The sequence below is a fragment of the Mesorhizobium sp. SEMIA396 genome (assembly GCF_024518615.1).
Taxonomy (GTDB): domain Bacteria; phylum Pseudomonadota; class Alphaproteobacteria; order Rhizobiales; family Rhizobiaceae; genus Mesorhizobium.
Window position 1 is genome coordinate 226,346 of record NZ_JANIFC010000007.1, and the last position, 55,522, is coordinate 281,867.

The 55,522-nt window shown below is 61.5% G+C and carries 57 protein-coding genes and 2 tRNA genes (1 of these 59 only partly in view); 31 read left to right on the forward strand and 28 right to left on the reverse strand.

The genetic code is table 11. The features are described 5' to 3' along the window. Positions 1-136 precede the first annotated feature (136 nt). On the forward strand, positions 137-1,387 hold the full coding sequence (locus tag NP503_RS18540) for a YcbK family protein (protein ID WP_127272637.1): 1,251 nt from the start codon (positions 137-139) through the stop codon (positions 1,385-1,387). Between the two features lie 292 nt (positions 1,388-1,679). Continuing rightward, a tRNA-Glu gene (locus tag NP503_RS18545) sits at positions 1,680-1,754 on the forward strand. Positions 1,755-2,132: 378 nt separating this feature from the next. Here NP503_RS18545 and NP503_RS18550 read toward each other — a convergent pair. The 9 genes from NP503_RS18550 to NP503_RS18590 all read right to left on the reverse strand — a co-directional run bounded on the left by NP503_RS18550 (position 2,133) and on the right by NP503_RS18590 (position 7,242). Beyond that, positions 2,133-2,435, reverse strand: a complete 303-nt coding sequence (locus NP503_RS18550) for a DUF1330 domain-containing protein (RefSeq protein WP_127270084.1) — start codon at positions 2,433-2,435, stop codon at positions 2,133-2,135. 113 nt (positions 2,436-2,548) lie between these two features. Beyond that, positions 2,549-2,791 (reverse strand): hypothetical protein, encoded by a 243-nt coding sequence (locus NP503_RS18555; protein WP_127270086.1) that lies wholly within the window; start codon positions 2,789-2,791, stop codon positions 2,549-2,551. Positions 2,792-3,185: 394 nt separating this feature from the next. Then, entirely contained in the window at positions 3,186-3,593 is a 408-nt protein-coding gene (locus tag NP503_RS18560) for a TadE/TadG family type IV pilus assembly protein (RefSeq protein ID WP_127270088.1), read from the reverse strand. Beyond that, positions 3,583-4,008, reverse strand: a complete 426-nt coding sequence (locus NP503_RS18565; protein ID WP_127270090.1) for a TadE/TadG family type IV pilus assembly protein — start codon at positions 4,006-4,008, stop codon at positions 3,583-3,585. Before NP503_RS18565 ends, NP503_RS18560 begins: the two co-directional genes overlap by 11 nt. A 19-nt stretch (positions 4,009-4,027) precedes the next feature. Then, complete coding sequence (locus tag NP503_RS18570) at positions 4,028-5,209, reverse strand: pilus assembly protein TadG-related protein (RefSeq protein ID WP_127272231.1); 1,182 nt, start codon at positions 5,207-5,209, stop codon at positions 4,028-4,030. 327 nt (positions 5,210-5,536) lie between these two features. Then, complete coding sequence (locus NP503_RS18575; RefSeq protein ID WP_236382794.1) at positions 5,537-5,965, reverse strand: DUF6074 family protein; 429 nt, start codon at positions 5,963-5,965, stop codon at positions 5,537-5,539. A 46-nt stretch (positions 5,966-6,011) separates the two neighbouring features. After that, the gene (locus tag NP503_RS18580) at positions 6,012-6,308 is read right to left on the reverse strand and encodes a DUF982 domain-containing protein (protein ID WP_127271426.1); all 297 of its coding nucleotides are present in this window, start codon (positions 6,306-6,308) and stop codon (positions 6,012-6,014) included. Between the two features lie 160 nt (positions 6,309-6,468). Beyond that, positions 6,469-6,708: a hypothetical protein gene (locus tag NP503_RS18585; RefSeq protein WP_127271424.1), complete on the reverse strand. Its 240-nt coding sequence runs from the start codon at positions 6,706-6,708 to the stop codon at positions 6,469-6,471. A gap of 111 nt (positions 6,709-6,819) precedes the next feature. Continuing rightward, positions 6,820-7,242: a hypothetical protein gene (locus tag NP503_RS18590; RefSeq protein WP_127272230.1), complete on the reverse strand. Its 423-nt coding sequence runs from the start codon at positions 7,240-7,242 to the stop codon at positions 6,820-6,822. Positions 7,243-7,442: 200 nt separating this feature from the next. On the opposite strand from NP503_RS18590, the gene map reads away from it, so the two are divergent. Next, positions 7,443-8,270, forward strand: a complete 828-nt coding sequence (gene map, locus NP503_RS18595; RefSeq protein WP_127271537.1) for a type I methionyl aminopeptidase — start codon at positions 7,443-7,445, stop codon at positions 8,268-8,270. A 26-nt stretch (positions 8,271-8,296) separates the two neighbouring features. On the opposite strand, the gene NP503_RS18600 is transcribed toward map, so the two are convergent. The 3 genes from NP503_RS18600 to NP503_RS18610 are packed head-to-tail and all read right to left on the reverse strand — an operon-like array spanning position 8,297 to position 11,279. Then, the gene (locus NP503_RS18600; RefSeq protein WP_127272229.1) at positions 8,297-9,622 is read right to left on the reverse strand and encodes a sensor histidine kinase KdpD; all 1,326 of its coding nucleotides are present in this window, start codon (positions 9,620-9,622) and stop codon (positions 8,297-8,299) included. Continuing rightward, positions 9,619-10,380 carry a response regulator gene (locus NP503_RS18605; protein WP_032900681.1) on the reverse strand — a complete coding sequence of 254 codons (762 nt, stop codon included), beginning with the start codon at positions 10,378-10,380 and terminating at the stop codon, positions 9,619-9,621. The genes NP503_RS18600 and NP503_RS18605 overlap by 4 nt, the downstream gene beginning before the upstream one ends. A gap of 41 nt (positions 10,381-10,421) precedes the next feature. Next, entirely contained in the window at positions 10,422-11,279 is an 858-nt protein-coding gene (locus tag NP503_RS18610; protein ID WP_127270995.1) for a MipA/OmpV family protein, read from the reverse strand. A gap of 234 nt (positions 11,280-11,513) precedes the next feature. Here NP503_RS18610 and radC point away from each other — a divergent pair, with 234 nt between their 5' ends. The 8 genes from radC (at position 11,514) to NP503_RS18650 (ending at position 19,645) form a co-directional block, all read left to right on the forward strand. After that, entirely contained in the window at positions 11,514-12,275 is a 762-nt protein-coding gene (gene radC, locus NP503_RS18615; RefSeq protein WP_127272228.1) for a DNA repair protein RadC, read from the forward strand. 254 nt (positions 12,276-12,529) lie between these two features. Then, positions 12,530-13,711, forward strand: a complete 1,182-nt coding sequence (locus NP503_RS18620; protein WP_127272227.1) for a carbohydrate kinase family protein — start codon at positions 12,530-12,532, stop codon at positions 13,709-13,711. Positions 13,712-13,783: 72 nt separating this feature from the next. Further along, positions 13,784-14,560, forward strand: a complete 777-nt coding sequence (locus tag NP503_RS18625) for a glutamine amidotransferase (protein WP_127271194.1) — start codon at positions 13,784-13,786, stop codon at positions 14,558-14,560. Positions 14,561-14,588: 28 nt separating this feature from the next. Continuing rightward, entirely contained in the window at positions 14,589-15,359 is a 771-nt protein-coding gene (locus NP503_RS18630) for an ATP-binding cassette domain-containing protein (protein WP_127271196.1), read from the forward strand. A 32-nt stretch (positions 15,360-15,391) separates the two neighbouring features. Further along, positions 15,392-16,378, forward strand: coding sequence for an autoinducer 2 ABC transporter substrate-binding protein (locus NP503_RS18635; RefSeq protein ID WP_127272226.1), 987 nt, complete (start codon positions 15,392-15,394; stop codon positions 16,376-16,378). Positions 16,379-16,425: 47 nt separating this feature from the next. Next, positions 16,426-17,373, forward strand: coding sequence for an ABC transporter permease (locus tag NP503_RS18640; protein WP_127270157.1), 948 nt, complete (start codon positions 16,426-16,428; stop codon positions 17,371-17,373). Then, positions 17,370-18,329, forward strand: coding sequence for an ABC transporter permease (locus NP503_RS18645; protein WP_127270155.1), 960 nt, complete (start codon positions 17,370-17,372; stop codon positions 18,327-18,329). Before NP503_RS18640 ends, NP503_RS18645 begins: the two co-directional genes overlap by 4 nt. Further along, a complete protein-coding gene (locus tag NP503_RS18650; protein WP_127270153.1) occupies positions 18,329-19,645 on the forward strand; it encodes a M20 family metallopeptidase in 1,317 nt (438 codons plus the stop codon). The genes NP503_RS18645 and NP503_RS18650 overlap by 1 nt, the downstream gene beginning before the upstream one ends. 177 nt (positions 19,646-19,822) lie before the next feature. Here NP503_RS18650 and NP503_RS18655 read toward each other — a convergent pair whose 3' ends face one another. Together NP503_RS18655 and tig are read right to left on the reverse strand one after the other, a co-directional pair. Further along, positions 19,823-20,347 (reverse strand): hypothetical protein, encoded by a 525-nt coding sequence (locus NP503_RS18655; protein WP_127270944.1) that lies wholly within the window; start codon positions 20,345-20,347, stop codon positions 19,823-19,825. A 160-nt stretch (positions 20,348-20,507) separates the two neighbouring features. Next, entirely contained in the window at positions 20,508-21,974 is a 1,467-nt protein-coding gene (tig, locus tag NP503_RS18660; protein WP_127270945.1) for a trigger factor, read from the reverse strand. A gap of 375 nt (positions 21,975-22,349) precedes the next feature. Here tig and NP503_RS18665 point away from each other — a divergent pair. Beyond that, positions 22,350-22,434, forward strand: a tRNA-Leu gene (locus NP503_RS18665). Between the two features lie 89 nt (positions 22,435-22,523). On the opposite strand, the gene NP503_RS18670 is transcribed toward NP503_RS18665, so the two are convergent. After that, positions 22,524-23,102 carry an NUDIX domain-containing protein gene (locus tag NP503_RS18670; protein ID WP_127272271.1) on the reverse strand — a complete coding sequence of 193 codons (579 nt, stop codon included), beginning with the start codon at positions 23,100-23,102 and terminating at the stop codon, positions 22,524-22,526. A 224-nt stretch (positions 23,103-23,326) separates the two neighbouring features. On the opposite strand from NP503_RS18670, the gene NP503_RS18675 reads away from it, so the two are divergent. The 3 genes from NP503_RS18675 (at position 23,327) to NP503_RS18685 (ending at position 25,227) form a co-directional block, all read left to right on the forward strand. Beyond that, positions 23,327-24,430 (forward strand): NADH:flavin oxidoreductase/NADH oxidase, encoded by a 1,104-nt coding sequence (locus NP503_RS18675; RefSeq protein WP_127271606.1) that lies wholly within the window; start codon positions 23,327-23,329, stop codon positions 24,428-24,430. A 248-nt stretch (positions 24,431-24,678) separates the two neighbouring features. After that, positions 24,679-24,957, forward strand: a complete 279-nt coding sequence (locus tag NP503_RS18680) for a DUF982 domain-containing protein (protein WP_013532012.1) — start codon at positions 24,679-24,681, stop codon at positions 24,955-24,957. A gap of 30 nt (positions 24,958-24,987) precedes the next feature. Then, positions 24,988-25,227 (forward strand): DUF2188 domain-containing protein, encoded by a 240-nt coding sequence (locus tag NP503_RS18685; protein WP_013532013.1) that lies wholly within the window; start codon positions 24,988-24,990, stop codon positions 25,225-25,227. A gap of 157 nt (positions 25,228-25,384) precedes the next feature. On the opposite strand, the gene NP503_RS18690 is transcribed toward NP503_RS18685, so the two are convergent. Continuing rightward, on the reverse strand, positions 25,385-25,666 hold the full coding sequence (locus NP503_RS18690; RefSeq protein ID WP_084016230.1) for a hypothetical protein: 282 nt from the start codon (positions 25,664-25,666) through the stop codon (positions 25,385-25,387). Positions 25,667-25,988: 322 nt separating this feature from the next. On the opposite strand from NP503_RS18690, the gene NP503_RS18695 reads away from it, so the two are divergent. The 8 genes from NP503_RS18695 (at position 25,989) to NP503_RS18730 (ending at position 36,162) form a co-directional block, all read left to right on the forward strand. Next, the gene (locus NP503_RS18695) at positions 25,989-26,732 is read left to right on the forward strand and encodes a competence/damage-inducible protein A (protein ID WP_127271427.1); all 744 of its coding nucleotides are present in this window, start codon (positions 25,989-25,991) and stop codon (positions 26,730-26,732) included. An 81-nt stretch (positions 26,733-26,813) separates the two neighbouring features. Beyond that, the gene (locus NP503_RS18700; RefSeq protein WP_127272270.1) at positions 26,814-27,647 is read left to right on the forward strand and encodes a universal stress protein; all 834 of its coding nucleotides are present in this window, start codon (positions 26,814-26,816) and stop codon (positions 27,645-27,647) included. Between the two features lie 132 nt (positions 27,648-27,779). Next, positions 27,780-28,280 carry a xanthine phosphoribosyltransferase gene (gene gpt, locus NP503_RS18705; RefSeq protein WP_006200882.1) on the forward strand — a complete coding sequence of 167 codons (501 nt, stop codon included), beginning with the start codon at positions 27,780-27,782 and terminating at the stop codon, positions 28,278-28,280. Positions 28,281-28,492: 212 nt separating this feature from the next. After that, entirely contained in the window at positions 28,493-28,981 is a 489-nt protein-coding gene (locus NP503_RS18710; RefSeq protein WP_127268765.1) for an NUDIX hydrolase, read from the forward strand. 235 nt (positions 28,982-29,216) lie between these two features. Beyond that, the gene (locus NP503_RS18715; protein WP_127268764.1) at positions 29,217-29,528 is read left to right on the forward strand and encodes a PilZ domain-containing protein; all 312 of its coding nucleotides are present in this window, start codon (positions 29,217-29,219) and stop codon (positions 29,526-29,528) included. Positions 29,529-30,128: 600 nt separating this feature from the next. Then, a complete protein-coding gene (locus NP503_RS18720; RefSeq protein ID WP_127272269.1) occupies positions 30,129-33,911 on the forward strand; it encodes a vitamin B12-dependent ribonucleotide reductase in 3,783 nt (1,260 codons plus the stop codon). 669 nt (positions 33,912-34,580) lie between these two features. Next, positions 34,581-35,345, forward strand: coding sequence for a HipA family kinase (locus tag NP503_RS18725; RefSeq protein WP_348629139.1), 765 nt, complete (start codon positions 34,581-34,583; stop codon positions 35,343-35,345). Beyond that, entirely contained in the window at positions 35,329-36,162 is an 834-nt protein-coding gene (locus NP503_RS18730) for a DUF3037 domain-containing protein (protein ID WP_164748676.1), read from the forward strand. Before NP503_RS18725 ends, NP503_RS18730 begins: the two co-directional genes overlap by 17 nt. A 330-nt stretch (positions 36,163-36,492) precedes the next feature. Here the strand turns inward: NP503_RS18730 and fghA are convergent, their stop codons facing one another. The 6 genes from fghA to NP503_RS18760 all read right to left on the reverse strand — a co-directional run bounded on the left by fghA (position 36,493) and on the right by NP503_RS18760 (position 42,340). Next, complete coding sequence (gene fghA, locus NP503_RS18735) at positions 36,493-37,323, reverse strand: S-formylglutathione hydrolase (RefSeq protein WP_127269460.1); 831 nt, start codon at positions 37,321-37,323, stop codon at positions 36,493-36,495. Positions 37,324-37,425: 102 nt separating this feature from the next. Then, positions 37,426-38,235 carry a formylmethanofuran dehydrogenase subunit C gene (locus NP503_RS18740; RefSeq protein ID WP_127269459.1) on the reverse strand — a complete coding sequence of 270 codons (810 nt, stop codon included), beginning with the start codon at positions 38,233-38,235 and terminating at the stop codon, positions 37,426-37,428. Beyond that, positions 38,232-39,140: a formylmethanofuran--tetrahydromethanopterin N-formyltransferase gene (gene fhcD / locus NP503_RS18745; protein WP_127327940.1), complete on the reverse strand. Its 909-nt coding sequence runs from the start codon at positions 39,138-39,140 to the stop codon at positions 38,232-38,234. The genes NP503_RS18740 and fhcD overlap by 4 nt, the downstream gene beginning before the upstream one ends. Next, positions 39,128-40,759 (reverse strand): formylmethanofuran dehydrogenase subunit A, encoded by a 1,632-nt coding sequence (locus NP503_RS18750; RefSeq protein WP_127277262.1) that lies wholly within the window; start codon positions 40,757-40,759, stop codon positions 39,128-39,130. The genes fhcD and NP503_RS18750 overlap by 13 nt, the downstream gene beginning before the upstream one ends. Further along, complete coding sequence (locus NP503_RS18755; RefSeq protein ID WP_236382793.1) at positions 40,753-41,616, reverse strand: tungsten formylmethanofuran dehydrogenase; 864 nt, start codon at positions 41,614-41,616, stop codon at positions 40,753-40,755. The genes NP503_RS18750 and NP503_RS18755 overlap by 7 nt, the downstream gene beginning before the upstream one ends. Before the next feature lie 343 nt (positions 41,617-41,959). After that, positions 41,960-42,340 carry a 4a-hydroxytetrahydrobiopterin dehydratase gene (locus NP503_RS18760; protein ID WP_027036898.1) on the reverse strand — a complete coding sequence of 127 codons (381 nt, stop codon included), beginning with the start codon at positions 42,338-42,340 and terminating at the stop codon, positions 41,960-41,962. 156 nt (positions 42,341-42,496) lie between these two features. Between NP503_RS18760 and NP503_RS18765 the strand changes: the two genes are divergently transcribed. From NP503_RS18765 to fae, 7 genes are all read left to right on the forward strand, one after another. Further along, the gene (locus tag NP503_RS18765) at positions 42,497-43,468 is read left to right on the forward strand and encodes a beta-ribofuranosylaminobenzene 5'-phosphate synthase family protein (protein ID WP_127269826.1); all 972 of its coding nucleotides are present in this window, start codon (positions 42,497-42,499) and stop codon (positions 43,466-43,468) included. Between the two features lie 29 nt (positions 43,469-43,497). Next, positions 43,498-44,391: an NAD(P)-dependent methylenetetrahydromethanopterin dehydrogenase gene (locus tag NP503_RS18770; protein WP_127269828.1), complete on the forward strand. Its 894-nt coding sequence runs from the start codon at positions 43,498-43,500 to the stop codon at positions 44,389-44,391. Between the two features lie 13 nt (positions 44,392-44,404). Next, positions 44,405-45,499: an ATP-grasp domain-containing protein gene (locus tag NP503_RS18775; RefSeq protein ID WP_127269830.1), complete on the forward strand. Its 1,095-nt coding sequence runs from the start codon at positions 44,405-44,407 to the stop codon at positions 45,497-45,499. Further along, positions 45,496-46,452, forward strand: a complete 957-nt coding sequence (gene mch / locus NP503_RS18780) for a methenyltetrahydromethanopterin cyclohydrolase (RefSeq protein WP_127269832.1) — start codon at positions 45,496-45,498, stop codon at positions 46,450-46,452. Before NP503_RS18775 ends, mch begins: the two co-directional genes overlap by 4 nt. A 134-nt stretch (positions 46,453-46,586) precedes the next feature. After that, entirely contained in the window at positions 46,587-47,534 is a 948-nt protein-coding gene (locus tag NP503_RS18785) for a RimK family alpha-L-glutamate ligase (protein ID WP_127269834.1), read from the forward strand. An 11-nt stretch (positions 47,535-47,545) separates the two neighbouring features. Then, positions 47,546-48,406 (forward strand): triphosphoribosyl-dephospho-CoA synthase, encoded by an 861-nt coding sequence (locus NP503_RS18790; protein ID WP_127269836.1) that lies wholly within the window; start codon positions 47,546-47,548, stop codon positions 48,404-48,406. 149 nt (positions 48,407-48,555) lie between these two features. After that, a complete protein-coding gene (gene fae, locus NP503_RS18795) occupies positions 48,556-49,062 on the forward strand; it encodes a formaldehyde-activating enzyme (RefSeq protein WP_013532036.1) in 507 nt (168 codons plus the stop codon). A 137-nt stretch (positions 49,063-49,199) separates the two neighbouring features. Here fae and NP503_RS18800 read toward each other — a convergent pair whose 3' ends face one another. Then, positions 49,200-49,994 (reverse strand): HisA/HisF-related TIM barrel protein, encoded by a 795-nt coding sequence (locus NP503_RS18800; RefSeq protein ID WP_236382789.1) that lies wholly within the window; start codon positions 49,992-49,994, stop codon positions 49,200-49,202. On the opposite strand from NP503_RS18800, the gene NP503_RS18805 reads away from it, so the two are divergent. Next, the gene (locus tag NP503_RS18805; RefSeq protein WP_127268114.1) at positions 49,944-50,981 is read left to right on the forward strand and encodes a hydantoinase/oxoprolinase family protein; all 1,038 of its coding nucleotides are present in this window, start codon (positions 49,944-49,946) and stop codon (positions 50,979-50,981) included. The two genes, NP503_RS18800 and NP503_RS18805, sit on opposite strands and share 51 nt — an antisense overlap. A 19-nt stretch (positions 50,982-51,000) precedes the next feature. Here NP503_RS18805 and NP503_RS18810 read toward each other — a convergent pair whose 3' ends face one another. The 5 genes in view from NP503_RS18810 to NP503_RS18830 are tightly spaced (at most 5 nt apart) and all read right to left on the reverse strand, a layout consistent with a single transcriptional unit that may run on beyond the window. Next, positions 51,001-51,591 carry a DUF447 domain-containing protein gene (locus NP503_RS18810; protein WP_127268113.1) on the reverse strand — a complete coding sequence of 197 codons (591 nt, stop codon included), beginning with the start codon at positions 51,589-51,591 and terminating at the stop codon, positions 51,001-51,003. Between the two features lie 3 nt (positions 51,592-51,594). Beyond that, positions 51,595-52,989 (reverse strand): DUF6513 domain-containing protein, encoded by a 1,395-nt coding sequence (locus NP503_RS18815; RefSeq protein WP_127268112.1) that lies wholly within the window; start codon positions 52,987-52,989, stop codon positions 51,595-51,597. Next, positions 52,982-53,533, reverse strand: a complete 552-nt coding sequence (locus NP503_RS18820; protein ID WP_127268111.1) for a flavoprotein — start codon at positions 53,531-53,533, stop codon at positions 52,982-52,984. Before NP503_RS18820 ends, NP503_RS18815 begins: the two co-directional genes overlap by 8 nt. A 3-nt stretch (positions 53,534-53,536) precedes the next feature. Then, positions 53,537-55,357, reverse strand: coding sequence for a (5-formylfuran-3-yl)methyl phosphate synthase (locus NP503_RS18825; RefSeq protein WP_236382820.1), 1,821 nt, complete (start codon positions 55,355-55,357; stop codon positions 53,537-53,539). A 5-nt stretch (positions 55,358-55,362) separates the two neighbouring features. Next, a protein-coding gene (locus NP503_RS18830; protein ID WP_127268109.1) for a hypothetical protein crosses the window boundary here: on the reverse strand, positions 55,363-55,522 show its 3' portion. The gene runs 56 nt beyond the window's last position; 160 of the gene's 216 nt are visible here — the last part of the coding sequence; its start codon lies off the right edge, out of view — the gene reads right to left on this strand; its stop codon occupies positions 55,363-55,365.

Below are 55,522 nucleotides of genomic sequence, written 5' to 3' on the forward strand. Positions count from 1 at the left end.
GACAATCACCGCAAAAATACTTCCAGGCTTGCGGATTTGACACAGGTCTCGTTTCCGGATCGGAGACAAAGGTCACCTTGGCATCGACGCATGCGTGTGGCGCCAAGGATATACCGACCGGACATCGAGGGGGAATTTGACTTTGAAATCAGCAGGATGGAGCCTCGCAAAGGGAGAACGCCGCGCCATTGTGGCAGCGCTCTGCTCCTTGCTTCTGGCCTCCTGCACTTCGGCTGGCGACCCGACAATGTCGGTCGGAATGCCCGGTTACAATGCCACCGCATCGGATATGAATGCTGCCTCAAGTGGCAAGTCGGCCGCTGTCGCCGATTCGTCCGAGGTCACGACCGAGCAGACGACCGTGATGACGGCGAGCGATACGGCGCTGCCTGAAAAAGTCGCCTACGTGCCTATGTCCAAACCGGGAGCTGCCTTTCCGCTGACCACGCCGGCGGGCGCCGAAACCATCGTTGGAAACACGCCGCAATCGCTGACGCAGCAGGCACAGACCGCGCCGCAAACCGACGCGGTCGCCCAGCAGATTGCCGCGGTCGACGGCGACGTGGCGGCGCCGAAGCCCGCTGCCGCTCCGGCCATGAACAACCCGGTCTATGTGACGGCTGGCGAGATGCCGCAGGCCGAAGCACCAAAGAAGAAAGGCTTCCTCGCCTCGATGTTTGGCGCAACGCCAGCCTCGGCGACACCAGCCCCCATCATCAGCAACGCCCGGACGGGCGAGCAGCCCCCGGCGCAGGCAAAAGCGACGCCAGCAGCGGCAAAGCCGATCATCACGCTGGCCTCGGCCAATTCCACGGCCAAGCCGGTGCAACTGGCTTCGCTCGGCGACGATAGCAATCACATCACGGGTAGCGACGCCCTGCCCGGCGTGCGCCAGACGGCCCTGTTCGAGATCAAGCGCAAGTCCGGCCTCGACGACGAAAGCGACGTCGACCTCAACGAGGATGAGGGGCCAATCGGCGGCTCCTATCAGGTTGCGTCAGCCGCCGGCATGGCCCGGTTGGCGCCCAACGGGCTGCTCAAGCAGAACGAGAGCGTCGATGTGGCCTGCCTGAAGCCGTCGCTGGTGCGCGTGCTGAAGACGATCGAAGGCCACTACGGCCGCAAGATGACGGTGACGTCGGGCTATCGCGACCCGGCCCGCAACCGGCGCGCCAACGGGGCCAAGAATTCGCTGCACATGTATTGCGCCGCCGCCGATATCCAGGTTCCCGGCGTTTCGAAATGGGAACTGGCGAGCTACATCAGAAGCATGCCCGGCCGCGGCGGCGTCGGCACGTACTGCCACACAGAATCGGTTCACGTCGACGTCGGCCCCGAGCGCGACTGGAACTGGCGCTGCCGCCGGCGCAGCGGCGGTGACGGCTAGTCTAGCAGACGGTCTTAGGCCTATTAGCAGCCAAGATCGTACCGGTGACCATTCTGAGCATTCGGGATTAGCCGAAGCCTCCCACAAACTTCGTCATCCTAGGGCGAAGTAGGGCGAGGCTCCGTCGCGGAGACCCTGGGATGACGAAACGATGGGTGTCGCCGCTAATTATCAAAGCCTGCCAACCCTCGGGAAATCGTTGATTTGGCTGGCCCGGAAAAAAGTTGTCCAAGGTGGCACCTGACGGGTTGCCGGTTGCGCACAACACCAGTATAAGCCGCTTCGTCTGAGCGCGCCCATCGTCTAGCGGTTAGGACACCGCCCTTTCACGGCGGTAACAGGGGTTCGATTCCCCTTGGGCGTACCAGAAAAATAATGCGTTTAGCGCAAACCTCCCTCCCAATGTGGCCAATTTCGCCTGGCTCTCTGCCGCGGTCTTCAACTGACGCGCAGTCTTCCGCGATCACACCATAGGCTAACGCGGCCACACAGGTCATAATCCTGCTACAAAGTGGTCGATTCCTCAGGGATGTAGCCGCTCCAAGAGCCCGCCGCAGGTCGCCCCCGTGGCGGGCTTTTCATTACACGGTCGAGTTGGGTTCTCGGGCACCGCGACAATGAGAAAGCCCCGCAGTGGTAAGCCCGCATTTATTGCCTGGTTTCCCGGCTTTAAACAGCTGACTGCGAGGTGTACGGATTCGGGCAAAAAAGCCGGATACTACCTGATTAAGGCGAGCCACCACGGTCAAAGAGTGGGTGTTGCAACCCCCTCGAGCGCAATGATCCTGGTGTTGGCGCAACGCTTCCGGATTTCAATAAGGCGGGCGTATTCCGCCGAATTGTACCAGCCCATCAACGACGTCATGTCGGGGAATTCGATAATAACCAAACGGTGTGGCTCCCAATCGCCCTCCAAGACTTTGGTCGCACCGCCACGACCTAGATATCTCCCACCATAACGCTCCTCGGTGGCTGGCACATCCCGCCGGTATTCCTCGAACGCGGCAGCGTTCTTTACGTCTACATCCGCTATCAGATAAGCGGCCATTTGCGCTTCCTCCTTCTCGACGGCGCCCGACCGTTACGCTCCGGTCGCGGGGGCGACGCCCGCCGGTCAAGACGCCCCTCTTCAGCGCTTCACCGGCAACCGCCGATGCGAAGTCAAAAGCCTGTTATAATCCACGGATTGGCGTCGTATCCGAGGCGCGGCTCTGCTTTTGCGCCGCTATCTCCCGATTTGGCGGTTCCGGTGAAACCACAGTCCAGATTTGGTGCGGACTTCTTGGCTGACGGGTTGGTGGAACATAAAGCGGCGGCGTCACTGACCGCCGCCTTCTTTTCCTTGGCAACAGCGACACCAGCCGCAGCGAAAACGACAGCCGCGCAAAATACAGCCACTCTCATTGGAACCCCCACATTGCACCCGACGGATGGTCGGACATGACCTAGCGTCACCTTAATATTAGCACTACGAAATATATTATCTAGCCCCGTGCCATCAAAAGCAGGCTGAGTGCCAAGCTTGCATCGTGACCGCCAAAACCGGTGCCGATCTGGACACCAGCCGGCATGAGTCGCATTCTGCTCGTGGAGAAAGACGTGGATCGACAAAACACAGGGGCTGATCAGGCCAAACGCTGGCGGGACCGGGCCCTGCGCAGTCGCCGGAGGCGTCTGTCACACAACATTGTGTCGTGGGCGCTGATCCTCAATGGCGATAACCATTCTCGGTGGTCTGATCGCGCTCAAGGCGTACAAGTAAGCAGAGCCCCAGCGCGCGAGGCTATCAGGCCGCAGCCTAGCCGCTGCCAAGCAGCGGCACGGTAACGGTTGTCGCGTAGTTGATCGGGAAGGAACTGAAGTAGGGGAAGTCGATGACGAAGGCATAGGCCGCGGTCAGATGCGCCATGCGGAAGCCGCCGCTCACGGGGTCGATGGCGATGGTGACGTTCACGTCCTTGAACCCCAAGGCCTGCAATTTCTGCGTGGCGATCGATTGAATATCGGCCTGGGTCAGCGTGTTCTTAAGCTGCAGCGAGCGCGCAGACGTCTCCAGCGTATAGCGAACACTGGAGACCGAGTGCATCGACCAGCCAAAGGCGAATATTCCGAACAGCAGCATGACAAGGAAGGGCGCGATCAGCGCGAACTCCAGCCCGGCCCCGCCCGATCGATCCCGCCGGAACGCGCTTACCCTAGCGGACACGGATCGTCTCCTGGTGACCGATTACAGTGGAAGTGGCAAATGGGCCGAAGGCAATTGGCGGCACCCAGGTGCCCGATGCCTGTATCTGGACATAGACCGCCGGCACCTTCGGCCCACTGCACATGGTGGACGCGTCGACCACCGTCGCCCCGCACATACGGATGCGGCTTAGCGTGACCTGGCCGTCTTCCGGCCGATTTTCCCAACTCGCAATGGCAAGGGCCTGGGTCGCCGCATCATCGGTCGATCCGCTCATGACCAGGTTCGCGGCGGTCTTCACACCGGCGCGCATCGACAGTGAACTCGTTACGTAGGACCAGCCGTCCAGAATACCAAGCAGCACCAGGCACAGAATGGGCAGCACCATCGCGAACTCGACCGCCGCAACGCCCGAATCATCACCAAGGATCGGCATCGATGGGCGCCCCACGGAGCTACTCGGACAGTGCCACGGACCGCGCGGCTGGAATGTTGGGCACTCCGAGGCTCGAGCAATCCTGATTGATGGTTGAGTTACCGGACCATTGGATCGTATTGGCGACGACCCTGGTGCAGCCGCCATTGCCCGAGAAGTTGCCAAGATAGTTCACTTGCTGCTTGGGGAAGTAGATGGCCCCGGTCAAAAGCGAGTCCGCTGTGCCGTTGAATGTGCTGGATGCGATCATGCCGGTCCTGTCGCCGTAGAACAGAACGCCTGAGTAGGTGCCCGAAGTCGACGCGCTGAGCTTCACGGACGCATTGCCATTCATGCTGACGGTCGAACTGCCCGACATGAAGATGGTCACCCCGCTGCCGGTGATGGCTGCGTTGGCGTTTATCTTGAAACTGCCCTGGACGACATAGACGCCGGGCGAAAGCGTGACATTGCCCTTCAGGTTCATGCCGCTGCAATAGGTGCCTGGACCGAGCGTCGCCTTGTTGTCGTTCTGGCAGGGGGTCGCGGCCACCGGGGCCGGCAGGTCGACAAAGGGATCGCCGGCAGGCAGTGCCTGGGTGATCGGGACCGCGCAGACGGTGGTGACGGGGTTGCTGAGAGAGACACCGCCTGCCGATATCAGGCAATCGGCCTGCAGGCCGGCCGAGCCCTGAACCTTGATGGCGTCCGAGGCGATCGAATTGGACATGACCGAGCAGCCGTTGAGCTTGACGCTGGTGCTGCCGGAAAACAGCGCCGCCTGCGAAGCGGACGGATCGAGCGCGAGCATGCAAGCACTCGAAGCATCGGTAATGACGGCCACCGCCCTTGCCTGTTCGGGGACCTTGTCTTGCGTGAAGATCAGGGTGAACATCCGGTCGAGCTGCTGGCCGACGATCACCTCGACCGCTTTTTTCGCCGTATTCGGGCCGGAGGCCGGCGGCGTGTTGACGACGATCGTGCCCGAGCCCAGTCCGTTCGACGCCGCGGACTGGGTCGCGGCCGCGACGATCGTCGGCTTGTCGGAACCCGAGATCTGTTCGAGCGCACCGGCATAGGCGGCTGCATCGGCCGTCGCCTGTAACCTCAGGCTGTTGTAGTACCAATAGGAGGTCTCGACGCCGAAGCCCGCAGCGCCGACAACGACCGGCAAGGTCAGAGCAAAAATGGTAGCGACGTTTGCGCCCGTGCTCCGGCGCATGGCGTCCATTACAAGCCGAACACGGGTGAAGCTACTCAAGGCCATGGTTTAAATTAGAAAGCACGCATAAATGAACGAATGGCTAAAAAGTTCGTTGCATTTTTGAGCAGTGGTCCATTGGCTTCAAAAAAGAAGTGTTTCGCTGGCTGACCAACGCGCAAGCGCGTCGATGTCTCAGAGTGGGCCGCCCCTCAAGGCCGGCGGGAAATTGCCGGATTCGCAGCCGAGACCGCGCGAACAACGACCGGGTCTCCGAAAAACACACCGGAGTAAACGTATTTACAAATTACTGTTCCATGTGTGGAGGATGGAGGTTCAGGATTTGCTTCAAGCGGAAAGAATTGGCATCGACTCCGCGACCGTATCAGCCAACATCTCTCGCTGCACGGCCAGGAAAAACCTGCGCACTTCATCGCTGGCTGCTGTTCTGTCCCTGCCGGAGCCGACCACAAGATCGAGCAACTCCGACGCCTTGGCTCTCCAGAACGAGGTGGCGGTCTCGCCATGCAGATTGCCGAGCTTGGCGGCAACCTCCCTGACCAAGAATACCTGACGGTCGATCGGGAATGCACGGACTTTTTCTGGGGACATCTTCCAAACCATGAGACTGACGCAACGAATCAACCATTGCCAACAAGCAAAGGCGTAGCCGGGAAGATGGAAACGGAAGCTTAACAGGGCGGACCTTGGTGCGGTGCTGTCGTCGGGACGAAACGCGCGCAACGGCGCGCTCACGACATTGCCGCGTGCGTTCAAATACGATCGCCGGTGTTTTAATCGGGCAACGAACAGGGCACAGCCCTCAGGCCTGGAGCGCCCTCGCCTCACCGCCGCGCTTGCGCGGCGTCATCATGTCCCTGGCCATCAGTCCACTGGCGCGGCAAAACGCCATGAACGCCCGGCAGGCATCCTCGGTCTTGACCACGTCCACCGTGGCGCCGAAGCAGGCGTTGAACGCTTTCTGATAGATCGGGCCCTGACGGCGCGCAGGCCAGTCCTGGAGAAAATCGAGCGCCTGTTCGACGCCATAGATTTCCTCGACTGGCAGACCGGGTCCAGGCGCTATGCGCACAGGCACCTCGAATTGCAGTCTATCCATTTCCTGTCTCCCGAACGGCATCGCCGAGGCAACGCCGTTCGTCGTCAAAAGTTGCTTTGACCGGCTTCTGGCCCAGAAATGTGTCGTCACTTGGGTCGCGGGCCGCCATGTCGCGCCAAACAAATCGCGCACCCGAGATCTGTCCTGGGGTGACATATGCTCACTGGTTCGCCGGATCCGTCTCCGCGTCGAAGGCCATGCGACTGGCGGTGATCAGTACAAATACCGTCGGCACGGCGAAGATGCCGCCGAGAACAAGGGCCGCCATCGCCGACAGGCCGAGCGTCTCGGCAACCGCCCAATAGACGGTTCCGATGCAGATGAGCGCCTGGACGCAGAGGAACGCGGCAGCCGAGGCCGCGCGCGACAGGGTTTTGAAGGTCTTGATGCGTTGTTGCATTGAAAAAATCCGGAAATGACGCGCCGCGCGACCGCTGCGCGGCCGACAGCCGCCGCACGATCACGACGCGAACAGGAATAGCGATGAGGTGGGGGTACGGCCCTGGGCCGCTCAGGCCGTGATGGTCGGGGGTGCGCGCGGCTGGTTGGTGCTCGCCCCGGGAACCGAGGCGGCCCCATATCCCGAAACCATCGCTCTTTGCGATGGCCGTTCGGCCCAAAGAAAAACAGCGTCGGGGACCGGAAGCGCGGGGTGGCCGCCGGCGAACTTGACCAGGACCGGACGGCCGGCACGAACCTCCAGCGCTTGCGCCTTGCCGGTGACACGCAGCAGCGCCGCCACTTCGCCCGACCGCTCGACACCGACGCTGACACCGCTTGGCGCAGACCCCGCAAAGCCTGACGCCACCGGCAGGCCGAAGCACAGCATCGCGAGCAGCACCATGCCCATCAGGCATGAGCACGCTGCCGTCAGCGGCGCTTCAGGCCATCCGGTTTGCCTGGCCGCCGCGAAGGGACGCGATCTCGAAAACATCACCCGCCCTAACGCACCATGGCCAGAAAGGGAAGCAAACCGGGCAAAAACCGGCAAGACATCGCCCTTGCGAGGCAAATATCGGGAAGCGCGCGGCCGCATCAGACAGTTCTTCCTTGAACCTTTTGCCCTCAAGTGCCAAATCTGGGGAAATTTTCACGCTGGCTCTCCTGCAGAGCCCTACCCGCTACACGGACAAAATGGTCACCTATCTCGACGCTGCCACGGCCCCGCTCAGAAATACCGGCCAGATCCGCCTCTATGGCGAGGACGGCTTTGCCGGCATGCGCAAGGCATGCGATCTCACCGCACGCTGCCTCGACGAGCTGGTGCCGATGGTCCAGCCCGGCGTCACCACCGAAGCAATAGACCGCTTCGTCTTCGAATTCGGCATGGACCACGGCGCGCTGCCGGCGACGCTCAACTATCGCGGCTACACGAAATCGTCCTGCACCTCGATCAACCATGTCGTCTGCCATGGCATTCCCGACAACAAGCCGCTCAAGGATGGCGACATCGTCAACATCGACGTCACCTACATCCTCGACGGCTGTCACGGCGATTCTTCGCGCATGTATCCGGTCGGCACGATCAAGCGCGCCGCCGAGCGCCTGCTCGAAGTCACGCATGAATGCCTGATGCGCGGCATTGCAGCGGTCAGGCCGGGCGCCCGCACCGGCGCCATCGGCGCCGCCATCCAGACCTTTGCCGAAGGCGAGCGCTGCTCGGTGGTGCGCGACTTCTGCGGCCACGGCGTCGGCCAGTTGTTCCATGACGCGCCGAACATCCTGCATTACGGCAGCGCCAATGAAGGCGTCGAGATGCGGCCAGGCATGATCTTCACCATCGAGCCGATGATCAATCTGGGCAGGCCGCATGTGAAGGTTCTGTCGGACGGCTGGACTGCGGTGACGCGCGACCGCTCGCTGTCGGCGCAGTACGAGCACACGATCGGCGTGACCGACACAGGGTGCGAGATTTTCACGCTGTCGCCCAAAAAGCTCGATCGCCCCGGCCTGCCGGCTTAGAGCGCGTCTGCCCGGCAGGAGGCCGTCTATGCCGACTGCACGCCAGCGGCATTCGGCAGGTCGATGGTGACGACCAGTCCGCTGGGCTGGTTGTCCTCCAATTCGATCCTGCCGCCGTGACCCTGGACGATGTCGGCAACGATCGACAGGCCCAGACCGAAGCCATGCTTCGATGCAATGCCACGCGACGCGTCTTCCTTGAAGAATGGTTCGAAAACACGGGCGCGTGCCGTCATCGGAATACCCGGCCCGTCGTCCCCTACCGTGATGCGCGCCGCCGTGCCGGTCGCTGTCAAGGCGACCGTGACATTGCCAGCGAATTTGACCCCGTTGTCGCAGAGATTGGCGATCGCACGCGCCAATGCATTGGGCTTGCACCAGCCCAGGAGCCGGTCCGGCCCGGAATATGAGACAGGAAATCCGACATCGGAGAACTCGGCGCAGACGGTTTGCAGAACGCTGGCAATGTCGGCGAGCTGCAGCTTCTCCGTCGAAACATCGTTGCGCAGATAGGTCAGGGTCTCGTCGATCAAGATTTCGATGTGCTGGACATCGGACAGGATTGCGGTTCGGATGGGTCCATCATCCATACGCTCGGCGCGAAGCCGCAGCCGCGTCAACGGCGTGCGCAGATCATGACTGACGCTGCGCAACATGCGCGTGCGATTTTCGATCATCGTGCGGATGCGCGTCCTCATCCTGTTCAGGGCGCGCGCCAATCCCACCATTTCAATGGAGCCGTGTTCGACGAAGAGCTGTTCGCCATTCTCAATCTCGGCCGAACCGACTGCTGCCGAGATGCGCTTCAATGGATCCGTCACGGCCCAAACCGCAAACAGCCAGATCAGCACGGGCAAGGCGACGAAAGCCATGAACCTGTAGAACGAGGCACGGACGAGGCCCGATGTCAGCCAGGAATCGGGCATGCCGAAATGGGCCAGGACGTCCTGCTGGTCCAAGTCGATGACAAACGCGTATCGGCCGCCGATCCTTAGCCAGCGTCCATCAACCGTCCCCCTGTCGATACGCAAAAGCCATTCGACACTTCGCCATTGCAGATAGGACTGGGGAATGCCGGCTATCTGGTCCCTGGGCAATATCTCGAAATCAAAGCCGGCCCGCTTTGCTGTCGCCAGAATTGCGCTACGCGCCTCCGCCGGCGTTTCTTGCAACAAGGCAGCAACAACGCCTGCACGCCTTGCGTTATCTTCCGCGGCGGGAAGGTCGACGTTCTCTATGAAACTCTCAACGACCGAACCGACGAACATGATCACGATCACCGCGATGAAAATGATCGCCACAAACTGCCCACGCACAGACTGCGGCAGGAAACGGCGGAGGATATCACTCATGCTTCCTCCACCGTCGCGGTGAAGATATAGCCACCCAACCGAACGGTCCTCAAAAGCACCGGATCGCGCGCATCCTTTTCGATCTTCCTGCGGATTCGACTGATATGGACATCGACGCTACGCTCGATCGGCCCCGCGAGCCCGGCATGGGTTACGCCCAGAAGTTCCTCGCGAGAGAGAACCCGGCCCGCATTGCGACAAAAGGCAAGCAACAGGTCGAATTCATGCGTCGTGGTCGTAACCCGCGCATTGTTGGGGTCATGCAATTGCCGGCGTATTGGATCGAGGCGCCAGCCGTTGAAACGAAGCACCTTCGACCAGTCCCGCTCGTCTGGAGCATAGGCTGTGCGGCGCAGCAGCGCCCGTATCCTGGCCGTCAATTCGCGCGCGCTGAACGGTTTCGTCACATAGTCGTCGGCGCCGATTTCCAGCCCGAAGATGCGGTCGATTTCCTCACCGAGCGCGGTCAGCATCAGGATCGGAATGTTGGTTCCGGCACGAAGACGGCGGCAGATGTTGAGACCGTTTTCGCCCGGCAGCATGACATCGAGCACGATGAGATCGAATTTCTGGTTGCGAAGCGCGGCGTTCATCTGGACGCCGCTCTCGGCAATTTCCACGATCATGCCGTTGTCGGTGAGCGTCTCGCCCAGCATGCGCGCGATCTCAAGATCGTCTTCGACAATGAGGATGCGCGAACCTTGCCTTGCCGACCTGGATTCGGCGCTCAAATCGCTTTGGTGCCGTTGCTGTGCCATTCCGGAGTTTGTCTAGCCTGCATTTGGTGCCTGGGTAGGCGTCAGAACCGATATCCGACGAGAAGCATCCCTGAAGGCTGGATCTTTTCGACGACAACAGGGCTGTCGGCAGCGTCACCCAAGAGAACACCGACCCCCGCTTCGCCGCGCACCATCCAGCTCTCGTCGAGCATATATGTGGCGGAAATCGAAAAATCGGCGCGCTTCAAACCGGCACCGGCATCATAGCGCGCCAGCCCCGAGCGAGCCGATTGTTCGGGCGTGACACCAAAATAGGCCTGCATGTAATTTTCGTCGGCGAAGACGGCGGACGCGCTGGCGCCGATCATCAACGATTGAGACAGAGGCCGGGTCACCTCGATCCCCACCCTGCCCTCAAGGCCATCGCTGCCGCCGATGGTCTTGTCGAGTTGCGCGAATATTTCGGCCGGACCGAACTTCGCCGCTGCCTTCACGCCGACCGTCGCGCCCATGTCGACGTCCCCCAAGCCGCGCAGATGGTCGGAGTCGTCTTCCTTGCGGCCCATCTCGTAGCCAAGCCGAGCGCTGAACGCGAACGGTCCTTGTTCATAGACGGCGATGTTGGCACCTGTCGGGTCGATCGTCACCGTGTCGAGGAATGTCGCCGTGACGAAAGGCACCGGCATGATCTTGAACTCATTGCTGCCTTCGTATTTGGGGACGATGATGGCGCCGCCGCCGACCACGACATGCCAGTCGGACAGCTTCTGTTCGAAACGCCCGAAACGGGAAGGCTCGGGCGGCAGGGTAAAATCATCGGAATTCACCGCAATGGCGTCTGCCGCCAGCGCGCCCTCCGAATGCGTCGAAAGCAGGATTGCCATGGCCGCGAGAGATGCCCGGCCGGCCAACAGTCCAGAGTCAATTTTGGCGAACATGCGCGCTCCAGTATAGCGAGGCAACGAGCCTCCGATGGCGCCAACATGTCAGGTGAAAGTGGCCGCATGCGTTAAGTGATGTTAAGTTTTGTTGCGCAATCGTGGTTTCATCTTGCCGTATGAGAAAGCCGTAGCGACGATCTGCCGTGGGACGTCTCGCGATCGGGGAACAGAACTGTTTCAATCCCGGCCAGAACAGTTCTAATGTCTGCGCTGGAGCAATGTGGGCGGTGTATGGGGAACACAAACGACGACGACGAGCGGAGTTTCTTCTCCGAAGCGCCGATGCGGCCTGCGGCGAAAGCCAAGGCGACGCTCGACGAAAAGCCGCATTACCTCGGTCACCGCGACCGACTGCGCGAGCGTTTTGCCCTGGCGGGTCCGGACGCCCTGCCCGATTACGAACTTCTGGAACTTCTGCTTTTTCGCCTGATCCCTCGTGCCGACACCAAACCGGCGGCCAAGGCGCTGCTGGCGCGCTTCGGCACGCTGGCCGAAGTGCTCGGGGCGCCGGTTGGCCTCTTGCAGGAAGTCAAGGGCATTGGCCCTGCGGTGGCGCTCGATCTCAAGATCGTCGCGGCAACCGCGCAGCGCATGGCGCGCGGAGAGGTGCAGGGTCGCGAAGTCCTCTCGTCCTGGACACAGCTTCTTGCCTATTGCCGGTCGGTCATGGCCTTCGAGGCGCGCGAGCAGTTCCGCATCCTGTTCCTCGACAAGAAGAACGCGCTGATCGCCGACGAGGTTCAGCAGACAGGCACCGTCGACCATACGCCCGTCTACCCGCGCGAGGTGGTCAGGCGCGCCCTCGAACTCTCGGCCACCGCCATCATCCTAGTCCACAATCACCCGTCGGGCGACCCCACACCCTCACGAGCCGATATCGAAATGACGAAGGAGATCATCGAGGCGGGCAAGCGGCTGGGCATCGCGGTGCACGACCACATCATCGTCGGGCGGAAGGGATATGCCAGCATGAAGGGCCTGTTGCTGATCTGACGGGCCGGGGGCATGCCAAGACCGTCCGATCAGGCCCGGGCGATCGAATGAAGTGCAGGAAATTCGCCTGCACAATCTTTTACCAAAAAATTTGAAAATTGTTCAATCTTGGAAAGAGGGCCCAAGGTCCGCTCTATCTCTGGATTAAACTTCCAATCGAGAGGAATTCTCTCTTGATTTTTAGAAGACAATTCCGTTGAGGCATCGCATTTTCGCTGCTACCGTTTTGAAACGCTTCAATTGGAACTCCGCCATTGCAACGCAAGCGCCCGACCATAGCGGATGTCGCACGAACCGCCGGTGTCTCCATCGGCACGGTTTCGAATTTCATCAATGGAACGGCAAGCCTGAAGGAAGGCACGCGCGACCGCATCGAGAAGGCGGTTGCCGCGCTGATGTATCGGCCGAGCTCCTTTGCGCGCTCACTGCCGGGCCGCGCGCCACACAGGCCAAAGAACCTCGATCACCTGCCAAGACTTCTGGTCGCCGGTAGGGTGAGTGTCGACTTCCTGTGCCGCGTCGACGTGCTGCCGCATCGCGACGACCGGATCACCGCCAGCCACATCGACAAGGCGCTGGGTGGCCCCGCAGCCAATCTCGCGGTTGCCGCCGCCGGCATCGGAGCACCCTACGCGCTGGACGTTGAGCTGGCGACAGCGGTCGGCCAGGATCCAGAGAGCGATTGGGCGCTCGGCGCGCTTTCGAAACTGAGTGTCCACGCCTTGCCGATCCGCAACACGCCCAACAACCGCCTCTCCCAGGCGATCGTGATCATCGAGCGCAATGGCAGCCGGACGATCATCAGCGAACCGTTCGAGCTTGGCGAGGTCGACCTGACAGCCAATCTGGATATCCAGCCCGAGCAACGTCCGGCCTGCCTTCATATCGAAGGCTTCCACTACGAGACGATGACCGCGTCCATCGCTCGCTTTCATCAGGCGGGCTGGAAGGTGAGCCTGCATTCGGCCGGTCTTCCCAAAAGCGCACGCACGCCGGAAACCTTCTCGCAGATGGTCAAACAGATCGATCTGACCTTCATCAACGATGTGATGATACGGGAAATCTTCGACTTTCGCAGCCGTATGGCGACGACGATCGAAGAGGTGCGAGTGATGTTATCACGCATCAAACAACGGGGAACGGTCGTGCTCACCCTCGGCGAGTTCGGCGCCGTCGTTTTTCCGGCGAATGGCGGTCCGCAGATCGAGGTGCCGGCGCTGCCGGTCAATCGCGTCGACGCGACAGGCGCCGGCGACAGCTTTGCCGGCATCTTCCTTGCCCTTTGGCTGCATGGCGCGTCGCTCGACGACGCCGCGCGCTATGCGGCAATCGGGGCGAGCCTGACGACAACGGTTGAAGGCGCGCAGGGTTACATCGCAGACTTTGCCACGCTGAAGGCTGCGGCCCTGGCGAACAATGCCGTGATGGCCAGTTGAAACAATGGCTTATCGACGTTTCGACCTGGCGCGGAACACCGCATCAACCGACGAAATCAGGAGAGTATGATCATGGCGAAAACAAAAGTCCTTCTTGTCGGCGAAAGCTGGGTGAGTTCGGCGACCCACTACAAGGGGTTCGACCAGTTCGGCAGCGTCACCTTTCACCTGGGCGCAACACCCCTGGTGGACGCTTTGAAGGGCAGCGAATTCGATCTCGACTACATGCCCGCTCACGAGGCCGTCGAGAAGCTGCCTTTCACCATGGAAGGGCTGTCGCAATACAGGGCGATCATCCTGTCCGACATTGGCGCGAATTCACTCCTGCTCCACCCCGATGTCTGGCTGCACGGCAAAACGGTTCCCAACCGGCTCAAGCTCCTGCGCGACTGGACGCTGGCCGGCGGCGGCCTGATCATGATCGGCGGCTATTTCAGCTTCCAGGGCATTGACGGCAAGGCCCGCTGGCATCGCACGGCGGTCGAGGAGGCGCTGCCGGTGACCTGCCTTCCCAATGATGACCGGCTCGAAATACCGGAAGGCTTTCGTCCTGAGATCACTGGTTCCAGGGATCATCCGATTTTTGCCGGCATCGAGGGCGAATGGCCGCTGCTGCTCGGTGCCAACGAGGTCATCGCCCGTGATCGCGACGATGTCGAGGTCCTGGCGCGGCTGCCGCAGGACCAGGGCGGCCATCCCCTGCTGGTTACCGGGCGCCATGGCGAAGGGCGTACGCTGGTCTGGACGTCGGACATCGGTCCTCACTGGCTGCCGAACAGTTTTGTCGAATGGCCTGGCTACGCGCGGCTTTGGACCAACGTGCTGCGCTGGGTCAGCAACGCCGCCTAGCCGATCCGCAATCGTCGGGGAACCCGTCATGACAGAGCCCTTTCTTGTCGCCAGAAACATCGCCAAGCGCTTCGGCGCTCTGACCGCGCTGGCAAATGTCGATCTGGAGATCCGCTCCGGCGAGGTGCTGGCGCTTCTCGGCGACAATGGCGCCGGCAAATCGACCTTCATCAAGATCCTGGCAGGCGCTCATCCGCCCAGTGGTGGGGAGCTTGTGATCGAGGGCAATCCGGTCGCCTTTCACTCGCCCAAGGATGCCGCGGCATCGGGGATCGCGACGATCTTTCAGGAACTGGCGCTTTCGGAGAACCTGTCGATCGCAGAAAACGTCTTTCTCGGCCGTGAATTGAAACGCTCCATTTTTGGCATTCCGTTCCTGAAGCGCAAAGAAATGCGCCAGCGCGTCGACGGCCTGCTGAAGGAGCTCGACGCCCATATTTCCGATCCAGAAGCGCCTGTTGGCAGTCTGTCGGGCGGCCAACGCCAGGCCGTCGCAATCTGCCGGGCGCTCAATCTGAATGCCAGGCTGGTCATCATGGATGAGCCGACCGCGGCCCTTGCCGTTGCCGAAACGCGCAAGGTCCTGGCGCTGACACGGCGGCTTGCCGCGCGCGGCTGTGCCGTTGTGCTCATCAGCCACAACATTTCCGAAGTCTTCGAGGTTGCCGACCGCATCGTGGTGTTCCGGCGCGGCCGCAAGGTGGCCGAACGGCTGGCGGCCGATACCGATCACGAGGAAGTCGTTTCGCTCATAACAGGCGCTCATCCCGACGTGCGGGCGCTTGAAAAAACAAACTGAAACGCACGTCATTTCCAGAGAGGTTCAAACACATGCTTTCACAGTTCAAGAAAGTGCTCGCCGCTTCCGCACTGTCACTCGCCATTGCAACCGCGGCGCATGCCGCGGACAAACACAAGGTCGCCTTCGTTCCGCAATTGATCGGCATCCCTTACTTCAACGCCATGGAAGCCGGCGGCAATCGCGCCGCCAAGGACCTGGGCCTCGATTTCATCTATTCCGGTCCCGTCGACACCAATCCGGTCGACCAGTTGCAGATCGTCCAGAACCTGATCGATCAGGGCGTCGAGGCGATCTCGGTCAGCGTCCTCGATGCCTCCAGCATCGCACCCGTGGTCGAGAGCGCCAAGGCGAAAGGCATCAAGCTGTTCACCAGCGACAGCGACGCGCCCGACAGCGGCCGCGCCGTCTATGTGGCGCAGGCGACCGACGAAGGCCTCGGCACAACCATTGTCGACGAACTCGTCAAGCGCGTCGGCGAGGACGCAACCATCGGCATCGTCTCCGGCGAGGCAACGGCGTCCAATCTCAACGCCTGGATCGGCTTCATGCAGAAGCAAGCCACCGCCAAATATCCGAAGCTGAAGCTGCTCGCGCCGCAATTCGCCGGCGGCACCGCCGAACGCGCCGCGCAAATATCAGGCGATCTGATGGCGGCCAACCCGGACATCAAGGCGATCATCGCCGTCGCCTCCTCGACATGCCCGGGCGTAGCCCAGGCCATCGAAACCGCAGGCAAGATCGGCTCGGTCATCGGTGCCGGCTACTGCAGCCCGAACACGGCACGGTCTTACCTGAAGAGCGGAGCCTTCGGCTTCACCGTTCTCTGGGATCCCGAGCAACTCGGCTATCTCACGGTCTGGGCCGGCAAACAGCTGATCGACGGTAAGAGCTTCGAAGCGGAAAACAAGGTCGTCGGCCTGGAAAAGCCCGTCACCTATGATGCCGCCAAGGGCATTTTGCTTCTCGGGCCGCCGGCCGTCTTCACCAAGGACAATGTCGACAAGTTCAACTTCTGAGCTCTGAGATGAACGTGGTGCGGCAGTTTGGAAACGGTGTCTTCTCCATGAACGGGCGGGAGTGGTCTCTGTTTGTCGCCTGTTTGCTGGCGATCGTCATCTTTTCTGTCGCATCGCCGCACTACGCGACATCAGGCAATGCAGCCACGGTCTTGCGCAACAGTGTCGAACTGCTGCTGATCGGCCTTGGCATGACCCTGCTGCTCGCCATGGGCGGCATCGATGTCTCGATCGGCATCGTCATGGGTCTGGCGGCCATCGCCATCGGGCGTGTGCTCGGCGCCGGCGGCAATCCGCTGCTGGCGCTCATTGCAGGCCCTTTGGTCGGTGCGCTGCTGGGATGCGTGACCGCCGCCGTCGTTGTCCTCGGCCGCGTTCCGGCAATTGTCGGTACACTCGGCCTGCTTGGTGTCTACCGCACCGCCGTCTTCGTACTTCTCGGAGGGCAATGGCTTTCGGGCCTGCCCTCGAGCCTTACAGATCTTCTTGCAACCAGCGTGCTCGGCGTCCCCGTCCCTGCCCTGGTGATTGCCGTTGCCTATCTGGCCGTCTGGCTGGCGCTGCGGCGAACCCCTTATGGGCTGCATCTGCTGGCGATCGGCAATTCGGAGGAAAAAGCGCGGCTTTCTGGCATCCCGGTGATCAAGATCCGCTTCATGACCTTCGTCATCAGCGGTGTGCTGACTGGCATTGCCGCCACGTTCTATGTCGCCACCTATCGCAATGTGGAGATGACGATCGGCAGCACGCTGGCGCTCGACGCCATTGCCGCGGTCATTCTTGGCGGGACCAGCATATTGGGCGGCAGATGCAGCCTGATCGGCACCGTGCTCGGCGTGCTGCTTCTGAGAATCCTGCAGAACGGCCTGCTGCTGATCGGTGTCCCTTCCCTTTGGCAGCCTGTCGTCACCGGCGTTCTCATCATCGGCGTGCTTGGCTTCGAAGCTGTTTGCAACCGATTGCCGCTCGGCAGATTTCAACGAGCCCGCGCATGAAAACGCTCCGCAACCTGCAAGGCCCGGCCCTTACCCTGGCTTTGCTCTGTATGCTTTGGCTGATCGTGATTGTCGGCCTGCTGGCGCTCAGGCCTTCTGTTTTCAATCTCGGCACCGTCACCACCATTCTTCAGTTCTCGACGATCCTTGCCCTGGTCGGCCTTGGACAAGGGCTGGTCATCATGGCCGGTGGCGCCGGCATCGACCTCTCGGTCGGCGGTGCGGTCTCGCTGTCCGCCATCGTCGCGATGCTTTGCCTCAAGCTGGGATTGCCGCCGGTCCTGCTGCCCGCCGTCTGCATCCTGGCCGGCGCGATGCTCGGTGCCTTGAACGGATGGCTGGTGAACGGGCTCGCGCTTCTCCCCTTCATCGCGACGCTCGGCACCTTCTTCGTCTATTCCGGCGCTGCACTTGCCATTACCGGCGGCGCGGCCCAAGCAGGCGTGCCCTCCTGGCTGCTTGTGTGGGGGCGCGGCGTCGTCATGGGCATTCCCCTGCCCTTTCTCACCCTTGCCATCCCCTGCTTTGCGCTAGCCGGTTTGGTGCTGCTCTCGACAGCGTGGGGGCGCTGGATCTACGCCATGGGTTTCAACGAACGCTCGGCCAGGCTGGTCGGTATTCCGGTCGATCGCGTTCGCTTGATCCTCTACGCCTTGAGTGGCGCGCTCGCCGGCGCCGCTGGGCTCGTCTCGATCTCCTGGCTCGGCAGCGGCAGGCCCAATATCGGCCAGAACCTCGAACTCGAATCGCTGACTGCCGCCATGCTTGGAGGCATCGCCATCACCGGAGGGCGCGGTGGCGTTGGCGGCGTGTTCGCGGCCGTCCTGCTGCTGGTCACGCTGAAGACCGGCCTTCTGCAATTGAACATCAACACGGTTTGGCAGGTGGGGATTGTCGGCGCCCTTCTGGTTTTCGTCCTTCTCGCCGACCGACTTTCCCAACGTTGGAGATCATGATGCCGTCCATGGAAGAGATCATTGCCGCGCGCGTCGAGGCAAGCGCTGACCGTATCGTCCAAACGCTGAGCGATCTCGTCGCCTTCCCCTCGATCGTGAAATCCGATCCAAAGGAGGCCGGCCCCGGCGAGCGTGATTGCCAGCTCTATCTGCAAAAGCGGATCGAGGCGCTCGGCTTCTCGACCGATCTATGGGACCCGGATGGCCCTGCACTCTACGAAAAATACAAGGGGCGCGCCGGCGCCAACAAAGGCAGGACGTTCGAAGGCCGGCCCAATCTCGGCGGCGTCTTGAAGGGCACGGGCGGCGGTCGCTCCATCATGCTGACCGGCCATATCGATGTCGTCCCGCCCGGCGCCGCAGGGCACTGGACGACCGACCCGTTCCAGCCCGTCCTCAAGGACGGATTTCTACACGGCCGCGGTACGGTCGACATGAAAGGCGGCGTCGCCTGCATGCTGATGGCCGTCGAGATCCTGAAGGGACTCGACATTCCCCTGTCCGGAGACGTCGTCTTCACCACCGTCGTCGACGAGGAAATCGGCGGCATGGGGTCGCTGGCCATGGTCGATCGCGGCTTTCACGCCGACGCCGGCATCATGACCGAACCGACGGCGAACAAGATCGCACCGCTCTGTCACGGCATTCTGTGGGGGAAGATCATCATTGACGGCATAGGCGGGCATGCGGAGCTGACGCCCAATGCCTGGTATTCGAGCGGCCCGGTCGATGCCGTCCAGCTTTGCCGGCAAATCCTCGACGGCATCGACATCCTCAACCGGCGCTGGATGTTCGATCCCAGAAAGAACCATCCGTTGATGGACCTGCCCAACCAGATCATCGTCACCCAGATGAGCGCCGGCGAACATCCGTCCTCCATGGCAGGGCGCGGCGAGATCATCATCGACGCTCAATATCTGCCGAGCGAGCACGACGAGTTCAAACTGGGTGGCAACGTCAAACGCGAAATCGAAGAGCACATAGCCAATGTCTGCCAGGCAGACCCCTACCTGCGAAAGCACCCCGCCCGCGTCGAGTGGATCCTCGACGCCGATTGCGCCGAAATCCCCTCGGACAATCCCTTTGTCGGCGTCTTCCAGGAGGCCGTCAAAGAAGCCAATCTCTCGCCGGTCCTGAGTGGTTTTGGCGCGCACAGCGACATCGGCCTGCCGACCGGCCTCGGCAACACGCCGACCGTCAATTTCGGTCCCGGCGACCCCGCGCAGGCGCATCAGCCGAACGAACGCGTTTCGGTGCGCGATCTCGTCGATTGCACCAAGGCAATTGCAATTGCCGTCGAAAAATGGTGCCGCTAGCGGGCACCGCCAACATGAATGGATCGGTTAGCAATGCCACGACAGGCGGCGGCATCGTGGCCGAACTTGCGCTACTGCCTGGTGATGTCGTCGCGTTCTGACAGCCGGAGGTCCTGAGCAAGAGATTTTGAGGTCCTGAGCAAGCCATTCCTGTCGCCGCCCTGGCTCACGATCCGTTCACGGCGGATCGGTGTTGCAGCTGCCGGCTACCTGATTGACCGCTTCGCCGAACCCGGCGAGGTCGAAATCGGCCTCGCCGCGCCCCGCCAGCAGCCCGAACCGCCACGAAAGCTGGAGCCGGTTCGCGGCGACAAGGCGCCTGATGCCATCGGCGCCATCGCGCACCAGCATCCGGCCGCGCGGCCCGACCGCCCAGCTTTCATCGAACTTGCTCTCCTGATCGACCGTGATCGACATGGTGATCTTGCGGCTGGCCGAAACAGCGTCGTTCAATTGCAGCCATTCAGTCCAATGCGGCTCGCCGTTTGCCCGGCAGGCAATCGTCAGGATCGGGCTGTAGCTCAAGGCACCGCCGCCGGTGATCAGCTTGTTGGTTGCGTAGAGCGAGGCCGTGACAAGGCCGTCTTCACTCGTGCCGAAGCGCCAGTTGTCAGACACCGCGCCGGCCTGGGCGATGCCGCAGACCGAGACAAGGACCAGCGCGATTGCCGAAGCGTGTCCCAATTCGACGAACAGTCTCAACACGCCCTCCAACAACCAAGCGGCTTGCAATAGAAGCGCAGATAATGATCAAAGCTTGGTCGCCACAGGCCGTCGCTCGCGAAGCATGGCGGCTGTTGCAGTTTGGCAACGAAAAAGGCCGCCTGGAGGGCGGCCTTCCTGTTTCAGCGGAGCGCTGGTGTTATTCGGCGGCCTTCTTCTTCGGCGCGGCCTTCTTCTTGGGCTCTTCCGCGTCGTCGGCCTTCTTGGCGTCGGCCTTCTTGGCGGCGGCTTTCTTCGCCGGCTTCGCCTTGACGGAGGTCTCGTCCTCTTCGTCGTCGGCCATCAGCTCTTCCTTGCTGACCTTGACGTCGGTGACCGAAATCTGACCGAGCAGATGGTCGACCACTTTTTCCTCGAACATCGGCGCCCGCAGCGTGTTCAACGCTTCCGGGTTGTTGCGGTAGAACTCGAAGACTTCCTGCTGCTGGTTGCCCGGATAGCGGCGCACCTGCTCGAACAGGCCGCGCTGCAGCTCTTCGTCCGATACGGTCACGCCGGCCTTCTCGCCGATTTCAGCCAGCACCAGGCCGAGACGCACGCGGCGCTCGGCAAGCCGCAGATACTCGGCACGCGCCTCTTCTTCCGTCGTCTCTTCGTCGGCGAAGGTGCGTCCGGCTGCTTCCAGGTCACGATTGACCTGCGCCCAGATGTTGTTGAACTCGGCGTCGACGAGCTTCGACGGCGCCTCGAACGAATAAGCCGCATCGAGCTGGTCGAGCAGCTGGCGCTTCACCTTCTGGCGTGTCATGGCGCCGAACTGGTTCTCGATCTGGCCGCGTACGACGTCGCGCAGGCGCTCCAGCGACTCCAGGCCGAGGTTCTTGGCGGTCTCGTCGTTGATTTCCAGCGCGCCGGGCTGGGACACTTCCTTGACGGTGACGTCGAAGGTCGCTTCCTTGCCGGCAAGATGCGCGGCCTGGTAGTTCTCCGGGAAAGTCACGGTGACCTGCTTTTCGTCACCGGCCTTGGCGCCGACCAGCTGATCCTCGAAGCCGGGGATGAACTCTTTTGAGCCCAGCACCAGCGGCTGATCGGTGCCCGCGCCGCCATTGAAGGCTTCGCCGTCGATCTTGCCGACATAGTCGATGGTGACGCGGTCGCCATTGGCGGCCTTGCCGGTCTTCGGCTCGTAGCTGCGCGCCGATTCGGCAACACGCTGGACCTGCTCGTCGATCTCGGCATCAGGCACGTCGAACACCTGGCGTGTCACCTTGATGTCGGAAAAGTCCTTGATCTCGATCGCCGGGATGATCTCGTAGTTGAGGCGGAATTCGAAGTCGGCGCCGCCGGCCAGGATCTTCTCGGCTTCCTTCTCGTCCTCGGTCATGATGACTTCGGGCTGCATGGCAGCCTTTTCACCACGCCCGGTAATGATCGAACGGGTCGAATCGTTGAGGATTTCGTTGACCACTTCGGCCATGAACGACTTGCCGTAGACCTTGCGCAGGTGCTGTACCGGCACCTTGCCTGGACGGAAGCCGTTGATGCGGACCTTGTTGCGGGCATCCGAAAGCCGCGCCATCAGCTTGGCTTCCATGTCACCGGCCGGCACGGTGATCTTGATCTCTCGCTTGAGACCGGAGTTGAGCGTTTCGGTGACCTGCATCGTAAAACCTTTGTTTTCACCAATGAGACTGCCACGGCCTCTGCCGTTCACAGCCTGCCGGTATATTCTTGCCGGGAATGGCTTTTGGTACGGAACCTGGCGATTTGACCGAAAACCCGGCTCAAACTCTCCCAAACTGCGTTCCAAAATGTGAATAAGTTCTTGTTTTTCCTACTTCTTATCACATTCTGCAGAAGCGGATCGTCGCGTCCCGTCACATTTGACACGCCTTTTGTCACAGGCGAGGCCAATTTTCAACAGTCTTCGCATCCCGGCGAATAACCAGCATTTGGACCTGACCACATCTTGTCCCTGACCTCTACATCTTGTCTCCGACATTGACAGAATGATGGCCACATGGGATTGCCGGTTCATGCGGATGTGGCGGAACTGGTAGACGCCCTGGATTTAGGTTCCAGTGCCGAAAGGCGTGGGGGTTCGAGTCCCTTCATCCGCACCACCCTTCGCTCTTCGAGCTTCGGTGGCGGGCCACCCGAATAGATGAAGGAGTGTCCTCCCGAAGCCTTGGCTAAGGAGGACCGGCGCCGTTCAGGCGGCGATCGGGTTGAGCTTCAGATGCTGGATCAGGATAATGGTCTTGGCGTCGATGATCCGGCCATCGGCGATGCCGGCCAGCGCCTCGTCGAGCGGCATTTCCAGAACCTCGATGTCCTCGCCCTCTTCTTGCGCGCCGCCGCCGGCCGAGATGCGGTCGGCGGGTGAATAGCGGGCGATGAAGAACCAGAGACGTTCGGTGACGCTGCCAGGGCTCATATAGGGCGAAAACAGCCGCTCGACGTTCTGCAGCCGGTAGCCGAGTTCTTCCTCCGCCTCCTTGCGGATGCAGGTTTCGGGATCGTTTTCGTCCAACAGGCCGGCACAGGCCTCGATCAGCGGCTCGCGGTGGCCGGTGACGTAGGCGGGATAGCGGAACTGGCGCACCAGAAGCACGGTCGAGCGCGAGGGATCGTAAGGCAGGATCACCGCGCCGTCACCGCGATCATAGGTCTGGCGAATTTGCGTCTCCCACTGCCCGTCGCGCCGGCGGTAGTCGAGGACGGTCTTCTTCAGGACGGCCCAGTCGTCGGAGAGGATTTCCTCCGAACGGACGCGAATACGATCTTCCATCGTGGTCTCCATGCAAAAGCGCGTCGCGCTTTATGCTCCTGTTTTATGCATGTCGCTCTCCCAAACCGGGCCACTTTTGGGCGCCATGCATTGCCGAGGCGTATCCGCGAACCGGCATTTCGGCAATCCCGTCAGTGATTGGTCCAGAACCCCTTTCACCGCCTCGTGTCTGGCGCAGGCGCCATCGGTCGCCTAAATAGCTGCGAACCCTCCCGGAGTTTCTCATGACAGCGTCGCTTTTCCAGTCGATCACCCTCGACGGCCTCACCTTCCCCAACCGCATCGCCGTCGCGCCGATGTGCCAGTATTCCGCCGACGACGGTTCGGCCAGTGACTGGCATCTCCATCACTGGATGAACCTCGCAATGTCCGGCGCCGGCATGGTCACGGTCGAGATGACCGATGTCGAGCGGCGCGGGCGTATCACCCATGGCTGCCTCGGCCTTTATTCCGAAGACAATGAGGCCGCCGCCCGCCGCGCACTGGACGCCGCACGACGCGTCGCCGCACCCGGCACGAAATTCGGCTCCCAACTCGCCCATGCCGGCCGCAAGGCTTCGAACCGCAAGCCGTGGGAAGGCGGCGGGCCACTGCAGCCAAATGAGGATCCCTGGCAGACCGTCTCCGCCTCGGTCATCCCCTACGACACCGGTTGGAACGTGCCGCACGCGCTGGAGGACGAGGAGATCCTGCAACTGATCGAGCGCTTCGCCGAAGCCGCAAGGCGGGCCGAACGCGCCGGCTTCGATTTCATCGAACTGCATGCCGCGCATGGCTATCTGATCTTCCAGTTCCTGTCGCCCTTGTCCAACCAGCGCACGGACCGCTGGGGCGGCTCGCTGGAAAACCGCATGCGTCTTGTCGTCGAGATCGCCAAGGCGGTGCGCAAGGCTACGCCAAAGCTGATGCTCGGCGCGCGGCTGTCGGTGATGGATTGGGTCGATGGCGGCTTCGACGTGGCGGACGCGATCGAAGTGGCCAAAGCGCTCAAGGACGAGGGCGTTGCCTATCTCTGCTGCTCGAGCGGCGGCAATTCGCCGTTGCAGAAATTGCCCACCGGCCCCGGCTATCAGGTGCATCTGGCGGAAGCGGTGCGCAAGGGTGCTGATATTCCGACCCGTGCCGTCGGCCTGATCGACGACCCCAAGCAGGCCGAAGCGATCCTCACCGAGGGCCGCGCCGACATGGTGGCGCTGGCGCGGGCCTTCCTGGCTGATCCGCGCTGGGGATGGCGTGCGGCGGCCACATTCAGCGAAACGATCCACCCGGCGCCGCAGCTTGCCCGTTCGGTGACCACGATGCAGCATTGGATGAAGGCGACGGGCTGAACGGTCCGCGCTCCCGACACGCGCGCCCTCCTGCCTCCAGACGGCCTGACGGTGCTCCGCTGCTATTCCGTCCGCAAGCTGTTGGCGTGGAGTGGGCGTGGCTGGGCTTGGGAGGAAACCTGTTCAGGGGCATTCTTGCCGGTTGCGGCGCAGACCGCAGGTGTAGAGCCTTCAAACAGCCTCTGAGACGTTTGGGCGCAGGCTGACGGCCATGGTTGCAACCAAATTGGCTGCTTTGCGTTGCGGCCATGATGGACAACAAACCTTTTGAAGTGCCGGTCGTCGTCGAACTTGGCCACGTCGGCAAATATCGCCACATCCGCAGCGCCCAGGAGGCCGCGGAATGCCTGATGACGGTGTGGCCGCTCAATCGCGGCCCGCGCCATCGTGATGCCCTCGACACTTGCCTCAAAGTGCTGGAAGGTTATCGTTCGACAGCGGATGCGCGCCGGGCGCTGATTGAAGCCGCCAAGGAATCGGAGGTGCTGGTGCCCGACGACAGACTGCCCGACGACCGGCTGCATTGAGCAGACGGACCTTTCAACCGGAGGTTTTCCATGGCGAAGCTGACTTACAAGATCGTCGAACATGACGGCGGCTGGGCCTACAAGGTCGGAGCGACCTTTTCCGAGACGTTCCCCACGCATCAGGACGCATTGCGTGCGGCCGAAATCGCCTCGGCCGAGCAGCAGGTCGCCGGAGCGACCGACGGCATCCAGTATGAGGACGCCGAAGGCAAATGGCACGAAGAACTGGCCGACGGCCGCGACCGGCCGCAGACAGAAGTGTCAGATTAATTCGCTTTCGCCGTTGATGTTGAGCGGTCCGGCAGGCGCCGACCGCAGCGCCGTCCGAGAGAGGACGCGCCAGCGGCCAGCGATTGGCCTTGCGGACTAGCCCTTGAACATGGCTTTCCAGAAAATCGGTATCCGCTTTTCGGAAATCGCGTTCTGGCTATTTGCCGCAATACTGATCGTTGACGTTTTGCCCAGCGTTAGCGTCCGGGCCTGGCGTGTTGTGGGCACATGGGCCTATCGCGCCGGTATTGCCTTGGGTGTTCAACCCGGAGCCGTCACTGATGCTTCCCGTGGTATAGGGATCGACAGTTGTCTGATCGTTGTTGCCGAATAGCCACCAGTCGCGATTGTTGGAATACCTGTCGTCCAGTGACTGCGCCATCGCCGATGTTGCGAGACCGATCGTCAGAACAGATGCTGCGAGAATTTTTGTAACCATTGAATCACTCCGTATCTTAGCCGCCTTGGTGCGACACTCATAAAACCCGGTAGTCAGCCGAATGGTTCCTTGAAATTGTCGTGAGGCTCAGGTGAGGCCCCTGACCAGCAAAGCCCGGCCGGCGATGCGCTCGATGAACGCGGCGGTTCGCTCCGGGACGACGAATTGCTGCATGTGCCCTATTCCCTCGAACGGTTCGAACCTAGATCCTTGACGTCATCGGCTCGCCTTGGCGGCGCGAAGATGACATTGCGGCTACCGTCGCGCCGCGCTATCTCAGATCACTCGCCTTCCCAGGCCACACGCCTTGCCGGAGCCTTCCATGCCTGAAATCGTGACCGCCGCCATGCTCGTCATTGGCGATGAGATTCTGTCCGGCCGAACCAAGGACAAGAACATCGGCCATCTCGCCGACATCATGACGGCGATCGGCATCGACCTGAAGGAAGTGCGTGTCGTCCCTGACGAGGAAGACGAGATCATCGCCGCGGTGAATGCCGTGCGCAGCCGTTACACCTATGTGTTCACCACCGGCGGCATCGGTCCGACGCATGACGACATCACGGCCGATTCCATATCCAAGGCTTTTGGCGTGCCTTGCGAATACGATGCCCGGGCCTATGCGATGCTGGAAGCAAGCTATGCCGCGCGTGGCATCGAATATACGCAGGCCCGCAAGCGCATGGCGCGGATGCCGCGCGGCGCCGATCTCATCGACAATCCGGTGTCGGTCGCACCTGGCTTCCGCATCGGCAACGTCCACGTCATGGCCGGCGTGCCATCGATTTTCCAGGCCATGCTCGACAATGTCGTGCCGACGCTGAAGGCCGGCACGAAGATGCTTTCGGCGACCGTGCCCTGCCCGTTCGGCGAAGGCCTCATCGGCGGGCCGTTGGGTGATATCCAGAAAGCGCATCCCGATACGATCATCGGCTCCTACCCGAAATATGGCGACGGCAAGTTCTGGACCGAGCTGGTCGTGCGTGCCCGCAGCCAGGAGGCGCTGGACGCCGCCCGCGCCGACGTCGAGGCGATGGTCGCCGGCTTCGCCAGCAATCCCGGCTGATCTGGTCCAGACCGGAACAAAGCACGACGCTGCAACGTTTCCCCGGCACGAGTTCGCCAGCTCGTAAATCGAGGGATTGTCATGCGATTCAAAACCATCGTCGCCATTCTGCAGAACGAGCAGGACGCCGAGCGCGTGCTCGACTGCGCCATTCCGCTCGCCACCCGGTTCCAGAGCCATCTGGTCGGCATCCATGCCGAAACACTTCCCGTGCCGTACACCTCGGCCACAGGCTTTCCGGACACCGAATTCCTGCAGGTTTCGGCAGATATGAACCGGGAACGGGCCGAGAAATTAAAGGCGCTGTTTCTCAGACATATCGAGGATTCCGGTCTTTCCTTCGAGTGGCGAAGCCTTGAGAGCTTTTCGGGTGACAGCGCGCTGACCGGGATTTCGAGCGTGCGGGCCGCCGACCTGATCATAGCGGCGCAGCGCGAAACGGGCGGCGATTCCAGCGCGGACGTGGACACGCTGGTCTACGATGCCGGCCGGCCGGTGCTGGTGGTGCCGCACGAGGGTCCGCTGATCACCACCTTCAAACGCGTCTTGCTCGCCTGGAACGGCAGCAAGGAAGCGGCGCGGGCCGCCTTCGACGCGCTGCCCTTCATCATCGAAGCCGAGAAGACTGACATATTGGTTATCGACCCTCCTGAAACGCTCGACGACAGCCCGGAGGCCGCCGGCGCCGAAATCGCGTCGGCGCTGTCGCGCCACGGCGCCACCGTCAGCGTCTCGGTGCAGCAGTCGGGCGGCAATTCGGTCGATGACATCATCCAGACCAGAATCGCGGAAACCGGCGCCGATCTGCTGGTGCTCGGCGCCTACAGCCATTCATGGCTGCGTCAGCTTCTGTTCGGCGGCGTGACGCGCAGCGTGCTGCGCACTGCGCCGGTGGCAGCCTTCCTGTCGCGGTAGGTCCACAGCGATCGCTGGCCCTTGCCTTTGCCAAGGCCCTTGCTCTTGCCAAGATGGGGGCTTTCCAGCTAATTCCGCGCGCATTCCCCTGTTTTCCTGCGCGCGATCCCCGCGTGCTGTGGAGTGCGCGACATGTCCCTTCCCGAAAAAGCCTTTCCGGTCTCCTGGGACCAATTCCATCGCGACGCCCGGGCGCTCGCCTGGCGGCTTGCCGGCGCCAACAAGGGACAATGGAAAGCGATCGTCTGCATTACGCGAGGCGGGCTGGTCCCCGCGGCGATCATCTCGCGTGAACTCGGCATCCGCGTCATCGAGACGGTCTGCGTCGCCTCCTATCACGACTATACCAGCCAGGGGCAGTTGCAGGTCCTCAAGGAGATCACCCCTGCCCTGCTCGCCGACGACGGCGCCGGCGTGCTGATCATCGACGACCTGACCGACACCGGCAAGACGGCCGGCATCGTGCGCGCGATGATGCCCAAGGCGCATTTCGCCACCGTCTATGCCAAGCCGAAAGGCCGGCCGCTGGTCGATACTTTCGTCACCGAAGTCAGCCAGGACACCTGGATCTATTTCCCGTGGGACATGGGCTTCACCTACCAGAAGCCGATCGCCGACGACCACGCCGGCTGATTCGCAACTACCTGCCTGTTACAGACCAGCAGCTTGCACCCGGGCATGATTGCTTTCGCAAACAGGTCCGGCAGGGCCGGATATTTAGCGAAATCGACGTCTATTGGCGGAAATCGGCCAGGCGAATGAAATTTTTTACTTTTATTGCCGACAATTAGCCGTAAGATTCGTGAGACGGCAAACGATTCCGGAGGCTGGGGCTAGCTTCTTCGATGTTGACGAGGCCAACGACACACAATCATCTGGCCGAAAGGGTCCGACGGCTCTTCGGCACGGCGCCGTGCCGCCTGCAGGTTGCCGCCCTGCCCTGGCGCGACGCGGGAGACGGCGTCGAAATCATGCTGATCACCAGCCGCGATACTGGCCGCTGGGTTTTGCCCAAGGGCTGGCCAGAGGCCAGGGAGCCGCTCTGCGAGGCCGCGGCGCGCGAAGCCGGCGAGGAGGCCGGGCTGCGCGGCCGTGTCTCTCATCTTGAAGCCGGCCGTTACTTCTACGCCAAGGTCCTGGCTTCCGGCGAAGAAGTGCCGTGCGAGGTCCTGGTGTTTCCACTGCATGTCGACAAAGTCGCGGACCGCTGGAAGGAAAAACACTCACGCACCCGCAAATGGGTCCGTGCGAGCGAAGCGGTGCGCATGGTCAACGAACCCGACCTTTGCCAGATCATCGCCTATTTCTGCGCCGACCCGCACAGCTTCTCCTGACGGGCGGCCACACCGCTCTCTTTGCAAAACGGGACTGGCTTGCAAAGGCTAATGCATGTCGCCCAAAAGTGACCTCGGTTTTGGGAGAACGACATGCATAAAAGCAAGGACCTAAAGCGGGTCGCTTGAATCCGTTCAAGCGCGACACGCTTTAGACACGCGTTGCCGCGCTTCGACATGAATGCTTTGCTAAGGAATCAAGGGTAGGATTCGGCAGCTCTGGTATTTTTGATCGATGGCGAATCCCGCAAATCCAATTCCAAACGAGTCCGACGACCCCCAGCGCGAGCATCGTCCGCGCGTGCTCAAGGGTGGGTCGATCATCACCGGAATTTCGAATTCGGAAGTCGGTTGCACGCTGCGCAACCAGCACGAAGGCGGCGCCGAACTGAAGATACCGCTCGAAGCCCGGGTCCCAGATCGGTTCCTTCTCTATGTGCCGCTCGACGGCATTGCCTATCGGTGCGAGGTCCGCTGGCGTCGCAACGACCGTATCGGGGTGCAGTTCACCGGCACCGAGCCAAAGCCCCGGCTGCATTACGGCTGACGCCCGGGCAAGCTTGCGCGCGGAAAATCGTGATCCGCGCCTGCATTCTATCCCCGTTATCCACATATGTGACACACAAGATGTTGGGGTCACAAAAGCTACGCAAACGAATCCTTGACGGCGCAAAACGAGTCGCCTTTTATAGGCCATGTGCTCCTGTTGAGAGTGCGACCGGAAAGTTCTGAGCCCGGTCTTTTTTCCCGGATTATGTGCGTTTTTGCTCGCATTTCCGCCTGTTTACGAGGCCGGCGGAAGCGTTGGGATTGTGGGGCGGTTGGGGACGATAGGGACAATTGTCGGGCTTGAATAAATTGTCTGTTAATACTATATTTAGTGTTTGCAGGTAGGTTCGACGCTAGATAGTGTGAATTTCCCTCGACCGAGGGAATCGGAAAAAATCAGTTTTGAGGGACCCGCGGGTTCGTCGGCGCGTTGGGCAGGCGCTTCGCAAGGAGTTTGACCAGCAGGGCCGGCGGAGACCGCGAAAATGGAGAGCCGGCCGTTTTCGAACGCCCGGCAGACGGCGGACATGCGCGTTTCGCATCGGGGGCAGAAATCCCTGGAGGAAAGCGCTATATATAGACAAAAGGGACCGGACCAATGCGCATCGAGCGTCGTTTCACCAAGCCAGGACAATCTGCCTATGCGGAGATCGAATTCCGCAAGGCGCTTTCGGAGATTAAGAATCCGGATGGTTCGGTGGTGTTCCGCTTGGACAATATCGACGTGCCGGCGCAGTTCTCCCAGGTCGCAGCCGATATCCTGGCGCAGAAATATTTCCGCAAGGCCGGTGTGCCGGCGCGCCTGAAGAAGATCGAAGAGAACGACGTCCCCTCCTTCCTGTGGCGCTCCGTCGCCGATGAGGCGGAACTGGCGAAGCTGCCGGAAGCCGAGCGCTACGGTTCCGAGATCGACGCACGTCAGGTCTTCGACCGGCTTGCCGGCACCTGGACTTACTGGGGCTGGAAGGGCGGCTACTTCAAGGGGTCGGAGGAAGACGCGCGCGCCTTCCGCGACGAGCTTGCCTATATGCTGGCCACCCAGCGCGTCGCGCCGAACTCGCCGCAATGGTTCAACACCGGCCTGCACTGGGCCTATGGCATCGACGGCCCGAGCCAGGGCCACTTCTATGTCGACCCGTTCACCGGCAAGCTGACCAAGTCGAAATCCTCCTACGAGCATCCGCAGCCGCATGCCTGCTTCATCCAGGGCGTGCAGGACGATCTCGTCAACGAGGGCGGCATCATGGACCTGTGGGTGCGTGAAGCGCGCCTGTTCAAATACGGCTCCGGCACCGGCTCCAACTTCTCGCTGCTGCGCGGCGAAGGCGAAAAGCTGTCGGGCGGCGGCCGCTCGTCGGGCCTGATGAGCTTCCTCAAGATCGGCGACCGTGCGGCGGGCGCCATCAAGTCGGGCGGCACCACGCGCCGCGCCGCCAAAATGGTCATCGTCGACGCCGACCACCCCGATATCGAGGAATTCATCGACTGGAAGGTCAATGAAGAGCAGAAGGTCGCCTCGCTGGTGACTGGCTCGAAGATCGTCAAGAAGCATCTCGAAGCGATCATGAAGGCCTGCGTCAACTGCGAAGGCAATGGCGACGACTGCTTCGATCCGTCGATCAACTCCGCCCTGAAGCGCGAGATCAAGGCGGCCAAGAAATCCGCCGTGCCGGAGAACTACATCTACCGCGTCATCCAGTTCGCCAAGCAGGGCTATAGCTCGATGTCGTTCAAGACCTACGACACAGACTGGGATTCGGATGCCTACCTCACGGTTTCGGGCCAGAACTCCAACAATTCGGTGTCGCTGAAGGACAATTTCCTGCGCGCCGTCGAGGACGATGCCGACTGGCACCTGACCGCCCGCAAGGACGGCAAGGTGCTGAAGACGCTGAAGGCTCGCGACCTCTGGGAAAAGATCGGCTATGCCGCCTGGGCGTCCGCGGATCCCGGCCTGCATTTCAACACGACGATGAACGACTGGCACACCTGCGCATCGGCCGGTGCGATCCGGGCGTCCAACCCGTGCTCCGAATACATGTTCCTCGACGACACGGCCTGCAATCTCGCCTCGATCAATCTGCTGCCCTACCGCAACGCCGACGGCACGATCGACATCGCAGCCTACGAGCACACCGTGCGGCTGTGGACCATCGTTCTCGAAATCTCGGTCATGATGGCGCAGTTCCCGTCGAAGGAGATCGCCAAGCAGTCCTACGAATACCGCACGCTCGGCCTCGGCTATGCGAATATTGGCGGCCTGCTGATGACGTCGGGCATTCCCTACGATTCCGATGAAGGCCGCGCCATCTGCGCCGCACTCACCGCAATCATGACCGGTGTCGCCTATGCCACCTCGGCCGAGATGGCCGGCGAACTCGGCGCCTTCGCCGACTACGACCGCAATGCGCAGAACATGCTGCGGGTCATGCGCAACCATCGCCGTGCCGCCTATGGCGAGAAGCAGGGCTACGAGAAGCTTGCCGTCAATCCCGTGCCGCTGGTCGCTTCCGACCTGAAGCAGCAGGACCTTGCGACCCACGCCAAGGCTGCCTGGGACCGCGCCATCGAGCTCGGCGAGGAGCATGGCTACCGCAATGCACAGGCGACCGTCATCGCGCCGACCGGCACGATCGGCCTGGTCATGGATTGCGACACCACCGGCATCGAGCCCGACTTCGCGCTGGTGAAGTTCAAGAAGCTGGCCGGCGGCGGCTATTTCAAGATCATCAACCGCGCCGTGCCGGAAGCGCTGCGCACGCTCGGCTATTCCGAAGCCCAGATCGCCGAGATGGAGGCCTATGCGGTCGGCCACGGCAACCTCAACCAGGCGCCGGCCATCAACCCCGGCGCGCTCAAGGCCAAGGGCTTCACCGACGACAAGATCGCCGCGCTCAACGCAGCCTTGAAGTCGGCCTTCGACATCAAGTTCGTCTTCAATCAGTGGACGCTCGGCGCCGACTGGGTGAAGGAGAATTTCGGCTTCACCGACGAGCAGCTCAACGATTTCTCGTTCGAGATCCTGCCGGCGCTCGGCTTCTCCCGGAAAGATATCGAGGCCGCCAACATCCACGTCTGCGGTGCGATGACGCTGGAAGGCGCGCCGTTCCTCAAGGCCGAACACCTGGCGGTTTTCGACTGCGCCAGCCCGTGCGGCAAGATCGGCAAGCGCTCGCTGTCCATCAACAGCCACATCCAGATGATGGCGGCTGCACAGCCCTTCATTTCCGGCGCCATCTCCAAGACCATCAACATGCCCAACGATGCGACGGTGGAAGACGCCAAGGGCGCCTACATGCTGTCGTGGAAGCTGGCGCTGAAGGCCAACGCGCTCTACCGCGACGGCTCGAAGCTGTCGCAGCCGCTCAACTCCTCGCTGCTCGCCGATGGCGAGGACGACGAGGACGAAGCCGTCGAGCAGCTGCTCGCCGCACCTGCGGCAGCACGTGCCGCACAGATCACCGAGCGGATCGTCGAGCGCATCATCGAGCGCGTGTCGCGCGAGCAGGAAAAGCTGCCCGGCCGCCGCAAGGGTTACACGCAGAAGGCCAAGATCGGTGGCAACACCATCTTCCTGCGCACCGGCGAATATGACGATGGCCGTCTCGGCGAGATCTTCATCGACATGAACAAGGAAGGCGCGACCTTGCGTGGCCTTCTCAACAACTTCGCCATCGCCATTTCGCTCGGCCTGCAATATGGCGTGCCGCTCGACGAATATGTGCACGCCTTCACCTTCACCAAGTTCGAGCCGGCCGGCATGGTGCAGGGCAACGATGCCATCAAGAGCGCGACATCGATCCTCGACTACGTGTTCCGCGAACTGGCGATCTCCTATCTCGGGCGCAACGACCTCGCCCATGTCGACCAGTCGGACTTTTCCAACACCGCACTTGGCCGTGGCATCAGCGAAGGCAAGACCGATGCGGTTTCCAAGGGCCTGACTCGTGGCGCATCGCCGGTGAAGCTGGTGTCGCGCGTCAGCGGCAACGATCCGAAAGGCTTTGCGGCCCCGTCGGGCGCCCCTGCCCGCTCGGCACCGACCGCGTTCTCCGGCTCCAACGTGCTGGCGCTGAAACCCGCCAGCGACGAAGCGGTCGCCTACAAACGCGACTATGAGGAGCGGGCAAAGGAACTGGCCGAGGACATCGCCTTCGAGGAGGCGGTGGGTGCTGCTTCCGATACCACGGCGGGATTGTTCACCGACGTTGCGGCCGTTGAGGCGGCCGAAGCGAAGAAACTCGCCAACGACCGCCGCGCCAAATCGCTGCTCCAGGGCTACACCGGCAATTCCTGCTCCGAGTGCCAGAATTTCACTATGGTGCGGAACGGGACTTGTGAGAAGTGCGATACGTGCGGTTCGACCAGCGGGTGCAGCTGAGGAAAGTCTGAAGCGCTAAAACGCAACATCATCGGCCCGGTCGTAAGATTGGGCCGAAATGGTAAAAGGAACAAAAGAGGAAACTCATCTAAAAAATTTAGATCGCGCACTTGTGCCAGAAACACCAAAGCCGACCCAAACTGGGCCGGCTTTGGTACCGCGAATAAGCCGGAGCCCACGCGGGGCGACGAGACCGAAATCCCATCTCCTGTGCAAAGGTATCATATGGGGAGTCGGTTCTCGGAGTCGAGGTAGCTCAGGCAACTCCAGAAGAAAGATACCTAAATGACCACCAACGAACGCAAGACTTTCGACATTGGACGAAGCTCGAAGAGCGGCCAATTCATTCCTGTGAAGGAAGCAGAGCGCCGGCCGAACACAACCACAGTCGAGCGTGTGCCCAAGCCCGGCTTCGGAGACACCAAGAACGAGCCGCCGAGCAGAAGATAACACCTTGAGTTTGTCCGTCGCTCGACTGCGGCCGGCAAACAACTTTGCCCAAGAAAGCTGCATGTGGTGTTCTTTTGTCAATGAATGCCACCATGTTGATTTTATGGACTTTTTCCAGTATTCAATTAGAATTTAATTGATTCGAAGTGACTTCAGGGTTCGCCGAGTAGGGCGGTACTATGACAGGGGGATTTTTGGGACACTGGATGCCAACCTATGATGCAATTGGAATTCATTCCCCTCAGAATAACTGAGTACAAGCCAAATCCCCGTCAGACTACGGTGCATCAAACTGGTGTGGCGCTCTGTGACGACGGATTGAGGTATTTTGTTAAAGGGATGGGCGGAGAGGTCGAGGTTTGCGCCACTGAGTGGATATGCACGTCGTTCGCAAGGTCTCTGAATCTACCCGTTCCTCCGATGAAGGTGCTTCAGACTCCAAGCGGAGCCCTTGTATTCGGCTCACAAGCGATCACGCATTGCATGAGCGACCTAGAAGCCAGCATGCTGCTTCTTGATGGTCCCGGCAATCTCAACGTGCCAGGCATCCGCAACTTGCTTTCAGCCACCTATGCTTTTGATCAGTTGATCTACAATCCTGATCGGCACGATCACAATTTTCTGTTCCAGCGGGCGGGCTTGATTGACGGTCAAGAGATCGCCAATCTGCACATAATTGACTTCGGCAGCTCAACAATCTTGAATGACAATGCCATAGTTGGGCTTGCTCAAGGCATGCCGACGGTGCAGGTCGGTAAAAAGATACGGAAAGTACACGGTTTCTCTGTGGAATTTGCCAGATCGTTCCTGGACCGGTTTCATAAAGGTCGTGCGCTTATCTGCGACAATGCAATGATAGGGCTACCAACGGATTGGTTGTCAAAAAATGCACGAACTTCGCTGATAGCTAGAATCTTGAGTCCGGAATTTGGACGCCAAATCGACGAAGTGGACGAAGGAATCCGCAGTGGTGCATATCTTTAACTACGCTCTAATTCGCTTGGTGCCATTCGCGCACCGTGGCGACGTTTTGAACGTAGGCCTAGTCGTGTTCAAGTCCGATCGCCTTGATGTGAGATTGAACGCTTCTCCCCAGTTGTTGAACTATTTCAATGTCAGTTCGCGGGCGGTTGAGTGGATTGCGACGCACCTCAGGGAGTCTGACGATCCATCAATCGAATTGGACTCTCGAGTGGCTCGACTTTCGAAGGCTACGGGCTATACACTTTCAGAGATTGGGTGGTTTACGATCGATTCAGACAATCAATACGAGCAAAGAATATCGGACATAAACTCCGAATATATTGAGAAACCAAAAGGGCAATCGGCCAAGAAGAAAGCCGGCAGCAAACTATCCAAAGACCTTCGCAAGATATTCAAGGAATACGACGTCTTTAGTGGAGATATTCACGATATCGATAGGCATCGTGTTGTGGCCAATCTTCCGGTTGGCCCATCTGGGAAGCTTCATATCGACTTCATGCTGAAGAACTCTAGATATCATGCGACTGAGACCATAGACTTTACTAACTCTGATCACGCGGGATCCGCTGAAATTAAGAATGCCGCTTTAGCTAGCGTAACCTTTCAACATGCAAAAGACACGCTGTCCAATGTAGGGATTAATTGTTACTTAGTTTTTTCTGCCACCACCTTGGTAGAAAGAGCAGTCGGCCCTGCGCTCAAGATAGCTCAAAGGGAAGCAATTGAATCGTTCAATATGGAAAGTCGCGAGGATAAGGCCCGATATCTCGATATAATTTTGAACGCCGCAGGTCATAAATCACTTTGGCGGAGTTAGTTAGTCGGCTAATTGTTTAACGCAATTGCGACTCGTCCAGCCATCTGCTCAGTCTGATTTGGCTCTTACCTTTGGCTCTTAGCCAGCCGGCGACACCCGCAACGTCTGCTCGTCAAACAACGGTTCGTCCTGGCCGATGCGGACGAACAGCAGCTTGCGCCCCTCACCTGCCGCACCTCGAAATACTGGATGCCGTCAGGCGTTTATCCCGGTCAACCGCACGGCGGACCCGGGATCTCGTCGGGGCTGCCCAGTGCTTTCAGCCCCTCGGTGTAAGGCGTCGAATTCAATGAGTTGTTTGCATCTGGCCATGCCTTCGGCCTGCCCAGATCAAAGCCTCTCAGCATGCCATCTCAGATGGTCGTCCATGAAGCTGGAGATGAAAAGATACGAGTGATCGTATCCATCCTGCATCCGCAGCTTTAGCGGAATACCTGCTTTGGCGCAGGCCGCTTCAAGCAGCCAAGGCCTCAGCCCGTCGTCAAGAAATCCGTCCGACGTTCCCTGATCGACCAAGAATTCGGGGAAACGGTATCCGTCGTCGATGAGCGACGTCGCGTCGCAGGTTCGCCACGAAGCCTCATCCTTCCCGAGATATTTCTCAAAAGCCGGTCTCGACCAGCCGGCGGTGCTTGGCTGGGCGATCGGGGCGAACGCCGAGCAGCTCTTGAAACGTTGCGGATTCTTCAAGGCAATCGTCAGCGCGCCATGCCCGCCCATCGAATGGCCAAAGATTGCCTGGCGCGCCATATCGGCTGGAAATTCAGCCGCGATGAGAGCCGGCAACTCCTCGGTGACATAGGAATACATGCGATAGTTCTTCGCATAAGGCTCTTGCGTCGCATCGAGATAGAAGCCGGCGCCGGAGCCGAACTGCCAGTTGTCTTTTTCATCCGGAATGTCGGCGCCGCGCGGGCTGGTGTCGGGACAGACGACGATCAGGCCAAGCTCGGCGGCCATGCGCCTGTACTCGCCCTTGTCCATTACATTGGCGTGGGTGCACGTCAGGCCTGAGAGATACCACACAACGGGACAAGGCGCCTCCCGCGCCTGCGGAGGTTTGAAAACGGCAAAAGTCATGTCGCAACGGCAACTCGTCGACAAATGGGAATAGACGCCCTGCACGCCGCCATGGGCTTTCGTTTGAGAGATGATTTTCATGTGTTCTCCACGTTGCGGGTCGGATGACGGTCGGCGCCACCACTGCCACCCAGCGGCAAGCACTTGCGTCCTGCCATCCTATGGTTCCTGTGTCGACGGATCTCAGCGCGGAAAAAGAACCTCGCCCATTCCGAGCACTGCGTTATCCCCGCCATATTTGCGCGGTGCGCTCCCCAGAAGCGGCCGTTTCAAAATGCCCTCGGCGATCAGATGACGATCGATGATGGCGGCGAAAACGCTCTCGGGTGCGCCACATTCGACGAAGCTCGGCGACATGCGTGCCGGCGTGCGATCGAGAAGGATCGAACCGCGACGCATCAGATAGCCGGGCATCTCGCCGGTGCCACCGGCCACCACCAAGGTGCCGGCGATCATGCGGCTGCCGGCGTGGTCGCCGGAGCCTTTCAGCACCGCGATCAGGCCGCGCCGCATGCGGTCCGCAGCGAAGGCGCCCGCCTTGCCCCTGACGATCAACACACCGCCGTTCATGCCGGCCAGTTCCCCGACGAGCGGCGCACCGAGGTGGTCGCCGGCATTGCCTGTTATCTCAAGCCTGCCGCCACGCATGCCGGAGCCGGCGTATGGACCCGCATTGCCTTCGATCGTGAGCTCCCCACCGCGCATGGCGCGCCCGGCCTGGGCGCCCGCATTGCCAACGAGGCGAACCGACCCACCCCGCATGCCTTGCGCCACAAGGTCAAGGCGCGTGCTTCCGCCTTCGAACACGATGTTTGTCGGATCGCTGCCGGCGACGCGAAAAATGTCGCCCACCTTCGATCCGTGTTTCGACATGCCGATCTGGATTCTTTCGACGTCGCGCCTTTCGATCCCGGCCAGCCGCTCCGGCGTCAGCGGCGATAGGTCAAGGCGCTCCGGCGGCTCGGCAACCAGGGTGAAGGTCAGCGCCTTCATGGCAGCATATCCTTCAGCGAGTAGATGAATTTCCCGAGCTTGCCGCCGTAATTGCCGGCGCTGATCCGAACCGCGCCTCTTTTCGGGCCGAGTTCTATGACAGCCTTGATGCCTGCCTTCATCGCGGCGGCAACTGCATCATTGGTTTCACCATCGATGACGATTTCCAGGACGGCGTTGATGTCGGGACCGAGCTCACTCGCGACGACACCGCGCAGCGTTGGCGCGTAGGCTTCGTTGGCCGAAGCGATCATGCCTTTGTATTTGCCACCTATCTTGGAACCCGAACGGGCAATGCCGCCCGGAAACGGCACGATGGCGCCAGGCACCATGCCGATCGCAGCGACCGCGGCCTCGGCAGCGGCCAAAGCGTTGGCGCTGTTTTGCGCCATGACAAAGAAATTGCCGCCACCGACAGCTTCCTTCGTCAGTCCGGTCGTTGCTTCGCACAGGAACTCGCCATCCATGACGGGAATACGCCAGAAATGCCTGTCGCCGATCTTCTTGGAGATTTGCCAGCCGTCGCCGAAATAACGCAGCGCCGAACCGAGCTTGAGCTCGGCGCTGCCTTGCAGCCCGGCAAAGCAGGCGGAACCCGGCGAGGTCAAAACGCACTGGCCGACACGATTGAGCAGTTGCTTCTGCAATTCGTCCGTTCCCATCGCGAAGATCATGACGCGGCAGCCCGGCCGGCCATCCGGTGTGGCCGAGGGCGGCAGGTCGATCTCGATTGCCGCTTCGCAGCCGCAACCGATCACCGAGGTGGCGAATCCGGTCATCGTGATCGCCGCCTGGCGAGCCCATTTCCGGCTCGGCGCGGTGATGACGATGGCGGTTGCGCGCATGCCGAAGGCTTCCGCGAAGGTATCGTCGATCGTCATCCCATTGACGCTCATGTTCGGCATGGCACCTCGCCGAATGGCTGTTCGCGCGCAATCGCGGAATCCGGAAAATTGAACCAGTCCAGCGACAGGCCGTAGCGCTGCTGGTGATAGTCCTCGAGCCGTCGCACCATTGCCTTGTCGACAGGCGGCTTGAGCCTCAATGCCTTGCCCCAGCGGTAATGGATGATTTCCCCATCTTGCACGACGAGATCGCCATCCTTGAAAACATACGCCGCCTGTCCGAGCATTTTCGCGATACTGCGGTCCCTGCGATAGACAGCGATGTCGGCTATTGCACCGGCGCCGAGATGGCCTCGATCCGTCAAGCCGAGCAGCTTGGCCGGCGCCGCGCGCGTCATGATGGCGATTTCCTCGAACGTGTATTCGCGGTCGATTGCGGCCAGGGTAGAGAGCGCCAGGGCGGATCGTGAAAGTCCAGCGGTCATTTCGGCGCGCGCTTCCCGGCTCATCAGCAGTTCGAACAGCGCCGGATAAGCCGTAAAAGGTGCACCGTTGGGATGATCGGTGGTGAAGAACACACGCCAGGGATCGTCGATCAGGAGAAAAAGCTCGAGCCCGATCGCCCACTGCATCGTGCCGTAGAAGTCCTTGCCATAACTGTAGGGCACGATGCCGCCGCCATTGCCGTCACCATCATGAATGACGGTCTTTTTCGGGTGCGCGCTGCCACGCGCCGAAAACTGCCGCATGACGTCGGAGGAGACCGTGACCGTCTGGCCGAACATGACCTGGCCGATATCGATGGTGACTTCCGGCGTCGCGTTGACCAGTTCGGCAAGCCGTGCGGCGGCGGAAGAAAACCCGCGTTTTCCTTCCGTGCCATAGCCATAGAACTGGAGGTGGGCGAGATGCAGCGGCAGCCCATCCGCCGCTGCGATCGTCGCAGCCGCCGTATCCGCCGATCCGGGGCTGCCCAGATTGTTGCAATGGACATGCAGGGGATGCGGCAGGCCAAGACTGTCGACGGCGGCCTGCAGCGTCTTGACGATCTTGCGCGAACTGACGCCATAGGAAGGCACGACATCGTCCAGCGAGAAGGTGCGGACGTTCTCCTTGAAGGCGGCCGCCGCACCGGCGTTGATCACCTTGACCCCAAGCGCTCGCGTCGAAGCGACCGTCCAGGCGACATAGTCCTCGATCCTCGTCGAGGGGGCGTCGTCGCGGATCATCGACAACAGGAAATCGTCATTGCCGAGAATGGCGAGGGTTGCCTTGTCGATGATCGGGATGTCAGCCAGTTCGAGATGCGTGTGAAGCGCCGCTCCCGGCGACATCGCCGGCTCGACCACCGTCGTAAAGCCCATCTTGGCGTAGAGGCAGCCGGTCTGGAACGTCGACCAGCCGGCATTGGAGAGCGGCGTCATTGCCGGCCGCGCCTGATGGGCGGCATGCTGTTCGGGCAAGAGCAGCCGCGCGGTGTTCACATTGCCGCCGCCAATGTGGGAGTGGATGTCGATGGCGCCAGCCATCACGATGCAGCCGCTGGCTTCGATGATCCGGTCGGCCGCCCCTCCCGCCGGCGCCGAAACGATCTTGTCGTCCTTGACCCAAAGGTCGCCCTTGCCGAGACGGCCGTTGACGGGATCGATGATGTCGCCGCCGGCGATTTTCGTCAGCATGGCAGTGGCTCGGCGAAAGCGTGGCTAGCGATCAGGCGGATGATCATCGCGGCGGAGGGCAATTGCGAGGCCGCTTGCGCATCGATCGACCTGAGCGAGCCCGTGCGGCTGGAGTAGACAACCGCATCGTGATCGACCCCAGCTTCGCCGATGGCGATGGTGACTGCGGCGCCGGCAACCGGCTCTTGCGTTTTCGTCAACGCAATCAACGCCATGCGTCGCTTTTTTTCCTTCGGCTGGGCAGTTATGGCGGAGATCCGCAGGTGCAGGTCGGCTTCGCCGGCAGCGATCATGCGAGCCACATCGCAGCGCCAGGGATCGAATTCCGGGAAACCGCGCGCAAAGCCGGTGCGCAGCGGAAAACCTGTCATCCAGGCCGAGGCGAGCGTGCTTCCCCAGCCGCTTTCGTTCGCCGGCAGATGAAGGCCGGATGCGCGCGATTTGTGATTGAGATCGGCGATCAGTCCTTGCAGCATCTCCAATGCCAGGCCTTCGGCGGCGTGGCCTGAAAACAGGAACACGGGAAAATGCGCGGCCGCCAACGCTTTGGCGAAATCATTGAAATTCGACACCGGTTGCGATGTACGCCGCCCTTTGTGCTGTGTCCTCAGCGCCGCCAGCGTGGCGGCGAGGCTAGCTTGGCCACAGGAAAGTCGCGTTGCCTCGCGCCCGCCGTTCAGCGGCGGCACAGACATCCCGTTCGGGCCTACCACGAAGAACGCGCGCTGGTTCACGGTCGAGAGGTCGGGAACCGTCCCGGCGAGTTCGCCAACAAGACCATGATGGATCCGCGGGAGCTCGCCCACGATCACCACGACATCGGCACGCCGGCGCGTCTCTCCGGGGGCGACGGTCATTGCCCCCTTGTCCGTAAAAAGCGCAGTCTCCCGGGCAAGTGCCGCGCCATCGGCATGGTCGTATGCCGCGCCAGCCCTCTCAGCCAGCGCGATCGCCGCCCTCGTGCCGTCTATATCCGTATCAAAGCTGAAAACCGGGCACCGACTTGACGACAGTAGCGACGCGGCATGCGCAGCCGCGCGCTCAATCAGCGCTTCCCGGTTGCCGATCCAAGCAACCGCCATTCGCTAAACTACTTTCTGGTGCCGCCACGATCCTAGACGAAACTGGATTGGCCGTGAACCCCACCTTGCAGCGGATCAGCGAATGTTTTCATACGCTATCAACAAATTCCGACCCTGCTTAGTCATATTTGACGTAAGCGAAGCGTTGATCGGTCAGCGGAGTGCCCTCCAGCGCCCCGCCTTCCTTGGCCGGCTGCCACTGGACAACATCCTCGATCTTTTTCGCCAACTCGAAATCCTTGTCGGTAATGCCTTTCGCCGCGTGGTTCATCAGGCGCACCTCGACCCAGGCATAGGAGGCGGTGATATCGGGATGGTGCCACGCCGCCTCGGCGAGATGGCCAACCGTGTTGATGACCATCAGCGTCGATTTCCAGCTGTGGGTCTTGTATTTGCGCCGGATCCAGCCGTTTTCGTAGCGCCATTTTGGCAGCTCCTTCTCAAGCCGCTCGGCGATCTCGGCTTCCGAATAGACCTTTTCCTTGACTGTCTCGTTCATCTCGACCTCCGCGAATTGCTCGGTCTGTCTACACGCCGGAGCCAGCAAACACGTGGATGCATTCTCTTTGGCTTGCCCCATCGACGAAAACAGTTATCATGGTACCGGGCACCTAAACTTCCATGATGCATCCATGATGCACCCATCGGGGGGCAGATGTCGAATTCTGTTACCATACGAGTGCCCGCTCGCCTGCACCTTGGCTTCCTTGATCTCAATGGCGATGCCGGACGGCGGTTCGGCAGCGTCGGGCTTCCATTGAGCGAACCCGAAACCGTCGTCACCCTGTCGCGGTCCGGCGAAACCATCGTCGAAGGCTCCGAGAGCACCCGCGCCAGCGAGCATCTGTCGACGCTCTGCGCGCATCTCGGCATTCGCGCCCAGCACCATCTGGTGGTCGAGCAGTCGATCCCCAGTCATGCGGGTCTGGGGTCCGGCACGCAGATCGCCCTTGCCGTCGCCTCGGCGTTGCGCACTCTCCATAATTTGCCTCTGGATATCGCCGGCGACGCGGGCCTGCTCGAGCGGGGCGGCCGATCCGGCATCGGCATCGCAAGTTTCGAAGATGGCGGCGTCATAGTCGACGCCGGCAAGAACGACCGCGGCGGAACGCCTCCGGTCGTCGCGCGGCTGCCGTTTCCGGAAGAGTGGCGCGTCATCCTCATCCTCGACCATTCCGGGCATGGACTGCATGGCGCTGCCGAGGTCGCGGCGTTTCGTTCGCTGCCGCCGTTCCCAACGGCAGGCAGCGGGGAGATCTGCCGAAGGGTGCTGATGGGCATTATGCCGGCTTTGGTCGAGCGGGACCTTCCGGCATTCGGCGCCGCCGTCACCGCGATACAGATGCTGATCGGCAGCCATTTCGCCCCGGCGCAGGGCGGCGTGTTCACCTCGAAGCGGGTCGAGATGGCGGCCCACCGTCTCAATGAAGCAGGCGCCGTCGGCATCGGCCAGAGTTCCTGGGGGCCGACAGGCTTTGCCTTCGCGCCATCACATGACGCCGCACTCAAGTTCGTCGACGCGGTTCGGAAGACGACAATTGAGGACGGCCTTGAGATCAAGATCGTCAAGGGCAGGAACTCCGGCGCGAAGATCAGCTCAACCAGGCTGAATCTCGTCGGCAGCTGACGCTCCCGTTTCAGGCAGAAAGGCAAGAAATGGCCCGCAAACACATCCTGCACATGCTGACACCGTTGAAGCAGATGAGCCCCTTCGACGTGAACATGGCGCTCGACGCAGGCTTCGACGCCGTCGTCCCCTATGTCGATGTAAGCCTCGCCGAAGTGACAGGCCTGGTCCAGGACGCGATCTTTTCGCGCCCGCCGGATGCGGGTGTCGACACCGGCATCTTCATCGCCGGGAAGGATGCCTCGTTGGCGCTCGACATGTTCGACGCCGCGAAGAAGGCGATGGTGCCGCCTTTCCAGGTTTCGGTATTTGCCGATCCGGCCGGCTCGTTCACCACGGCCGCGGCGATGGTGGCCAAGGTCGAAAAGGCGCTCGAGAAGAAATTTCAGCGTGCGCTCAGGGATACGAGGGTGGCTGTTTTCGGCGCCACCGGCGTCGTCGGCTTCTGCACCGCCGTCATCGCGGCAGGGGAAGGTGCCCGGGTCACACTTGTCGGCCATGACGGCATCGAGAGGGTCAAACAGATCGCAGCCGAGATCGAAAGCAGATTCAACATCATCGTCGATGCCGCTGACGGATCGAGCGACGCACGCAAGACAAAGCTGGTCGAGGCGAACGAAATTATCCTGGCTTGCGCCAAAGCCGGCGTCCAGGTGGTCTCCAAAGCCCAGTTGAAAGGCAATGACCTGCTTATTGCGGCCGACGTCAATGCCGTCCCCCCGGCCGGCATCGAAGGATTGGCCGTCAATGCCAATGGTGATCCACTCGAAGCGGCAAAAGCTGTCGGCATTGGTCCGCTTGCCATCGGCAATGTCAAATATAAGGTCGAATTCGGTCTCTTCAAAAGAATGATCGAATCCGAAAAGACGATCACGCTCGATTTTCAGGAAGCGTTTTCCCTTGCACGCGAGATTGCCAAGTAACGCCGGATCTCTTTTGATCGCGGCAATTTCAGGCCGGGCGCTGGCCGCCGCCGCGCGTCGCGCCGGCTATCGTCCGCTGGTTGCCGATTTCTTTTGCGATACGGACACCGTCGCGCTCGCCGAACGTGCGACGATGCTGCCGGGCGACCTGCAGAGGGGCATCGACGGCGAGCGCATCGTCGACACGCTTCGGCGATTGGCTGGCGACGACCTGCCGGTCGCCATTATCCTGGGCTCAGGGTTTGAGCGGATGCCTGAGACCGTGGACGAGATCGCGCGACACTTTCCGCTCGCAGGCAATGGCGGCGCCGCAATCCGCAGGATCAAGGATCCGCAGTTGCTGGCCGATGATTGCGCCGAACTTGGCATCCCGCATCCGCAATCGCGATGGGACCAGCCGCCTGATCGGGAGAACTGGGTGGTCAAGACCGCGGGCGGCGCCGGCGGCGGGCACGTCAGACGAGCAGCCGGAGAAAGCCCGATCGCCGGCCGCTATTTCCAGCGCTTCGTTGCCGGACGCAGCATCTCGGCCCTGTTCGTCGGCAACGGGCAAACCGCGCACGTCGTGGGCTTCAGCCAACAATGGACGTCCCCCTCCCCGACAGCGCCCTATCGCTATGGCGGCGCCGTGCGGTTGAGACGCTTCGATCGCAGACAGGCGGGGGTGATCGGCGGTTGGCTCTCAAGTCTGACGCGGCGCGCCGGCCTGGTTGGATTGTGCAGCGCCGATCTTATCCGCGGGCCGGACGGCTACAAGTTCATCGAGATCAATCCGAGGCCAGGCGCCACCCTCGACATTTTCGACGATGTCGACGCGCCATTGATCGAAGCGCATCTGCGCGCCGCGACGGGTCAGGTCTTCCGCTTGCCGCGCTTCGTCGATTCGATGGCGTCGATGGTGACTTACGCCGCGACGCCAATCACTCACTTTCCGTCGATCGCCTGGCCTGAATGGACAGCGGACCAGCAGTCGGCTGGCACCCGTCTGATTGCCGGCGACCCTGTCTGCACGGTCTTCGCGCGCGGGCCGAGCGCCCAATCGACCAAGCGACTCATCAAGGGACAAGCCAGTCAATTGCAACTCCAATGGGAAGGAGACCGGACATGAAAGACGGTTCGGCATTCCTGAACGACAATGCACAGCGCATCGTTGACGGCATGATCGGCGACGCCGAACGCCTGCGCATCGTCGTTTCCAGGGGGCCATTGGGCGAGCGCCTGATCGATGCCGGCGCCAAGACCGTAGGCAGCGTCGAAGCCGGGCTGCGCATGGCTGAGGCCGCGATGGGCGGTCTCGGCAGCGTTTCTGTGTTCATGGATCGCGCGTCACAGCAATGGCCGTTCACTGTCGAAGCGCGATCTTCGCAGCCGGTGCTAGCCTGCCTGGGCAGCCAGTATGCGGGCTGGAACCTGTCTGGCCAGGACTATTTCGCGATGGGATCTGGGCCGGCGCGCGCCCTCGCCCGGGTCGAACCGCTGTTCGAAACACTTTCCTATCGCGACATCGCATCGTCCGCGGTGCTTATCCTTGAGACGGCCGAACCGCCTCCCCGCGCGATCGTTGAGAAAGTGGGCAAGGCAACTGGACTGGCGATGGAAAAGCTCACCTTCCTCTATGCGCCGACACAAAGTCTTGCCGGCAGCGTGCAGATCGTTGCGCGCGCGCTCGAGGTTGCCCTGCACAAGATCAACGATCTCAAATTCCCGCTGGAGAACGTTGTCGACGGCATCGGAACGGCTCCGATCCCCGCCCCCCATCCGGATTTCCTGACCGCCATGGGCCGAACCAACGATGCCATCATCTATGGCGGCAGCGTCCAGCTCTTCGTGAAAGGATCGGCGAAAGAGGCTGGCAAACTCGCGGAAAAACTTCCCAGCAGCGCCTCACGGGACTACGGCCAACCCTTCGCCGAGATCTTCGCGCGGTTCAAGGGCGATTTCTATGCCATCGACCCGCTGCTGTTCAGCCCGGCCGAAGTGATCGTGACAGCGATCGAAACCGGCGATACGTTTCGCGCCGGTCGGCGTGATCTGAAAATGCTCGAACGAAGTCTCGGCTAGAGCATGGCGGTGCCAAGGGATTCGTCCGTCATTCGCCTGCCCGACGACTGCATTTCGTGCAGCCCCGTCGCGGACGCGGCCATTGGGGCGCGGAATCGCTCACGCCTCTTAGGTTCCCGCACCCGAGGCGCCACATGATCCCTCGCATCCTGATCGTCAGCGACAAAGTGGACACTGGTTCGAACGGCCTGGCGGCAGGACTTGGTCGGAGAGGCGCCGCCGTTGCAGCCGTGCCGCTGGCAGCGATCGCATTCGACACCAGCAGCCCGAGCGGACTTTCGATCCCCGGCTTCGGCGGCACGCTGCCCGACGCCGTGCTCGTTCGTTCCATCGCCGCCGGATCGTTCGAAGCGATTACCCGGCGCCTCGGCATGCTGCACGCGTTAAGCAGACTGTCGGTTCCCGTGTGGAATTCCGCGCAGGCGATCGAGCGCTGCGTCGACAAGTCGATGACGACATTCCTCTTGAAAAATGCCGGCCTGCCTACGCCACGCACCTTTGCCGTGGAAGGACTTGCCGTCGCCGAGGAGATCGCGGCGCAAGAGCTTCCGCGGGGACCGCTGGTGCTGAAACCCTTGTTCGGAGCGCAAGGCCGCGGGATAAAGCTGATCCGCACGCTGTCGGACCTGCCGGCCGCAGAAGAGGTGAACAGCGTCTATTACCTCCAGCAATATGTGTCGCGTGCCGGTCCGCCTTTCCGGGATTTTCGCGTCTTTGTCTGCGCCGGCGAGACCGTGGCGATGATGAGCCGCATCAGCGACGACTGGATCACGAACGTCAACCGGGGCGGCGTGCCGGAACAGGTTTCCCAATATGGCAAGGCGGAACTGGCCTCGCTGGCTGTCGCCGCGTCAGCCGCGGTCGGCGCGGATTTTGCCGGCGTGGACATCGTGCGGGATGACGACGGCAATCTGTTCATACTCGAAGTGAACAGCATGCCCGCCTGGTCGGGATTGCAATCGGTGGTCGCCGTGAATATCGCCGAGGCAATCGCCGATGCCTTGCTGAAGCTCCTGGCCGACCGTGCCGAAGCGGCCGCCGCGCCGCGGCCCTATCGTTTTACCGCGCCTGCGAATTCGTGAGGGCCAGTAGGATGGCGGTTTCGCGCGAACGCCTCCGGGCCAGTTACAAGGATGCCTGCAGGATGGAGATCGAAGCCCTCAAACCGGGCAACGTCCATCTGTTCGCCGACGGACACGGCATGTCCGCCGCCCAGTTCATGATGAGTGCGGAGGTTTCTTCCGGGCCGCTGACCGATCCTCGTCTGCCGGTCGGACAGCGCATGCTGGAGGCCGTGCGCGCGACCCGACTGGCGGTCGCAACCAATACCAATCTCGGAATCATCCTTCTGGCAGGGCCACTGATATGCGCCGCCGAAATGGGCGGTGACAGACTGCAGGACAATCTCGACTTGCTGCTTCGGGCTTTGAGCGTGCAGGATACCAAGGCGGTATTCGAGGCGATTGTCACGGCCGCGCCAGGCGGCCTCGGAGAAGCCGCCAACGATGTGCGGCAGGAGCCGAAGGTTCATTTGCTGGACGCGATGCGGGAGGCCGCCGACCGCGACATGATCGCCCGCCAGTACGGCAGCTGTTTCGGCGACGTGTTCGGGGTCGGGCTCGCCACGCTGGATGGAGCGTTGGCACGCGAAGAAACGGGCATGTGGCCGACGGTATTCGTCTACATGGCGTTTCTCGCCGGCTTCCCCGACAGCCATGTGATGCGCAAGCACGGCGTTGACGTCGCAAATCAAGCGCGGCAGGAAGCCGTTGCCGTTCAGGCGGCGCTCCATGCCGAGGGCGACGAGCCGTCGCGCATTCGCCTGCTCATGGAGTTCGACCGCCGGCTGAAGGCCGACAACATCAATCCCGGCACCTCGGCCGACCTCACCGTGGCTACTCTTTTAGTCCACACCCTCGCCCTCACCTTGCATAATCGCGGCGTTGGTGCTTGACTTCCAAAAGCGGAAGCTGTGCTTCCGCGGCTATCTAGCCAACCGGTCCGGGCAAATCCGGACGCTGCCAACAAGGATAGCTGTCCATCGAGCGCCTGCTCGGTTGCAGCGTCCGTGGACATCATAATTGTGTCTTGGAGGAAATTGGCATGGCAAAAATCTCAAAGGTTATGGTCGGTGAATCGCTGGTGGGAGACGGCAACGAAGTCGCGCATGTCGACCTGCTCATCGGCCCGCGGGGGAGCGCGGTCGAAACGGCATTCTGCAACGCGCTTACCAACAACAAGGACGGCTTTACTTCGCTTTTGGCGGTGATCGCGCCCAATCTTCAATGCAAACCCAACACCGTGATGTTCAACAAGGTCACGATCAAGGGCGCCAAGCAGGCGGTCCAGATGTTCGGCCCGGCGCAGCACGCCGTGGCAAAGGCCGTGCAGGACAGCGTTGCGGACGGGACCATTCCGGCCAACGAAGCGGACGACGTGTTCATCTGCGTCGGGGTGTTCATCCATTGGGACGCGGCGGACGACGCCAAGATCCAGAAATACAATTACGAGGCGACAAAGGAAGCTATCCAGCGCGCCGTTGCAGGAACCCCGACCGCCGCCGAAGCAACGGCCCAGCGCGACAAGGTCAAGCATCCGTTCGCAGCCTAGACAAGAGACAGCCCCGCACAGGAAAAACCCTCTTCTGAGACGGATGGTCTGTTGCGCCGGCTGAAAAAAGTTCTGGGCTTTTGAAACGTCACCTCCCGAAGGGCGCACGTCCTTCGGGAGTCGACGAGCAACGATGATCAGGCGCCGAGTGACGCGAGGCGGCCGGGTGTGAGCGTAGCGTTGTGCAATGAGGTTGCGACCAGCGCCGCGGCGACACCCATCGCGGACAAGGCGCTGATGTCGGCCTCATCTCGGACGCCGCCGGCCGCGATGACGGCGCGATTTCCGGCCTTGGCCTTGACCTCCTGCAACCGCCCGAAGTCAGGACCGGCGGCCGCACCGACCTTGGCCAGCGTCATGACAATCACCTTTTGCGGCCAAAGCTCGGGCTCATCGAGAAGAGAACGCGGTCCGCAAAAACTATCGCCGACGAAATCAAGGGACAGGATGAGATCGGGATGATCGCGAAAACGCCGCAGCAACATGTCGTCCCGCTGCGATTCAGAGCCCAGAACAGGAGACAGCGAGCGTTCGGCAAGCGCCGCCAAAAGTGTCTTCTCGTCGGCCACGCCGGCATCGACCCAAAGTTCCGGCGGCTCCGCCATCGTCCTCAGCCGGGCGAGTGCGTCGCTGTTTGGCGCTCCGCCTTCGATAGCGTCCAGATCTGCGATGTAGAAGGTCGAAAAAGGATAAAGCCCACGCAGTCCTTCAGCGACCGCGACGACATCAGGGCTTCGGCTGAGCGGCGTAACGATCGGCCTGTAGCGATCGCGTTTTCCCTGCTGGGCGCGAACCACCACGCCGTCTTTCAGGTCGAGAACCGGAATAATACGCAACGTTTTTTTCACCGACCAATTGCCCCCGTCATGAAAGCTTGAAGCGTGGAAAAAAGAAAGGGCATCATTGCCGGTTTCGACATTGGCGGCGCGCATCTGAAGGTGACCCGCGCACAAGACGGTCGCATCGTCGAGGCGGTAACGATCGCAACGCCGCTCTGGCAAGGCCTGCACAAGCTGGCTTCAGCCCTCGACGAAACGGCTCCGATCTACGCGGGTGCGGATCTCAACGCATTCACCATGACAGGCGAACTGTCGGACATCTTTCCGTCCCGCGATGTCGGCGTAGCGGCTCTGCTGGGTCAGATTTCCACCCATTTCCCCACAGACAAAAAGCTGGTCTATGCCGGACCATCCGGTTTCGTCGGGGTCGAGCAGGCAGCGCAGTTAGGCGCCGATGTGGCTTCTGCCAATTGGCACGCGACAGCCTTGTTGGTGGCAAAACTCGCCGGCGATGCCCTGTTCGTCGACATGGGCTCCACCACCACCGATATCATTGCCATCAAGAACGGCGCCGTGGCCAATGACGGCTACACCGATGCCGGACGGCTTCTAACCGGCGAATTGGTCTATACCGGCTTTACCAGGACATTCCTGTTCGGCGTAGCCTCGTCGGCTCCCGTCCATGGCAGGCTAACGCCGCTGATGAACGAGTATTTCGCCTCGATCGCCGACGCGCACCGCATCCTGGGCGTGCTCGACGAGGACGACGACAGGCACCCTCCCGCCGACGGCAAGGAAAAGACCGTGGACGGCTCGATCGCGCGGCTGGCGCGCATGGTGGGGCGCGACGCCACTGACCTGACCCCGCCGGAATGGGGTGAAGTCGCGCGCTGGTTCAGCGAGCAGCAACTGCGCAAAGTGCACGATGCAGCGTCTCTGGTTGCCGGGACCTTGCCGCGGCATGTCCCGATCGTCGGCGCCGGAATCGGTCGCTGGCAGATCAGGCGACTGGCCGAACGCATGGAACGCAGCTACGTCGATTTCGCCGACATCATCCCCGCCGATGACACCGTTCGCGGGCAAGCGAGCAGCGCGGCCCCCGCGTCCGCGATAGCGCTTTTGGCGGGATATCCGTTGTAAGCAGGGTGCGGCGCTCGGCCTAACCCCGCGCGTCCTCGCTACCGGAACCTTTGGCGGTCAAGTGATCGCTGACACGCTGCATCAGCCAGCCCCAGGCCTCCTTTTCGCCCTCGCCTGCGGTCTTTTCGATGGCAATCGAAAGGTAGGCGATTTCCGCCTCGATCTTATCGCGCGGCAGCATGCCGAGCCGGCTGACCAGGATGGCCAGCTCAAGCACTGCCGCCTTGGCTCGGTTGAGGCCGGTGAACGGCGCGAGCGCTTCCTCCCGCACCACGCGGCAGAAATGGCGGGGGCGCACGCCATTGTCATCGACCGCCTGGACTTCGAGACCCGAATACGCCAGCGCCGCCTCGAGCCTCGGCACCGGAAACCCGTCAACCGGAACGGTTGGCCAATGCTTGCGGCCTGTCAGGCAGCCGGCAAAGACACGCACGTCGTCGGTATAATTGGCGATGGCGAATGGCACTTCGGCGAGATTGTCGAGCGTGACCGACGGCCGGAACGGTGCAATCACCCAGCCGTCATTCTCGGCAATGATGCCGATCGGCGCGATGTGGACGTTGCCTGCCTTGTTGACCGTCGTGATGATCGATTCGCGAATGTAGGGCATGGTCTAGCGCTCTTTCCTTGCGCGGAGCGTCTGGCCCGGCTCGGCAAGACGGGTACGGTCGGTTTCAGGAGCCGGCGCGGCAACGCCCCATGCGAGCGGTTCGTCCTGCACATAACGCTTGCCGAGGCGCCACGCGATCTCCGCTTTCATCAGTTCCGCGCCGAGGTAAAAAGCGTGTGCGCCATCGGCGTTGACGTCCAGCCCGGCAAAAAGTTCGAACGCATCCGTGGCAACCGCATGCCCTTTGCTATTGAAAACATGGATGCCGTCCTCCGCTACCGCGATCCGGAAGTTGGCGTCGCGGACCTGGGCCGCCAATGCCTCGATATCGTCGGTTGAGGCTGTGAAAGGCTTGCGATCGTGGACCTGCAACAGGCCTGGGTGATAGCCGCGCGGCAACGCGCCGTCCGTGCAAGCAGCCAACATGACGCGGCGGGCGATATCGTGCTCCTCGATCGTCCGCACCGTGTGTGGGCTGACATGCACCGCCAGCACGTTTCGGATCCGGAGTTCCGAGCAGAGTCCCGCTAGAACGGCCGTAACACCGGAACTGTCCGCGTCGGTCAATTCGGTGAGATTGCCGGTACCCATCAGCAATTCGGCGTCCGGCCAGCGGCGCCGCGCCTCGATGAAGCGCCCGAGTGAAACGGCGAAGCCGAAATGGATCGGGTCGAGCACGGGATCGGCAATGAAGGCAACGCCGGCCTTTTGAGCGGCTTCGATGGCCCGGCCGAGCGAATCCAGATCGCCGGGCGTGGACGGTATCAACACTGCCGTAGCCCTATGGTCGAAGATCAACGGCAGCGTGTTCTCATCGAGGCTGAGAAGATAGTCCGCGCCGGCGCGTGCCCCGATCGTCAGTTCGTCCACGCTGGCCGAATCGACGCTGACCATAAATCCCCGTGCCTTGAGCGCTCGCACAGCCTCCGGCAGCAATGGAAACGGCGTCTCCGGCAGGCAGCCCAGATCGATGACATCGGCGCCGGCCGCGGCCAACATCGAGGCCCTCGCCATCAGCGCCTCGACCGACAGCATCGGCGCATCGACGATCTCGGCGAAGATGCGCATATCGTGACGCGTCAGATCCGGCGGTTTGCCCGCCCGGCCAAGGAAGGCCGGCAGGTCAGCGATCTCGTCGGGGCCGCGCACAAAGGGCACGCCGAAATGCTCCGACAGGTGCTCGATGTTGCCCCGATAGCGTCCGGGCAGGACGACGCGGTCGACGTCTCCTGTCAGAGTGAGCCGACGCTTCACAATGTCCTCGCTCATCAGCGCGGCGACCTTGACGCCGACGTCGACGATTTCCCACGCGAATTCGGTACTGCCCAGCCCGGCCAGCAGCCGTTTCAGCCGCGCCTTGGCCAGATGGCCGGTAAGAAAAACCAGCCGCTCAGCCATCGCTTGCGAGTTCGGCCCGGCGCCGTGTGAGCGAGGCTTCGAGATCAGCGAGCGATTCGACCACCTGGGTCCGCTCAAAACTCTTCAACTGCTTGGTATTTTCCAGGTCGATCCTGCGCGGATAGACCTTGACCAGCCCGTGCGGTGCCTGGGTCTCGAGTTCCGGCGCGGTGTCGCAAGCAAAGACGATGGCTGGCACACGGCACTTTCCGGCTTGGGCAAAGACATTGGTGGCGAGCGTGTCGGAAATGCCATGCACGCATTTGGCGACCGTGTTGGACGTGGCCGGCGCCACCACGACCGTGTGATAGACACCGTGGTAGAATTCGCCGACAGGGATCGCACTCGCGGTCTTGTCGTGCAGCACGCGCGTCGTCTCCGGGAAATCAAGTTTAAGCTTGTACATGCGCAACACTTCGTTGGCAGCCTTCGACACGAAGACATCGCAATGTTCGAGTTGGCGAACAAGTGCGAAGCTCTCCGTAAAGAAATGCCCGGAACCCGTCAAAACCCATGCCCAGCGCGGCACATGCAGCTTCACCATCGGCTATCCCGCCTTCTTTGCCGACGACCCTGTTGAAGCCACGATCCTGGTGCCGGGCAGCTTGCCCAACGCGAGCATCGCGCCGGCCTCGGCAGCATCCTTCGGACCGGCGAGATGGAAATCGACGCCGTCGGGCAGCATGGCGGCAAAGCCGGGGTCGACAATGCCTCGGGTCCTCAGGCTGTCAGCGGTATCGCCATCGAAGAATGCACCGGTCTGCTTGATAAGCAACAGCGCGTTTGCGCCAAGCTTGCCGGCAAGCCAGGCGGCCAGAGAATCGGAGGTAATGTCCCACGAGGCCGGAACATCCAGCGCCGGCAGTGCCAGTGACGACGGCAGCCACACCGGAACCTTGCCCGCCTCCAACGCTCGCCCGATCTCGTCCAGCGACCGTGCCGGCGTCAGTCTTTCGTCCCGGTCGAGGATGACATGGCCGAACTGCTCCATGGCCAGGATCGCCATGGCATGCGCGGCGGCGTCGGAAAAATCCATGCGTGTCTGCGTCTCGCGCACATGGTCGGCAAAGAGGCCGCCGCCGGGCACGATGACGATCGGCAGCCTGGAACCCGCCAGCGCTGCGATCCAGCTCTTCATCTCCGCCGCATGGGCCGTGCTGCCGCCAAGCTTGACGATGGCCCGTCGGAGCATTTCGGGGCGTTCCTGGCGCGGCCGGAAAACAACGCTCCGGTCTTTTCGGCCGGCAGTGCCGGAGGCAGCGCCGCGTCCCGCCGATTGGCGCTTGCGTTCGATCTCGACGCCGACGCCGCCAGGGCCGAGCTCGAGCTTCTCCACCCTTACCGTGACACGCACGACACGCTGGTTCTCCAGGACGTGCGCTGCCACCTGCTCGGCCAAAGCCTCGCTGAGCTGGATATGTCCCCGCGCGACGATGGTGCGAATGCCGTCCATGATGATGTCATAAGAGAACACATGGCGCATGTCCTCGGGATGGTCGGTGATTTGCAGCACGTCGGCGGCCACATCAAAGCGCACTTTTTGAGTATGGCCATGCTCGAAGCTGTAGGCACCGATCTGGACCGGCAGAACAAAATCCCGCACAAAAATCCTGTCCGTGCCCAATGTCGGGTCGGTGTCCGGCGAATAGCCTCTCGCCGCCAACAGGCGATAGTCGATACTCGATTGACCGCCGGTCCCGGATTCCGCCGGGATCAACTCTCGAATCTGCGAGACCGCCTCGGCGCTGATCGAACTCGTGCGACCGGAATGGCCACACAGCGCCCCCCGAAAGCCGAGAAAATCGGGAGCGAAAGGCAATAGGCGCGGAATATCCGGAGCTTCCAGCGATCCACTCAGGCCGACCATCAGACCGAGCGATTTCGTTCGGTCGACGAATCCCGGAATACGCTCCGGCGGCAGATGATCGAGCAGCCGGCCCTTCCCCTTTTGCGCGGTATCGACCATCACGCCATGGAAGCGATGCCTGGCGAATATCGGCAGAAGCTCGAAGTCCGGCGCCAGATCGGCAAACAGCACGGCAATCAGCTTCGTTCGTGCGGCGAGCGGTTCGAGCGCCTGTGCGCAGGCAGAGATATTCGCCGAAGGGAAACACCCGATCTTCACATAGTCGACGCCGGTCGCCGCGATCTCTTCGGCCTTGATGCGGATCGTTTCGGGTTCCATCGGCAGGTCGCCGCAGACCGCGCTGACCGGAGCCCGACCAGCGATGAACGAAATCGTTCGGCGCATGGTTTCCGTGGACACCGCGCCCAGAGCTCCCGCCTTCGGGTCCTTCAGGTCGACGATGTCGACACCTCCAGAAAGAGCGATCTCCGCCTCTTCGATGCCGGTGACGCTTGCCAGCATTCTGGTCACTTGAACAGTTTCTCCAGTTTGGAGGACAAGACGTTTTTATAGAGGCAGTCGATCCCCCTGCGCCACGTCTCGCCGGTGTTGCCATGCGAATCGACGCCGGCGACCTTCCGCACCGTTCTGGCAGGCGCGAAAAGTCTTTCGATAGGGTTTGATAAA

What these genes read in the sequence shown, in the direction of transcription:
- NP503_RS18550 (WP_127270084.1), bottom strand. Translation starts at nt 2,435, where the DNA reads ATGGCCGCTTATCTGATAGCGGATGTAGACGTAAAGAACGCTGCCGCG.
- NP503_RS18555 (WP_127270086.1), bottom strand. Translation starts at nt 2,791, where the DNA reads ATGAGAGTGGCTGTATTTTGCGCGGCTGTCGTTTTCGCTGCGGCTGGT.
- NP503_RS18565 (WP_127270090.1), bottom strand. Translation starts at nt 4,008, where the DNA reads ATGCCGATCCTTGGTGATGATTCGGGCGTTGCGGCGGTCGAGTTCGCG.
- NP503_RS18570 (WP_127272231.1), bottom strand. Translation starts at nt 5,209, where the DNA reads ATGCGCCGGAGCACGGGCGCAAACGTCGCTACCATTTTTGCTCTGACC.
- NP503_RS18580 (WP_127271426.1), bottom strand. Translation starts at nt 6,308, where the DNA reads ATGGATAGACTGCAATTCGAGGTGCCTGTGCGCATAGCGCCTGGACCC.
- NP503_RS18585 (WP_127271424.1), bottom strand. Translation starts at nt 6,708, where the DNA reads ATGCAACAACGCATCAAGACCTTCAAAACCCTGTCGCGCGCGGCCTCG.
- NP503_RS18590 (WP_127272230.1), bottom strand. Translation starts at nt 7,242, where the DNA reads ATGTTTTCGAGATCGCGTCCCTTCGCGGCGGCCAGGCAAACCGGATGG.
- map (WP_127271537.1), top strand. Translation starts at nt 7,443, where the DNA reads ATGGTCACCTATCTCGACGCTGCCACGGCCCCGCTCAGAAATACCGGC.
- NP503_RS18600 (WP_127272229.1), bottom strand. Translation starts at nt 9,622, where the DNA reads ATGAGTGATATCCTCCGCCGTTTCCTGCCGCAGTCTGTGCGTGGGCAG.
- NP503_RS18605 (WP_032900681.1), bottom strand. Translation starts at nt 10,380, where the DNA reads ATGGCACAGCAACGGCACCAAAGCGATTTGAGCGCCGAATCCAGGTCG.
- NP503_RS18610 (WP_127270995.1), bottom strand. Translation starts at nt 11,279, where the DNA reads ATGTTCGCCAAAATTGACTCTGGACTGTTGGCCGGCCGGGCATCTCTC.
- radC (WP_127272228.1), top strand. Translation starts at nt 11,514, where the DNA reads ATGGGGAACACAAACGACGACGACGAGCGGAGTTTCTTCTCCGAAGCG.
- NP503_RS18625 (WP_127271194.1), top strand. Translation starts at nt 13,784, where the DNA reads ATGGCGAAAACAAAAGTCCTTCTTGTCGGCGAAAGCTGGGTGAGTTCG.
- NP503_RS18630 (WP_127271196.1), top strand. Translation starts at nt 14,589, where the DNA reads ATGACAGAGCCCTTTCTTGTCGCCAGAAACATCGCCAAGCGCTTCGGC.
- NP503_RS18635 (WP_127272226.1), top strand. Translation starts at nt 15,392, where the DNA reads ATGCTTTCACAGTTCAAGAAAGTGCTCGCCGCTTCCGCACTGTCACTC.
- NP503_RS18640 (WP_127270157.1), top strand. Translation starts at nt 16,426, where the DNA reads ATGAACGGGCGGGAGTGGTCTCTGTTTGTCGCCTGTTTGCTGGCGATC.
- NP503_RS18645 (WP_127270155.1), top strand. Translation starts at nt 17,370, where the DNA reads ATGAAAACGCTCCGCAACCTGCAAGGCCCGGCCCTTACCCTGGCTTTG.
- NP503_RS18650 (WP_127270153.1), top strand. Translation starts at nt 18,329, where the DNA reads ATGCCGTCCATGGAAGAGATCATTGCCGCGCGCGTCGAGGCAAGCGCT.
- tig (WP_127270945.1), bottom strand. Translation starts at nt 21,974, where the DNA reads ATGCAGGTCACCGAAACGCTCAACTCCGGTCTCAAGCGAGAGATCAAG.
- NP503_RS18670 (WP_127272271.1), bottom strand. Translation starts at nt 23,102, where the DNA reads ATGGAAGATCGTATTCGCGTCCGTTCGGAGGAAATCCTCTCCGACGAC.
- NP503_RS18675 (WP_127271606.1), top strand. Translation starts at nt 23,327, where the DNA reads ATGACAGCGTCGCTTTTCCAGTCGATCACCCTCGACGGCCTCACCTTC.
- NP503_RS18680 (WP_013532012.1), top strand. Translation starts at nt 24,679, where the DNA reads ATGATGGACAACAAACCTTTTGAAGTGCCGGTCGTCGTCGAACTTGGC.
- NP503_RS18685 (WP_013532013.1), top strand. Translation starts at nt 24,988, where the DNA reads ATGGCGAAGCTGACTTACAAGATCGTCGAACATGACGGCGGCTGGGCC.
- NP503_RS18690 (WP_084016230.1), bottom strand. Translation starts at nt 25,666, where the DNA reads ATGGTTACAAAAATTCTCGCAGCATCTGTTCTGACGATCGGTCTCGCA.
- NP503_RS18695 (WP_127271427.1), top strand. Translation starts at nt 25,989, where the DNA reads ATGCCTGAAATCGTGACCGCCGCCATGCTCGTCATTGGCGATGAGATT.
- NP503_RS18700 (WP_127272270.1), top strand. Translation starts at nt 26,814, where the DNA reads ATGCGATTCAAAACCATCGTCGCCATTCTGCAGAACGAGCAGGACGCC.
- gpt (WP_006200882.1), top strand. Translation starts at nt 27,780, where the DNA reads ATGTCCCTTCCCGAAAAAGCCTTTCCGGTCTCCTGGGACCAATTCCAT.
- NP503_RS18710 (WP_127268765.1), top strand. Translation starts at nt 28,493, where the DNA reads ATGTTGACGAGGCCAACGACACACAATCATCTGGCCGAAAGGGTCCGA.
- NP503_RS18715 (WP_127268764.1), top strand. Translation starts at nt 29,217, where the DNA reads ATGGCGAATCCCGCAAATCCAATTCCAAACGAGTCCGACGACCCCCAG.
- NP503_RS18720 (WP_127272269.1), top strand. Translation starts at nt 30,129, where the DNA reads ATGCGCATCGAGCGTCGTTTCACCAAGCCAGGACAATCTGCCTATGCG.
- NP503_RS18725 (WP_348629139.1), top strand. Translation starts at nt 34,581, where the DNA reads ATGCAATTGGAATTCATTCCCCTCAGAATAACTGAGTACAAGCCAAAT.
- fghA (WP_127269460.1), bottom strand. Translation starts at nt 37,323, where the DNA reads ATGAAAATCATCTCTCAAACGAAAGCCCATGGCGGCGTGCAGGGCGTC.
- NP503_RS18740 (WP_127269459.1), bottom strand. Translation starts at nt 38,235, where the DNA reads ATGAAGGCGCTGACCTTCACCCTGGTTGCCGAGCCGCCGGAGCGCCTT.
- fhcD (WP_127327940.1), bottom strand. Translation starts at nt 39,140, where the DNA reads ATGCCGAACATGAGCGTCAATGGGATGACGATCGACGATACCTTCGCG.
- NP503_RS18750 (WP_127277262.1), bottom strand. Translation starts at nt 40,759, where the DNA reads ATGCTGACGAAAATCGCCGGCGGCGACATCATCGATCCCGTCAACGGC.
- NP503_RS18755 (WP_236382793.1), bottom strand. Translation starts at nt 41,616, where the DNA reads ATGACCGTCGCCCCCGGAGAGACGCGCCGGCGTGCCGATGTCGTGGTG.
- NP503_RS18760 (WP_027036898.1), bottom strand. Translation starts at nt 42,340, where the DNA reads ATGAACGAGACAGTCAAGGAAAAGGTCTATTCGGAAGCCGAGATCGCC.
- NP503_RS18765 (WP_127269826.1), top strand. Translation starts at nt 42,497, where the DNA reads ATGTCGAATTCTGTTACCATACGAGTGCCCGCTCGCCTGCACCTTGGC.
- NP503_RS18770 (WP_127269828.1), top strand. Translation starts at nt 43,498, where the DNA reads ATGGCCCGCAAACACATCCTGCACATGCTGACACCGTTGAAGCAGATG.
- mch (WP_127269832.1), top strand. Translation starts at nt 45,496, where the DNA reads ATGAAAGACGGTTCGGCATTCCTGAACGACAATGCACAGCGCATCGTT.
- NP503_RS18785 (WP_127269834.1), top strand. Translation starts at nt 46,587, where the DNA reads ATGATCCCTCGCATCCTGATCGTCAGCGACAAAGTGGACACTGGTTCG.
- NP503_RS18790 (WP_127269836.1), top strand. Translation starts at nt 47,546, where the DNA reads ATGGCGGTTTCGCGCGAACGCCTCCGGGCCAGTTACAAGGATGCCTGC.
- fae (WP_013532036.1), top strand. Translation starts at nt 48,556, where the DNA reads ATGGCAAAAATCTCAAAGGTTATGGTCGGTGAATCGCTGGTGGGAGAC.
- NP503_RS18800 (WP_236382789.1), bottom strand. Translation starts at nt 49,994, where the DNA reads ATGCGCGCCGCCAATGTCGAAACCGGCAATGATGCCCTTTCTTTTTTC.
- NP503_RS18810 (WP_127268113.1), bottom strand. Translation starts at nt 51,591, where the DNA reads ATGCCCTACATTCGCGAATCGATCATCACGACGGTCAACAAGGCAGGC.
- NP503_RS18815 (WP_127268112.1), bottom strand. Translation starts at nt 52,989, where the DNA reads ATGGCTGAGCGGCTGGTTTTTCTTACCGGCCATCTGGCCAAGGCGCGG.
- NP503_RS18820 (WP_127268111.1), bottom strand. Translation starts at nt 53,533, where the DNA reads ATGGTGAAGCTGCATGTGCCGCGCTGGGCATGGGTTTTGACGGGTTCC.
- NP503_RS18825 (WP_236382820.1), bottom strand. Translation starts at nt 55,357, where the DNA reads ATGCTGGCAAGCGTCACCGGCATCGAAGAGGCGGAGATCGCTCTTTCT.